Genomic DNA, 55,763 nt, shown 5'->3' with positions numbered 1-55,763 from the left:
GCCGAGCTCGGGATAGGTTGGGTCCGTGCCGTCGCTAGCGTTCGCCCGTCCAATGTGGCCGGCGACGCTGTGCGCTCTGCGCGAGCTGACCCGGTTGGCGCTGGCGTCCCTCGTGCTCGCCGTCGGCCTCGGCGGGGCTGTCGCGGCCGATCCGCCGGCCCGGTCCGCCGCCGTCCCGCCGCCGTCCGCAGTTGTCGCCGTCAGCCCGCCGTCCGCCACGGTGGTGACGGTCCGGCCCGCCGTCGAGCCCGGCCAGGCGGACGACGCCGGCCGGGATTGGCGGGAGCCGACGAGCACCGCACCGATCCGGCCCGAACGTGCCGAGGCCGCGTCGGCCGGCATCGCCCGGGTCGATCATCACGTCGCCCCGGTTTCCGCCGTCCGCGCCGGCGAACCGACCCGGCGCGGCCCACCCACCGGCTGACCGACGGCAGCCCGACCGGCCGATCGAGCCAGCCGCAGCCCCCGCCGGCCAGTACGCCAGCGGCGGCCCGACGGCCGACCGACCGCACCGCGTCGGTGCCTCGGCAGGTGATCCCGGGACCGTCAGGCGATCCCGATCCAGCCGACCTGGCGGCGCGAACCGTGCCGCCCGCCATCCAGCCAGCCGTCACCTGCGTCCACCACAGTCGACGACTCATCCCGACCGCGAGGTGTTGATGATGCGTACCGCCCTCTCCTCCGTCCTGCTCGACGCGCCCCGCGCCGCCGCCATCTGGCTGGGCCTGCTCGGCGTGGTGACCCTCGCCGTCACCGGCCTGCTGCTGCGACCCCGGCTTTTCCGCTTCGACGCCGGCACCCGCATCCGCGAGGCCGCGCTGCCGAGCCGGTCCGAACACTCCGAGCAACGACGTGACCAGGAACGCTGGGCCGAGGAGGTCACCGTCGCCGCAGACCGGGCCGACGCCACGGCCCGGCACCGCCGCGAGGAGTGGCTTGCCGCACAGGACGAGGCCGAGCAGGCGTGGCAGGCGTACGAGGCGGCGGAGGCGGACGTGCGGCGGCTCTCCGGTGCCGCCGGCATGCCGTTGCCGCAGACCGACCGCACCCCCGCCGAGTACGCCGACCGGGAACGCTGGTTGCACCGGGCCGCCCTCGACGCGTACTGGCGTAGGGAGTTGTCGGTGGAGCAGCTCAGCGACGTCTTCGCGCACCGTGGCTGGGATCCCCGGTTGCACCCGGTCGAGCAGGAGCTGATGCTGCGCCGAGCGGTACGCGACCACCTCCTGGCCCGGCAGCGAGCGGCCCGGGAACGGGAGCAGGCCACCTGGCGGGCCGCGGAACTCGCCGCCGCGGCTGCCCGCAGCCTGCGCGAGGAGGCGGTCTCCGCGCTGTTGCCGGTGGCCGAGGAGCGCGAGTTCGTGCTGCCGCTGACCACGCCGGGTACCACCGAGCAGACCCGGGAGATCCCGGCCGTCGTCGTCGGCCGGGCTCCGGTCGCCGCCTACTGAACCGGGCCGCGCGAGCCGAACGCCCTCCGCCTCGGCGACCGGGAACCTAGCGTGGGATCGGTGTCGGAAGGACGCCGGCCGGGTACCGACCTCGCCGGACATCGAGGAGGGCCGACGTGGTCGCAGGAGACGGCGGGAATCCGCCCGACGAGACGATGGTGCGGGGTGCCGGGCCGCGCCAGACATGGGCGGCTCTGCCCTGGCTGATCCGTTCCGCAGTGGTGTGGAGCGCCTGCCTGGTGGTGATCGCCGCCGGGCTCTACCTGCTGGCAAGGATCACGCTGCTGGTCACCCCGCTGGCCATCGCCGTGGCCGCGACCCTGTTCCTCGCCGCGCTGCTCGATCCGGTGCAACTGGCGATGCGCCGGCTACGACTGCCCGGCGCGCTCGCCGCCCTGCTCACCGTCCTGCTCCTGCTCGGCATCCTGGGCGGCGTCGGGGTGCTGGTGTGGAGTCTGACCGCCGACCAGTTCAGCGAGTTGGGCGACGAGTTGGGCCAGGGGCTGGAGCGCACCCGCGACTTCGTCACCTCCACCCTGCCGGTGACCGACGAACAGCTCGACGGGTTGCTCGCCCAGTTGCGTCAGGCGGTCAGCCAGCAGGAGGTGGACCCGGTCGCCAGCGCCCGCACGGTGGCTGAGGTGGTCGGCTCCGCCCTGCTCGCCCTGGTGCTGCTGTTCTTCCTGCTCAAGGACGGCCGGGAGATGTGGCACTGGACGTTGCGCCGGGCGGCCGGACGGAACCGGGAGATCGCCGCCGAGGCTGGTCGGGTCGGCTGGCGCACCCTCGGTTCGTACAGTCGGGGCACCATGCTGATCGCGGCCATCGACGCCATCGGCATCGGTCTGGCGCTGGTGCTGCTCGGGGTGCCACTGGCGTTCCCGCTGGCGATGATCACGTTCATCGGCGGGTTCGTGCCGATCGTCGGCGCCACCGTGGCCGGCGCGGTCGCGGTCCTTGTCGCACTGGCCGCCAACGGTCCCACCACCGCCCTGCTCACCCTGGCCGCCGTGATCGCCGTCCAGCAGATCGAGGGCAACCTGCTGGAGCCGCTGGTGATGAAGCGCCAGGTCCGGCTGCATCCGGTGGTGATCCTGCTCGCGGTGACCGCCGGCACCCTCGTCGCCGGCATCGCGGGAGCCTTCGTGGCGGTCCCGATCACCGCTGTCGCCTGGCGGGTGATCGACAGCGTGCAGCGTCAACGGCAGGCCGCCGCAGCTACCGCCGACTCGTCCGATCCACCCGAACCATCGACCCCGACCCCACCACCCTCCCGTCCGTCGCAGCCGCCACCCGAACCGGACCCCGAGCCCGCCTGACGGTGCCGCCAGCCGCTCGCCCACCGCGCCACGGGTTGCGGCGAGCCGAGCCGGGCTCTCATGACGCCCCACATACCGCAACCCGCGCCCACACGCCGGCCCGACAGCCCGAATTCCCGCATGTCGCGCCCGCAGACCGGGCGGGTACCGGGGCGACGGGTGCGTGTCCTACGCGGGGGTGGGGTGGGGGTGCAGGTGGTCGTGGAACCAGTCGGCGGCCGCCTCGGCGACCTGGTCCAGGGTGCCCGGCTCCTCGAAGAGGTGCGTCGCGCCGGGGATCACCCGTAGTTCGGCCCGGGACGTCAGCTGGCCGAGCGCCTGCTCGTTGAGGGTGATCACCTGCTCGTCGAGACCGCCGACCAGGAGCAGCGTGGCGGCGCGCACCTGGCCGAGCGCGGAACCGGCCAGGTCGGGACGACCACCACGGGACACCACCGCTCGTACCAGATCTGGCCGTTGCGCCGCGGCGACGAGCGCGGCGGCTGCCCCCGTGCTCGCGCCGAAAAGGCCGACCGGGGTCGCCCCGAACGGCCGTTCGGCGGCCAACCAGTCCACGATTCCGGCGAGCCGGTCGGCGAGCAGCCCGATGTCGAAACGCAGCTCGGCGGTGACCGCGTCCACCTCGTCCTCGGCGGGGGTGAGCAGGTCCACCAGGACCGTGCCGAGCCCACCACTGTTGAGCTGGTGAGCCACCGCCACGTTGCGCGGGCTGTGCCGGGAACTGCCACTACCGTGGGCGAACAGCACCGCCCCGACCGGCTCCGCCGGCACCAGCAGGTCGGCCGGGAGCAGCACCTCACCCGCCGGGATCGTCGCCGCTTCGGCGCGTACGTCCATCTCGCCCCCCAGTGGCTGTCTCACCCGCCCGGATACCCGGCCCGGCCGACAACACGCCCCGGTGGCCCTGAGGGTTTGCGCCGGGGGGTGCCGGGTAGCCGACGGGCGACCGCAGACGGACCGGCGTCACCGGCGCCCCCGACAGATCGCGAGGACCGTCATGGCGCATCACCAGCGTGAGCCCGTGCAGTCCGCCGCCGAACGCGAGCGGCGGGAACAGGACGACAAGCGTGGACGGGACTGGGCGGACGACGCGGCTCAGGCACGTTCGGCCGACGATCCCCGGGCGAGGACGCCGCACGACGCCACCGGCCACCCTTCGCAGGGCGAGCCGATCTGACGACGGCTCAGCCAGGTCAGGCCGGATTCTCCGGCAGCCGGAGCAGCGGCGCCCGGCCGGGTGCCTGCTCCGGCACCGGCAGGTCCGTACGCGGTGGCGGGTTCGGCACCGTCACCGGCTCGTCGCAGGTGACGCGCACCGGTTCGCCGTGGTGACGCAGCTCGATGACGGCGTCCGGCGCGGCGTGGTGCAGGGCGTACGTCGTGTCGTGGCCACGCACGTCGACCCGTAGTCGCATGCCGCACCACTGAAGCGAGAACGACAGGGCGTTGAGCCGGCTCGACAGGCGCGGCGCGAACGACAGCATCCCGTCATGGTCCCGTAGGCCGCCGAACCCGGCGACCAGCGCGATCCAGGCACCCGCGAGCGAGGCCATGTGCACCCCGTCGCGGGTGTTCTCGTTCAGGTCGTGCAGGTCCATCAGCGCGGCCTCGCGCAGGTAGCTGTGCGCCAGATCGGAGTAACCGACCTCCGCCGCCAGCACCGCCTGGGTGCAGGCCGACAGCGAGGAGTCGCGGACCGTACGCCGCTCGTAGTAGAGGAAGTTGCGCAGCTTCTCCTCGGCGGTGAAGGCGTCGCCACGCCAGTGCATGGCCAGCTCCAGGTCGGCCTGCTTGATCACCTGCTTGCGGTACAGATCGAAGTACGGATAGTGCAGCAGCAACGGGTACTTGTCCGGTGGGGTCTGCTCGAAGTCCCACTCCTGCAACCGGGTGAAGCCCTCCACCTGCTGATGCACCCGGAGTTCCTCGTCGTACGGGATGTGCATGGCCGCGGCGGCGTCCCGCCACGCGGCGGCCTCCTCGTCGGTGACCCGGAGGTGGAACGCCTCGTCGCGGTACCGCATCGCCACCTCGGCGGCGGTATGCAGATTCCGTTGAGCCATCAGGTTCGTGTAGATGTTGTCGTTCTTGACGGCGGTGTACTCGTCGGGACCGGTGACCCCGTCGATGTGGAAGTTGCCGGCGCGGTCGTGGTGCCCGAGCGAGCGCCACAGCCGTGCGGTCTCCACCAGCAGCTCCAGGCCGATCTCCCGCTCAAGTTGCCGGTCGGCGGTGACCAGTACGTAGCGGCGCAGCGCGTCGGCGATGCCGGCCGCGATGTGGAACGCGGCGGTGCCCGCAGGCCAGTACCCCGACGACTCCGGCCCCTCGATGGTGCGCCACGGGAAGGCGGCACCGGCCAGGTTGAGCGTCCGCGCCCGCTCCCGGGCCTGTTCCAGGGTGGAGAAGCGCCAGTAGAGCGCGTCCCGTACGGCGGCCGGGTGGGTGTAGGTGAGCACCGGCAGGACGAACATCTCGGTGTCCCAGAAGGCGTGCCCGTCGTACCCGGGCCCGGTGAGCCCCTTGGCCGAGATGGGCCGCCGTTCCGCCCGTGCGCCCGCCTGGAGCACGTGGAACAGGCCGAACCGGACCGCCTGTTGCACCTCCGGGTCCCCGTCCACCACGACGTCGGCGGCGTCCCAGAACTCGTCCAGGTACTCCCGCTGCTCGCGGACCAGGCCTTCCCAGCCGTCCAGCTTCGCCGCGGCCAACGCGGCACCGACCTGGTCACGCAGCGCCGGCAGCGACCGCCGGCTGGACCAGCCGTAGGTCAGGTACTTGACCACCTGGAGCTTCTGGCCCGGCGCCAGCACGCAGGCCACTGTGGTACGCACCCAGTCCTCGTACCCCTCGGAGCCGACGGACGTCCGGGCCGGCGACGTCACCTCGTGGTCCATGGCGGCGGCGACCCGCAGGCCGGAGACCTTTGTCTGATGGATCAGCAGCCCACCGGCGGGGGTGGTCAGCTCCTCCTCCGCCTGCAACGGCGACTCCAACACCGCGGCGACGCGCGGATCGCGGCTCTGCGGCGGCAACGTCTCGTTGGCCACCAGCTCCGACTGGATGATCAGCCGCAGCGGTTTGCCGTCGGCCACCTCCACCTCGTAGCGGATGGCGGCCACCGAGCGCTGCCGGAAGGAGACCAGCCTGGTGCTGTTCACCCGGACCTCGCGACCGGCCGGCGAGCGCCAGTGCAGTGACCGGTGCAGCGTGCCGGCGCGCATGTCGAGGATCCGCTCGTGGGCGAGCACCTCGCCGTAGCGCACGTCGAGCGGCTCGTCGTCGACCATCAGCCGGATGAGCTTGCCGTTTGTCACATTGACGATGGTCTGGCCGGATTCGGGAAAGCCGAACCCGGCCTCCGCGTACGGCAGGGGGCGCAGCTCGTAGAACGAGTTGAGGTAGGTGCCGGGCAACCCGTGCGGCTCACCCTCGTCGAGGTTGCCGCGCAACCCGACGTGCCCGTTGGACAGTGCGAACACCGACTCGGACTGGGCGAGCACGTCCATGTCCAGCCGGGTCTCCCGGACGTGCCACGGTTCGACCGGGTACGCCCGCTCCCGGATCACTCGGGCCGCCCGGCGTCGAGCAGGTCGGCGAGGTCGTCGACCACCACGTCGGCGCCGTGCGCGCGCAGCTCGTCGGCCTGGCCGGCCCGGTCCACGCCGACCACGTACCCGAAACCACCGGCCCGGCCGGCTTCGACACCGGCCAACGCGTCCTCGATCACGGCCGCCTTCTCCGGTGCCACGTCCAGCAGTTTCGCCCCGGCGAGGAAGGTGTCCGGGTGCGGCTTGCCGCGCAGTCCCTCGGCCCGGGCGGTGAGCCCGTCCACCCTGGCCTCCAGCAGCGGCTCCAGGCCGGCGGCGGCGACCACCTCGCGGCCGTTGGCGCTGGCCGTGACGACCGCCCGGCGCAGCCCCGCCGCAGCCACCGCCTTGAGGTACGCGACCGAGCCGGGGTAGACGTCCACCCCGATGGTGCGGATCCGCTCCAACACCAGGGTGTTCTTCTGGTTGCCGAGGCCGTGCACGGTCTGGGCGCCCGGCGGATCCTCCGGCGACCCCTCGGGCAGCGTGATGTCCCGCGAGGCGAGGAAGTTGCGTACCCCGTCGAGGCGGGGGCGGCCGTCGACGTAGCGGTGATAGTCCGGGCCCGGGTCGAACGGCCGGTAGGGCTCACCAGTGGTGGCCGACCGCCGGCGCAGGTAGTCGTCGAACGTCTCGGTCCAGGCGGCATTGTGCACCCGGGCGGTCTGCGTGAGCACACCGTCGAGGTCGAACAGAACAGCGGTCACGTGATCAGGCAGGCCGAGCATCGTATCAATCTATCCGCCGACGCGTACCGGCAAACGCACTTCCCCGGATACCGGCGCGGCGGCGTACGGGGTGCGGTCAGTCGGCCGCACCCACCTCGCCCAGCGTGGTCAGAGTCCGGCTGCGGAGTCGTACCTGCGCCGCAGATCGGCCATCTCGGATGCGCCGAGCGCCTCCTTCTCCGCCAACTCCGCGTACTTGGCCGGGAACATCTGATGCAGCCGGTCGATGAACCTGGTGTCCTCGGTGGCCTCGACCACCTGGATGCCCACCGGTTCGGTGGACATGTCCATGATCACGGGGCCGGCCAGTTTGACCGCCCAGTCCCAGGTGCGCCCCTGCTCGGCGACCCCGCAGAGGTGGAAGCCGTAGACCGTCTTCACGTCAGCGAGCACGGTGACGTCGGCCGGCTCGTAGCCGTAGACGTGGACTCCGCAGATCACCGCCGGCTTGACCTCCTCGCCGTTGGCCACCTGCTGGACCTCGTGCCCGGCGTGATTGTGCTGCTCCGGGTCGGCCTGCTCCAGCGTGGTACGCATCCGGTTGACGATCTGCCCGTGCAGATCCGGCGGCTCCGACTTCGAGCCGACCGAGTTGACAAGTACGACAGCGCCCGCCGACACCACCAGCAGGATCGCCGCCGCCCACACGTAGCGGTGCCGGAGCCACCCTGCGAAACTCTCCCGGGAAATCATGATCGCTTCTCACCTCGTCGCCGGTTCTGTGCGTTGCGGACCGCTGGGACGCCTCCCGGCAGGTCGGCGGTCGACCTTCTCGGTCGGCGCGAAGACAGATGCCGGTGATACGAACGGCGGAACACCGTGCCCGGGTAGGTGTGACCGTTGTGGTGCAGGTGGCCCAGCTAGGCGGCGCGCAGGCAACTGCCCGAGGTGCTGCGCTGCCGGCACTGCGTTGCTCCCGTTGCTGGCCGTGCTCAGCGCGTTTGCCCCCGCGCTGCGGCGATATGAGCCATTCCAGCACGCTTGGGCCCACCCCGGCAACATCGACGATCCTCAACGGTCCCGACGACGCCCTGAAGTCGATCATCGCCCGGCGCGGGACAGGCGCAGCCGTGCCGCATCACCCGCGATCCCCCCGCGCTGGACGGGCGCAGGATGTCGCATCACCCGCGATCCCCGCCCAGGACGGGCGCAGGATGCCGCATGTCGGGCGATCCTCGGGTCAGCAAGGCCCCACCTGCCGCATCCCGGGCGCTTCACCACGGCGGAAGAGGCCAAGATGCCGCATGTCGAGGCGGGCCGATGAGGCCGGGTGTCCGGTCCGAGCCGGCCGCGATGGGCTGCGGTCAGTTCGGGCGCAGGGTCCAGATGACAGTCATCTCCGCGGTGGGCTTGCCCGCCTCGGTGGCGATTTCCACGCGTACCGGAAATTCGGGTCGCTCGCCGGCCTCCAGCTCCGCGACCACCTCTGCCGGCGGCCGACCGAGCCGCGCCGTGGCCCGCACCGGGCCCATGGCGAGCTTGCGGTAAGCGATCTCCGCCCGCACGGCCAGCGGCGTGGCCCGGTCGAGCAGATGGCCGAACGCGGCGAGCACCACCGCACCGGAGGCCGTCTCCCCGAGGGTGAACATGGCCCCGGCGTGCGGACCACCGACGTGATTGTGGGTGGCCGGCGAGTCGGGCAGCCGGACCACCGCCCGGACCGAACCTTCCGCCTCCGGGGCCACCTCGACAAATTCGAAGCCGAGCGTACGGGCGAACGGCACCGCCTCAAGCATGCCGGCCGCCACCTGCCGCGAGTCGATGGTCATACCCAGACGCTACCCGCTGGTAACTTTGTCAGGCAAGACGCGATCCGTGGCAGTGCAGGTGTTCCGGAATCGGCGTGTCGGCCACCTGCACCGCCACGGATCGGGTCAGCGCCGGGTGGCGTACGCGAGGAAGGCGCGCCAGGTGTCGAGGGTGAAGGTGAGCGCCGGGCCCTGCCGGTCCTTGCTGTCGCGCACGCCCACCACGCCGGGCAGGTTGTCGGCGACCTCGACGCAGTCGCCCTGGTTGCCACTGCTGCGGCTGCTCTTGCGCCAGATCGCGCCGGTCAGGTCCATGATTCCGCCGCCTCCGAGATCATCTTGAGGGTGGCCCCGTGCGGCAGCGCCTCGGCCCGGACGGACTCCCAGTGCTGCCGCAGGGAGTTTACGTCCACAGTGCGCTCTGCGATGGTGCCCTTCAACTGGTTGTCCAGGTAGGCGAGGTCGTCGCCCTCGGAGGGCGTGGCGATCACGAAGGCGCCGTTGAGCCCGGGATAGGCACCGACGCCCCTGGGCACCACGTGCAGGTGCACTCGGGTCCGGTTGCCCACGGTCACCAGGTGCCGCAACTGCTCCCGCATCACCTTCGGGCCGCCGACCGGGCGCTCCAGCACCGTGTAGTCGAGCACCGCCACCAGCAGCGGCGGGTTCGGCCGGTCGAGCACCTTCTGCCGGTCGAGTCGGGCGGCCAGCGGCTGCTCCACCTGGTCGCCGACGAGGTGACTCGCGCCCTCGTAGAGCGCGCGGGCGTACTCCTCGGTCTGGAGCAGGCCGGGGACCACCAGCGGCTGGAAGCTGCACAGCGCGGTGGCCTCCTGCTCGATCGTCACCCACTCCCGGAACCACGGCATCAGGCTCTCCTTGAGGATCGCCTCCCGGATCCGCAGCAGCAGCCCCTCGCCGCCCAACGCCTCGTCGCAGCGCTGGGTGAACTCCTCCCGGGGTGCACGGCGACACTGCTCGACCGAGGCCACAAGCGACGCCGAATAGTTGATCTGCTCGCCGAGCGCCTCCTGGGAGAGCCCGGCCCTCGTCCGGAGCCGGCGCAGCTCACCGGCGAACAGTTCCAGCATGGGCATCCGATCCATCTGCACACCTCTGCACATCGGTGCCGACCGTGTCGTACGGCCGGGCTGGTAGGGCGCGATCGCCTTCCGAAGCTAGTGCCGCCCTCACCAGACTGTCACGTAACGGATACCCCGGGTTGCGGCAGATCGCGGGGTTTTCGTACCCGGGGTCCGTCCGGCCTCCCCCGCCGAGACGGACCCCGGACCCCATGGCGGCGAGTGGAGACAGTGGATCGGAGCGAATGGACATGAGCAGCCCTGTGCCGAGCCGGCCGGTGATCGGCCATCAGCTACCGCAGCCAGGCGGCGGACCAAGCCCGGACCGCCCTCGGGCATACCCGGCGCACGAGACACCGCACACCCCGCTGCGCCCACTGTGGTGCTGCCGGGCCTGCGGGCATCCGTGGCCCTGCTCGATGGCCCGCCTGCTGCTCAAGGTCGAGTACGGCCGCAACGAGATCGGCCTGTCGATCTACCTCTCCGGCCTGTTCTACGAGGCCACCCGCGACCTCTACCGGCTCAACCCCGACGACGGTCCCGCCCCACGCGACCTCTTCACCCGCTTCGTCGCCTGGTCCCCCTACCGCCGCCCTCTTTCGCCCCCGCCTCGATGATCGAGCGGGGGCAGGTCAGCGCCAGCCGACGTCGATGCGGTCGCCGCGATCGTCGAAGAAGTGCAGGGCGTCCATGCGAACCTGGACCGCGAGCGGGTGACCGGCGGTGACGGCCGGGTACGGCGCGAGCCGGACCGCGAGTTCGGCCGGGCGGCGGTGATGGCGGCCCGGGTCGTGCAGCACGCTTGTCCGGTTGCCGTTGCCCCCGGGCGTCGCCGACTCGTTTGTGGCCCTGCCCTTGATCCGCTGCATCACCTGGCCGAACCGGCGCAGGCCGCGCTGACCGGGCGGGGTTTCCGAGTCGACCGGCCCGCCGATGTCGTCCACCATGATGGCGGTCGCGCCGATGTCGAGGAAGGCCAGCGACTCGTGACCGTGGTGTTCCAGGTAACGGATCCGACCCTGGAGCACGTCACCGGGGGTGTCCGGCGCGACCGGGGTGAGCGCCTCGGCCCGCATCCCGACCACGATCCGCTCGCCGTGGTAGTGCGCCACGGACCGGCTGCGGATGTCGTCCCAGGGCAGGTAGAGCGCCTGTTCCCCGAGGGTGAGCGTGACGTAGCGGTCGAGGTGGACGTAGACCGACGCCTCCAGCAGGTTCATCCGGGGGCTGCCCAGGAACGCGGCCACGTAGAGCGTCGCCGGCCGGCCGTACACCTGGGTCGGCGTGCCCACGTCCTGCAGGACGCCCTTGCGCATGATGGCGACCCGGTCCGCCATGGTCAGCGCCTCGGCCTGGTCGTGCGTCACGTAGATGGTGGTGACCCCCAGCTCACGGGTCAGGCCGGAGATCTCCGCCCGCAGCTCCGCGCGCAGGCCGCTGTCCAGGTTGGACAGCGGTTCGTCCATCAGGAAGAGCCCCGGCCGGCGGACGATCGCCCGACCCATCGCGACCCGCTGCCGTTGCCCGCCGGAGAGCTGGCTGGGACGTCGGGCCAGCACGTCACCGATGCCGAGCGCGCTTGCCACATCGGTGACCCGCTCACCGCGCGGCGTCGGCTCGACACCGGCCAGCTTGAGCGGGAAGGCGATGTTGTCGTTGACGCTCATGTGCGGGTAGAGCGCGAAGTCCTGGAAGACCATCGCGATCTTCCGCTCCCGGGGCGGCAGGTCGTTCGCCAGCTCCCCGTTGAGCATCACCGCGCCGGAGGTCGGGTCCTCCAGACCCGCGACCATCCGCAGCACCGTCGACTTGCCGCAGCCGGACGGCCCGAGCAGCACCATGAACTCACCGTCGTTCACGTCGAGGTTGACGCTGTCGACCGCGACCGTGCCGTCCCGGAAGACCTTTGTGACATCCTTGAGCGCGACGGTGGTCACCGTCTCCTCCCCCACCTCGGTCCACGACACCCCGAATGACTGTGGCCAGGATCATGCGGATGGCACATCGGGTAAACGTGCCATGTTTGAATCGTGACAGACCTATTACGTTCCATCGATTAGCGGCGATTGGGCGGAACTTCCAACTCAGTCGAGGGTCTCGCCGAGGAACACCCGGCGTACCACCCGCTCGGCGGCGCGTCCGTCCTCCAGGGCGCAGAACCGCTCCCGGAAGCGCGCCCGGACCCGCTCGGCGTCGGGTGACCGCAGCGCACCTGAGCGGAACACGTCGAGCAGTTCGGTGAAGTTCCGGGCCACCGGGCCCGGCGGCTCGGCGGTGATGTCCAGGTAGACACCCCGGGTCAGCCGGTAGGCGTCCCAGTCGGGGGCGTAGATGACGATCGGTCGGTCCAGCACGGCGTAGTCGAACATCGCCGATGAATAGTCGGTGACCAGTACGTCCGCGGCGAGATACAGATCCTCGACGCGGGGATGGGCACTCACGTCCAGGACCCGACCACGGGCGGCCGGAGGTGGCAGCCTCCGGTCCCGGTCATGGAAGTAGTGGCTGCGCATCAGCAGCAGGCCGGCGGGGCCGAGCGCGTCGAGGAAACGCTCCGGGTCGAACGGCGGACGGTACCGGGGCAGATGCTCCCGATGGGTCGGCGCGTACAGCACGACCTGCTCACCGAGGCCGGCGTCGAACTCCGCGCGCAGCCGCAGCACGTCCTCGGCGGTCGAGGTCACCAGCCGGTCGTTGCGCGGGTATCCCACCTCCAGGGTGGTGTACCCGGCCGGATAGGCGCGTTCCCACATCTGGGTGGAGAAGCTGTTCGAGGTGACGCTGAAGTCCCACCGGTCCACCCGGCGCAGCAGCCCGGCGAAGTCCATCCCGCCCGCACCCAGCGGATAGCGCTGCTGGTCCAGCCCCATCACCTTGACCGGGGTGCCGTGGTGGGTCTGCACGTGCACGGTGCCGGGCCGCTTGCGCACCGAGTCCGGGAAGTTGACGTTGTTGATCAGCCATCGGGCCCGCGCCAGCGCCCGGTGGTACGCGGCGGTGCCCGCGACCACGTACTCGACGCCCTCGGGCAGGGTGTGCACCCGATCCCGGCGGACGATCCACACGCCACGGACCTGCGGTGCCAGCCGGCGGGCCGCCTCGTAGATGGCGGCCGGATTGCAGGTGTAGCCGCGATACCAGTACGCCGCGTAGACGGCCAGGTTCTCCTCCACCGGGCGGCGCCGCTCGGCCCGCTGGTACTGGCGCAGCACCACGTCACGGGCCCGCCGCACGCCGAGCCGGGCCGGCGGCAGCACCCGGCGGCGGGTCCCGTGGGCAACCCGCCGGACGGTCTCCCCCGCCCGGCTCGCGGTCCGCAACGCGCTGAACGTACGCCACCGACCGGCCGCCACCAGCCGGTGCTTGAGCCCCGCCACCCCGCCCGGCACCCGATGCCCCTCGGGCGGCCGGAACCGGGCGTGCTCGATGGCGACCCGGGCGAAGAAGGTCGGCCGCAGCTCGGGCCCGATCCGGTCGCCGTTACCGAGCACCACCAGGTAGTGCCACATCATCCGCTCGAAGATCTCCGGCCGAAGTTCCTCGGCCCCGAGCCGGTCCAGTTCCCGGAACACCCGGTGCCACTGCTCGAACACGTCGAAGTGGCGTTCGCCGCGGGTCCTCGTGATCGCCCCCGCCCGCCGCTGCCGGTAGTTCACACAGACCAGGTCCAGCACTCCGATACGGTCGGCGGCCAGCAACGTCGGATAGCTGAAGGAGACGTCCTCGTACCAGCCGGGTGCGAAGCGCAGCCCCACGTCGGCCAGGAACTGTCGACGGACCAGCCGGTTCCACGCCGTGTGCAGCAGTTTCACCGTCTCGGGCCGCTCAGCCAGCCGGAACGTGACCGGCCCGGGCGGGACGGGGAAGACCTCGGCCATCGCGCTGCGGCTCACCGTGTCGTCCCAGTGCGCGCGTACGTGGTCGACGATCAGCACGTCCGGCCGGGTCTCGCGTAGTCGGGCGGCCACCTCGACCAGGCAGTCCGCTGTCAGCCAGTCGTCGCCGTCGACGAACCAGACGTACTCGCCGACGGCCCGGTCCAGCCCCACGTTGCGAGCCGGGCCGAGCCCGACGTTGCGGTCCAGGCGTACGGCCGTCACCCGGTCGTCGCGGTCGGCGTACTCGGCGAGGATGTCTCCGCTGCCGTCGGGCGAGCAGTCGTCGACTCCGATCACCTCGATGTCGGCGACCGGTTGGGCGAGGATCGAGTCCAGGCACTCCCGCAGGTAGCCCTGCACCCGGAAGGCCGGGACGACGAAGCTGATGAGCGTCATCGTCCCGGCCCCTCCTCAGCGCGTCGCGCGACCTCCCGCAGCCGCCGGCACCTGCGCGGCGCGTACCGGCCGGACCACCCAGGCCAGCACCACGCTCGCCACGAACAACACCAACAGGTAGATACCGAGTGTAGCTAGACCAATACTCACGATTCCGGCGATCGCCGTCAGGGCCAACACCGCCGAGCGCCCCTCCCAGCCGAGCGTGGCCGTGTGCAGCGGTGGTGCGGGCTGCCGCTTCTCCAGCCGGGCGACCAGGTCGTAGTGGTGCAGGGTGAGCACGAAGACGTACCCGAAGATCAGCCAGGGCGGCGCGCCGCCGATCACCCCGACAGCGATGGCGAACAGGTACTCACCGGCCCGCAGCGCGGCCGGCACCAGCCAGTCCAACGGCCCGTTGTGTGCCGCCCCCGACCCGGCCGCAGCGACCAGCAGGACCAGCAACACCACCGGCACCGCCGCCCAGTGCAGCCACCCGGACGCGGCGCTCCCGCTACCCGGAACCTCCACCAGCGTCACCAGCAGCAGCACCGCCGAGCCGAACGCCGCAGCCGTCGCGAGCAGCAGCGGCCCCGGTCGCCGCAGCACCGGCAGCCGGGCGGCGAGCGGACCGTCGTCGCGATGCAGGGTCGCGTCGAGCGTGTCCAGCACCGGCACCCACATCCAGCGTGCCCGCAGCGTACGCAGCCCACCGGTGTACGCGAACGCCAACAGGCCCCAGGTCAGCACCGCCAGCAGGGCGACCCGCTGGTCGAAGAGCGCCACGGCCAGCGAGATCAACGCCCACCGTTCCCCGATCGGAAAGACCACAGTGCGCTTCAGCCAGTAGGACACCGAACCGGTGTCCGCCTGCACCCGGGTCGACGCCGCATTGAGCCGGTCGCCGATCCCGCCGCCACCGGCGCCGACGGTCTTCGGCCGGCGGGCCGCCTCGTCGTGCAGCACGCCGTACCACGCGTCGGTCATGTGCCGCACGGTCTGCATCGTCATCGCGGCGATGGCCAGCGCCCAGCCGTACCGGAACCCGGCCGCCGTCGCGCCCCACCCGAGGCCGGCGTAGACCAGGTACTCCTTCGCCCGGTCGGCCATGGTGTCCAGCCAGCCGCCCCAGGCACTGAAGTTGCGGGTGTACCGGGCCAACTGCCCGTCCACGCAGTCCAGCACGAACCCGAGGTAGAGCAGCACCGCGCCGACGACGAGCAGCGGCCGGCCACCGGCGGCGAACATCGCCGCCGCGGCCACCGCGAAGGCCACCGAGACCATGGTCACCGCCGTCGGGCTCAGTCCCAGCCGGGCGCAGACCTTTGTGACGTACGGCGACCAGGTACTGACGAAGTAGGTGGTGAAGAAGTCGTCCTTCTCCTTCACCGACAGCCGCAGCTCGGCCCGGTCCTCGTCGACAGCGGCCACCGCCGCCTCGGCTCGGGCCAGGCCGGTGGCGTCGTCGACCCGGTGCGCGACGAGCAGGCGTACCCGGTGCGCGAAGACCAGCGCGCCCTGCCCGGTGAGTGCGGCGAAGAGCTGGTCCACGACGGGACCTGCCGCCCCGTCCGGGCGGGCGACCTGTCCAGCCGGCTCGAAGAGGTCGACCGCGACGGCTCCGGCCGGTAGTCGACCGGCGGCGACCGCGCGGGCCGCCGCCACCAGCGCCGGTACGTCCTCCCGGCCGACCCGCACCGCACCGCCGAAGATGCCGGTGGCCGCACCGTCCGCCAACTGTTCGGGGCGGCCCGCCTCGACCACCTGGCCGCGCTCCTCGCGCAGCACCGTCAGCCCGTCGGTGGGCGGGTCGGTGAGCACCAGCGCCACTGTCGGTCCGACCGGGCTGGTCACCAGGTGCCGCAGTACGGCCGTGTGCGCGACCAGGTCGACCCCGCTGACCACCACCGGACCGTTGGCCGACCCGGCCAGGTCGGCCAGCTCGTCCAGATCGGCGGCCATCCGTACCTCGGTCGCGCCGGCCCGGCGCCACTGGGCGGCCAGCCGTTCGCCGATCGTCTCGCCGGTACCCGTCGGCAGGCTCGCGGCCGGTGATCCGGCGGCGAGCACGATCGCGAGGGTCACCGGGGGACCGCGTCGTGGTACGCGTCAAGCGCCTCGGCGATCGTGCCGTCGACGCTCAGCCGGCCCGCGTCGAGGAAGAGCCCCCGACGGCAGAACCGGGTCAGATCCTTTTCGTTGTGTGACACCAGCACCAGAGTGCGCCCCTCCCCGAGCAGACGATCGATTGTCGTGTAGCACTTCTTGCGGAACTCGGCGTCGCCCACCGCCGTCACCTCGTCCATCAACAGGATCGGGTGCGGCAGGTGAGAGATGATCGCGAAACCGAGCCGCACCTTCATGCCGGACGAGTAGTGCCGTACCGAGGTGTCGATGGCCCGTTCCACCTGCTCACCGGCGAACGAGACGATCTCGTCGAAGTGCCGTTTCAGATAGCCCGACGACAGCCCGTGCAGGCCGCCCACCAGGTACAGGTTCTCCCGCCCGGTCAGATCGTTGGAGAATCCGGCGGAGAGTTCCAGCAGTGGTGCCACGTCACCGGAGACCCGGATCCGCCCCTCGTCGGGGATCAGCACCCCGGCGATCAGCCGCAACAGGGTGCTCTTGCCGGTGCCGTTGCGGCCGATCACCCCGACGGTCTCCCCCGGCGAGATCGAGAAGGAGACGTCGCGCAGCGGCCAGAACCGGCCGTCGGAGGCACCCCGCGTACCCCGGTGGATGAACAGCTCCCGCAGCCGCAACTGCCGGCGGCGGTTGCGGACGAACCGGATGCCGAGCCCCTCGGCCTCAATGATCGCCTCACCCATCAGAGTTCCTTGAGCACTGCGGGTTCGAGCCGGCGGAACGCCCACCAGCCGGCCACGAACAGCAGCACGCTGATGCCGACGGTGGTGGCGAGCAACCGGGCGCCCGGAAACTCGTCCGGATACCAGACGGCGTGATGCAGCTGGAAGATGCCGACAAGCGGGTTGAGTTCGTAGGCCCCCTTGAGCCAGCCCGGCAGGCCGGAGTCGCGGACCAGGCTCAGCGGATAGATGATCGGCGTGGCGTAGAAGAGCACCCGGATGACCAGGCGCATGAACCGCTCCACGTCCCGCATCAGCACGTTGAACGCCGACAGCAGCAACGCCAGCCCGATCAACAGGATCGCCTGCACCAGCACCGCCAGCGGCAGGGCGAGCAGCGACCAGCCCGGTTCGATCCGGCCCTGCACCGTGTACCAGATCGCGATGGCGGCAAGGATCGGCAGTCCGGCGGCGTACTCGGCGAAGCGGCCGACGACGCGGCCGATCGGGAAGACCTGCCGGGGCACGTTCATGGTGGTGATCAGCCGGGACTGACCGGTAAGTGCGTGGGTGGCCTCGCTCAACGCCGAACTGGTCCACATCCAGGCGAAGATCCCGGTGATCAGGAACAGCGGGTACGACCCGGCCGCCTCGCCGAGATGCCGGTTGGTGTCGCGGGAGTAGAGCACGCCGAAGACGAACCAGTAGATCGCGCCCATGCCCAGCGGCTCGATCAACGACCAGAGGTAACCCAGCACCGACTGCTGGTACTTGACCGCCAGGTCGCGTCTGACCAGGATGCGCAGCGAATTTCGGTGCGACCACAACGCCCCGACGCCAGAGGTCACCGCCGTCTCCTGCCTGGTAAGAGCCTCGACCAGGACCCGCCTCGCCTCCACCGCCCCACTGCCGGTCGCCCTGAACGGACGACAGGTTAGCAGCCGGTGAACGCTGCCCGACGAGCGCTCAGCACTCGATCACGTTGACGGCCAGGCCACCGCGCGCCGTCTCCTTGTACTTCACCTTCATGTCGGCGCCGGTCTCCCGCATGGTCTTGATGACCTTGTCGAGCGAGACGGCGTGCACCCCGTCGCCGCGCAGCGCGAGCCGGGCGGCGGTGATCGCCTTGATGCTAGCCACCGCGTTGCGCTCGATGCACGGGATCTGCACCAGGCCACCGACCGGGTCGCAGGTCAGACCCAGGTTGTGCTCCATGCCGATCTCGGCGGCGTTCTCCACCTGGGCCGGCGTGCCGCCAAGCGCCTCGGCCAACCCGGCGGCGGCCATCGAGCAGGCCGAGCCGACCTCGCCCTGGCAACCCACCTCCGCGCCGGAGATCGACGCGTTCTCCTTGAACAGCACCCCGATGGCGCCGGCCGCCAGCAGGAACCGCACCACCCCCTCGTCGGAGGCGCCCGGCACGAACCGCGTGTAGTAGTGCAGCACCGCCGGGATGATCCCGGCCGCCCCGTTCGTCGGCGCGGTCACCACCCGTCCGCCGGCCGCGTTCTCCTCGTTGACGGCCAGCGCGAACAGCGTCACCCAGTCCATCACGTGCAGCGGATCCCCCACCGTGCCCGTGACCGGTCCGGCGGGCGCGGCTGCGGCCGGGGTGTGCGGGCCGCCGGTCAGGCCGGCGGCGTCAGCCTCCAGGCTGCGACGCAGTTCGGCGGCGCGGCGCCGCACCTTCAGGCCACCGGGCAGGGTGCCGTCCCGGGTGCAGCCGCGCTCGACGCACTCCCGCATGACCCGCCAGATGTCGAGCAGCCCGGCTCGGACGTCCGCCTCGGACCGCCAGGACACCTCATTCGCGAGCATGACCTCGCTTATCGAGAGCCCGGTCGCGGCGGTCACGTCGAGCAGTTGTGCGCCGGTGAGGAACGGGTACCGGACCGGGGTGCTGTCCGGCTTGATCCGGTCCGCGCCGGCCGCCGCCTCGTCCACCACGAACCCGCCACCCACCGAGTAGTAGGTACGCCTGCGCACCTCCGCCCCGCTCGCGTCGTACGCCGAAAAGATCATCCCGTTCGGGTGGTACGGCAACGACCGGCGGCGGTGCAGCGTCAGGTCCCGCTCCGGGTCAAAGTCGATCTCGTGCGTGTCGAGCAGGGACAACCGGTGTTCCGCCCGGATCCGGCCCACCCGCGCCTCGACGCCGTCCGTGTCGACCGTCTCTGGGGCCGCACCGGCCAGGCCGAGCAGCACCGCCCGGTCGCTGCCGTGCCCGTGCCCGGTGGCGCCGAGGGAACCGAACAGCTCGGCCCGCACCTGGGCGGTGTCGGTGAGCAGACCATCGGCCTTGAGCCCGGCGACGAAGGTACGCGCCGCCCGCATCGGCCCCACCGTGTGCGAGCTGGACGGCCCGATACCCACACTGAACAGGTCGAACACGCTGATCATGACTGTGCCTTCTCGCCGTCGCCGGTGTTACCGGTCAGCGGCCGGTCATGGTCGGCTCCTCGCTGCGGAGCCGGCCCGGTCATGGCCGGTACCCGGTACGGTCCGGCCCTGGTGGCGCCCGGGTGAGGGCGTCCGACCGGCGAGCCTACCCCCTGATCCCGGTGGTAGGCGTCGTCCGGAGCCCACGCGGGTAAGCACCTACGGGTCAGCGGGATGACCTTCCTCCTCGGGACCGAGGGCAGGACGGCCATCCGTCCCTAGCGTTGATTCCAGCAGCGGCGAAACGCCGCAGAGGGGAAGTACGACGATGAGTCGCAAACTGGTCCGCCCCCGCGAGGGGCGCATGTTCGCCGGGGTCTGCGCCGGTCTGGCGCGGCGGTTCGGGACGTCGGCCGGGTTGATCCGGCTGCTGTTCCTGCTGTCGCTGCTCCTGCCGGGCACCCAGGTGATCGTCTACCTGGCACTCTGGATCATCATGCCCAACGAGGACCGCCACCTGGTCGCCGGTCGCTGAGGCACCCGCCACCGACCGGGCCTGCCTCCGGTGGCGGGTGACCGGTCGGTCAGGGGGCGACGTAGCTGACGCTCACCTGCTCGAAGCCGAGCGAGCGGAGCAGCCCCTCCAGCATCTTGCGGGTGTTCTCCTCGGCCCGAGCGCTCAGGCCGCTGTCCCGGGCCGCTGCGGTGATCCGATCCTCGGCCAGCCGGTAGACCTCCTGCTGCCGGTTCGGGTCACCGCCGATCAGGTCGCCGACCCGGTTGAGCAGGCCGCGCTCCTCCGCGAAGACGTAGCTCTTCTCCAGGTCGAGGTTGGTCTCGCCCAGTTGCGGCGCCGGCAGCTTGATCTCGACCGACTTCCCGTCGGCCGACTGCACGATCGCCCCCTCGGTGAGGGTGCCGAAGTCGACGTACGCCTCGACGCTGCCCGACCCGACGAACAAGGTCCGCTGGTTGAGCAGCCAGTCCGGCACGTTACGCCGATCGTTCTGCAGGTCGACCACGACCTGGAAGTTGCCCTCGGCGGCCACGTAACGGCTGAGATCCTGCATCGACTCAAGCAGCGCGGGCTGAGAGCGGTCGGTCTGCTCCTTGGTGAACGGGTTGCGGAACTCGGGCAGGATCCCGGTGGTCTGCACGCCGAGCAGCACCACCACCGCGAGCGCCGCGGCGCCGAGCACCCAGAGCAGGGCACGGACCGCTGCGCCACCTGACTGCGGGGGCTGCGGTGGTGCGTCCGGGGCGTCCGTGAGCACATCGCCCTGGTCGGCAAACCTGCTGGTGGGCTCGTTGATGTCGCCGTCGCGTGCCATCGCCCTCACCGTCCTCGTCAGACGCGGTCTCTGGTGATGACGGTAAGCCCAACCTACGACAGCCGCTCGCCGAGTCCGTCAGATGGCGCGGGCCGGGTTCAGGTGAACGCCGAGACGCCGGTGAGCCGCTGCCCGACGACCAGCTGGTGGATCTCCGAGGTGCCCTCGTAGGTCAGCACGCTCTCCAGGTTGTTCGCGTGCCGCATCACCGGGTAGTCACCGGAGACCCCGTTGGCGCCGAGGATGGTCCGGCACTGCCGGGCGATGGCCAGCGCCTCCCGTACGTTGTTCAACTTGCCGACGCTCACCTGCTCGGGGCGCAGCTTTCCGGCGTCGGCCAGCCGGCCGAGCTGGAGAGCCAGCAGGTAGCCCTTGTTCCACTCGACCGCCATGTCGGCGAGCTTCGCCTGGGTGAGCTGGAAGCCGGCCAGCGGCCGACCGAACTGGGTACGGGTCGTCGCGTACGTCAGAGCGGTCTCCAGGCAGTCGCGGGCCGCACCGAGAGCACCCCAGACGATGCCGTGCCGGGCCTCGGTCAGGCAGCTCAACGGCGCCTTCAACCCGGTCGCGTCGGGCAGCTGGGCGTCCGCCGGCAGCCGGACGTCGTCGAGGGAGATCTCCCCGGTCAGCGAGGCGCGCAGCGACATCTTCCGGGCGATCTCCCTGGCCGTCACCCCCGGCGTGTCCATCGGTACGGCGAAGCCCCGCACGCCGGAGTCGGTGCGCGCCCAGATCACCGCCACATCGGCGATCGGCGCGTTGGTGATCCACATCTTGCTGCCGTTGAGCACCCAGTCGTCGCCGTCGCGCCGCGCCCGGGTGGCCATCGACGCCGGATCGGAGCCGTGATCCGGCTCGGTCAGCCCGAACGAGCCGATCGCCTCGCCGGCCGCCATCGCCGGCAACCAGCGCTCCTTCTGCTCCTCGCTGCCGTAACGCCAGATCGCGTACATGGCCAGCGAACCCTGCACCGAGACCAGCGACCGGACACCGGAGTCACCGGCCTCCAGTTCCAGGCAGGCCAGCCCGTACGCGACGGCCGTCGAGCCGGCGCAGCCGTACCCGGTCAGGTGCATGCCGAGCAGGCCGAGCTTGCCGAACTCGCGGGCCAGTTCGCGGGCCGGCACCTGGCCGGCCTCGTACCAGCCGGCGACGTGCGGGCGTACCAGGTCGTCCACCACCTGGCGCACGACGGCGCGGATCTGTCGCTCGTCCTCGGTCAGCGACGCGTCAAGGTCGAGCAGGTCCACCTGGGTCACTCGACCGCCTCGGCGAGCACGAACACCCGGGCGTGGATCTGGTTGCGCTGTTGCAGCGCGGCACGCAGTGCCCGGTGCAGGCCGTCTTCCAGGTAGAGGCCACCGTTCCACTGCACGACGTGCGGGAACAGGTCACCGTAGAAGGTGGAGTCCTCGGCGAGGAGTTTGTCCAGCGCCAGCTCGCGCTTGGTGGTGATGAGCTGATCCAGACGCAGCGGACGGGGCGGGATCTCCGCCCACTGCTTCAGGGTCAGGTTGTGCTCTGGATAGGGACGTCCGTCCCGGACCGCTCTGAAGATCACGACGGCACGCTCCCCTCCCCCTGGCCGGGTCGAACCACGACGCCGGGCCGCGTCGCGGCACAACGCCGCGACCTGCGGCGCCGATGACCGTGCCAGCGTAGCCCGACCCCGCACCCCACGTTCTGCTCCCTGATGCCAGTTTCGCCACCGGTCGTCCGGTTCTCAACCGGACGAAACCACCGGTTCGGGTCAGCTCCACCGCCCCCGCCGGACCACCTCGTCCACCGGACGACGGCCGCGACGCAGCGAAGGTGACCGGTGGTCGGGGGCTCGATAACCGATAGTGAGGGCACCGATCGGGTGGTACGCCTCCGGCACACCGAACGCCTCACGGTAGGACTCCAACCGCTGGGGCGGGATGCCGAAGAAACACGAACCCAGCCCCTCGTCCACCGCGGTGAGCATCATCAGCAACGCGGCGAAGCCGGTGTCGACGTACCAGTAGGGCACCGGCCAACGATCCGTCGACCGGTCCGCCCACCCCTTGTCCGGCTCGGCGTACCGCTCCAGGTAGACCGAGCGGTTGGCGTGCGGCACCACGACCAGCGGCGCCCGGCGCATCCCGGTGAGCCACCGCTCCATCCCGCCGCCCTCCGGGGTGCTGGCCGCCCAGAAGCGCTCCCGGTCCTCCGGTGACTCCAGCACCAGAAAGCCCCAGCCCTGTGAGAACCCGGCTGACGGGGCGCGCACCGCGTGCTCCAACAGCCGCTCCAGCACCTCCGGCGGGACCGGCCGGTCCGGGTCGTAGTTGCGCACCATCCGGCGTCGCCGGACCACCTCCGCGAACTCCACGCCGCACTCCTCCACTTGCCCCGCCCGGTAGGTGACCGGACGCTCAGACACCCGGCCGGATGCCCCAGGTCCCGCGCCAGATGTCGCCCGGTGCCAGGGTGATGAGATCCCGACCGGATCGGAACGCGTCCGGCGGGCAGGTCATCGGCTCCACCGCCACCGAGCGGCGGAACCGCTCGCCGGTGAGCGTGTCGCCGGTGAAGACCTGCCACCAGCCGAACTGGTCGTCCGCCCAGATCCGCAGCCCGGCCGATGTGTCCGGCCCGGTCAGCGTCACCGAGGAGCCACCGTCGGCGTCCCGGGTCACCTGCCCGAAGGCGAGGTCCAGCACCGCGTCGCCGATGCGCCGCGGCTCGGTGTAGTCGTATTCGGTACCGGCCACCACTGCCGCACCTACCGGCAGCAGCCGACCGTCCAGCATCAGCCGGGTCCGGCCGGGCACCCGCAGTGCGATGTCCTCCACCGACACCCCCGGCAGCCGCAGGTACGGGTGCACGGAGAAGCCGAAGGGCGCCACCTCGGTGCCGATGTTCGTGACCTCGTGCTCGGCACGCAGCCCGTCGGCCCCCACACTCCACCTGGTACGCAGCCGCAGCGGCCACGGGTACCCGGGCTGCGGCAGCAGGTCGTAGCCGACCGTGACCTCGTCCGGTCGCTGCTCGATCAGCTGCCACGACGCCCAGTTCACCAGGCCGTGGATAGCGTTGTGCCGCTCCGGCTCGGTCAGGTTCAGCTGCCGCGCCTGGCCCCCGAAGGTGTAGACGCCGTCGCGGATCCGGTTCGGCCAGGGGGCGAGCACCTGCCCCGCTGAGCCCGGGCACACCTCGTCGGTGGCGTACCCGTCGAGATGCTCGACCCCGTCCTGGCGGTAGGCGCGGAGCCCACCGCCCACCTCGACGATCACCGCCTCGTGACCGGCGGCTGAGATGCTCCACTGCGCTCCCGACAGGGGAAGCGGATCGCGGCTGTCCATGTCGCCAGACCCTAGCCGTCGGCGCCGTTGTTCGCTCGTCACGGTCGGCGGCCCTCGCCGTGATCGTGCTCGCCGTCCCCGGTCGGTGGCCGGTAGCGGGTCAGCGCCGGGAACGCCACGGCGAGCAGCACCGCGAGCACCGCCGCCGCGACACCGCCACCGACCCAGGCCACCCCACTGCCGAACCCGGCCGCCATCGCACCGGCACGCAGATCGCCCAGGCGCGGACCGCCGGCCACCACCACTGTGTTGACGCCCTGTAGCCGGCCGCGCATCCGGTCCGGTGCGTAGATCAACAGCATCGACTGCCGTACCACCGAGCTGACCAGGTCGGCGGCGCCGGCCAGCACCAGCAGTACGACCATCAGCCAGAGCTGGCCGGCCAACCCGGCCAGCGCCACCGCGACACCCCAGCCCACCACGGCGAGCACCAGCACCAGCCCCTGCCGGCGTACCCGGCCGATCCAACCCGAGACCAGGCCGGCGAGCAGCGAGCCGATCGCGATGGAGCTGTAGAGCCAGCCCACCGCCGCGCCGCCACCGAACCGTTCGGTCGCCACCTCGGGGAAGAGGGCCCGGGGGAAGGCGAACACCATCGCGATCAGGTCGATGGCGAAGGAGAGCAGCAACACCGGACTGCCGGCCAGGTACCGGACCCCGTCGACGATGCTGCGCAGCCCCGCCTGCCGGGGCCCGCCGTCCGGATCGGGCTCCGGCGGCATGGCCGGTAGCCGCAGTGCCGCCCAGACCAGCGCGGCGAGCAGCGTCGCGTCCACCGCGTACGCGACAGGCAGGGCCACCCCGAGGTCCCAGATCGCCAGGATCAGGCCGGCGGCCAGCGGTCCGAGCACCGCTGTCGCCATCGCGGTGGTGAAGTTCAACGTGGTGGCCGCGGGCACCAGCTCGGTCGGGACCAGCCGGGCCACGAGCGCCCCACGGGCCGGACCGGCGATCGCGAACGACACCGAACTCAATGCGACAAGGGCCAGCAGGAGAACCGGGCTACCGACGCCGAGCAGCGCCTGGGCCAGCAGTCCCAGCACAGCCACCCAGAGCAGGACGGAGCCGCCCAGCAGCACCCGCCGCCGGTCGATGGCTTCGGCGACCGCGCCGCCCCAGAGCCCGAAGACCAGCAGCGGCACGAAGGCGGCGATGCCGAGCAGACCGACCCAGAGGGAGTCCTCGGTGAGCGCGTACATCTCCACCGGAACCGCGACGGCGGTGAACTGGAAACCGAACATCGCGATGGCGTTGCCGAGCCAGAGCCGCCGATACGATGGCACCCGCAGCGGACGCAGATCGATCGCCCAGCGGCGCTGCTCGCGCGGCCGGTCGGTGCTGCCGACGGTCACGGTGCCAGCCGCTCCACGACCCAGCCCGCACCGGTACGGCGGAACCGGAGCCGGTCGTGCAGCCGGCTCGCGCGGCCCTGCCAGAACTCGACCGAGTCGGGACGCACCCGCAGCCCGCCCCAGTGCGGCGGAGCGGGGATCGGGTCCACGTCGGCGAAGCGCTCCGCCGCGGCCCGGTACGCGTCGTCGAGGGCAGCCCGGTCCGGCAGCACCGACGACTGGGCGCTGGCCCAGGCACCAAGTTGCGAGCCGCGTGGTCGGCTGGCGAAGTACGCCTCCGTCTGCGCCCGGTCGAGTCGTTCCACCGGACCGGCGACGATCACCTGCCGCTGCATTGGAAACCAGGGAAAGAGCAGACTGGCGTACGGGTTGGCGGCCACCTCGGCGCCCTTGCGGGAACCGTAGTTGGTGAAGAGGACGAAACCCTCCGGGTCGTACCCCTTGAGCAGCACCGTCCGCGCGCTCGGCCGCCCGGCGGCGTCGGCGGTGCCGAACACCATGGCGTTCGGCTCGGGCAGCCCGGCGGCGACCGCGTCGGCGAACCACCGGTCGAACTGGGCGTGCCAGTCGGCGGCCAGTTCGCTCTCCGTCAGGCCGGACTCGGCGGCGTACTCGTGCCGCATACCGGCCGGCGCCGGTGTGTCCCCCATCACGTTCCCGTTCCTCCCCCGTCGGGCCGGTACGCGCCCGGCGACCAGCCCGTCCGGCCCAGTCTTATCGGTGCCGGGAGGGGCCCGGCAAGCGGGATGTCGCCAGCAGCACATCGACAGCGTCTCGCGCACCCGGTCACCAGCAGGCAAGATGTCACGAACACATCCCTGAGGGTCGCCTAAGGCGCTCACCCGGCCGGGGCCGGGACACCGAGCCCGGGCGGGCGCACCGACCACACACCAGGAGCAGTGAGATGGCCGATTTCAAACCCGGACTTGAGGGCGTCGTAGCCTTCGAAACCGAGATCGCCGAGCCCGACCGCGAGGGCGGTGCGCTGCGCTATCGCGGGGTCGACATCGAGGACCTGATCGGCCAGGTCTCCTTCGGCAACGTCTGGGCGCTGCTTGTCGACGGCCGCTTCGGCCCGGGCCTGCCGCCGGCCGAGCCGTTCCCGGTGCCGGTGCACTCCGGCGACATCCGGGTCGACGTGCAGTCCGCCGTCGCCATGCTCGCTCCGTACTGGGGCCTGCATCAGCTGCTTGACATCTCCGACGAGCAGGCCCGCGAGGACCTCGCCCGGGTGTCGGTCACCGCTCTCTCCTTCGTCGCCCAGTCCGCTCGCGGGCTCGGGCTGCCGGCGGTCCCGCAGAAGGAGATCGACAAGGCGGAGACGGTCGTCGAGCGTTTCATGAAGCGGTGGCGCGGTGAGCCGGACCCCCGGCATGTCAAGGCCGTCGACGCCTACTTCATCTCGGCCGCCGAGCACGGCCTGAACGCCTCCACCTTCACCGCCCGGATCGTCGCCTCCACCGGCGCGGACGCCGCCGCCTGCATCTCCTCAGGCATCGGCGCGCTCTCCGGCCCGCTGCACGGCGGCGCGCCGTCGCGGGTGCTCAGCATGCTGGAAGCGGTCGAGCGCAGCGGTGACGCGGAGGGCTACGTCAAGGGGGTGCTCGACCGGGGCGAGCGGCTGATGGGCTTCGGCCACCGGGTCTACCGGGCCGAGGACCCGCGCGCCCGGGTGCTCCGCCGCACCGCCAAGGAGCTGGGTGCTCCGCGTTTCGAGGTCGCCGAGGCTCTGGAGAAGGCCGCCCTCGCCGAGTTGCAGGCCCGCCGGCCGGACCGGGTGCTCGCCACGAACGTCGAGTTCTGGTCCGCCGTGGTGCTCGACTTCGCCGAGGTGCCGGCGCACATGTTCACCTCCATGTTCACCTGCGCCCGGATGGGCGGCTGGAGCGCCCACATCCTGGAGCAGAAGAAGCTCCAGCGGCTGGTCCGGCCCTCCGCCCGCTACGTGGGCCCGGGCACCCGCAAGCCGCATGAGGTTGACGGCTGGGACGCCGTCCCGCACGACGTCTGAGATGCAGCGAAAGGGCCCCTCCGCCAAATGGCGGAGGGGCCCTTTCCGACTCGCTCGGGCAGCAGGCCAGGTCAGGTGGTTGTGGCGGACGCCTCAGGGTTCAGGGTGGGACCAGCGCCCGGACCGGCGGGGACTGGTGGGAGGATGAAGTCCGGCAGCGCTGCCGGACGGGCTCCGACCCGGCGGCAACGCCGTGCGACCACGCACGCGCCCGCCGTCGGTCCACGCCCATTCTGCTCACCCGGGCCCCGACCCATGCGGAAGGATCTTGAACACCGTGGCTGACGCACCGACCATCCGGATTCCCGACGAGATCAAGCCCGCCGACGGCCGATTCGGCTGCGGGCCGTCCAAGGTCCGTCCGGCGGCGGTCTCCGCGCTCGCCGAGGTGGCCACCAGCTACCTGGGCACCTCGCACCGGCAGAAGACCGTCCGCGACCAGGTAGCCCGGTTGCGCTCCGGCATCGCCCAGTTCTTCTCCCTCCCCGAGGGCTACGAGGTGGTCATCGGCAACGGTGGCACCACCGCCTTCTGGGAGGTCGCCACGTTCGGCCTGATCCGCGACCGGGCCCAGTTCGCCAGCTTCGGCGAGTTCGGCGCCAAGTTCGCCAAGGCCGTCAAGGACGCGCCCTTCCTCGGTGAGCCGACGGTCCGCAAGTCCGACGCGGGCAGCGCCCCGGCCCTGGTCGCCGAGGCGGGTGTGGATGTCTACGCCACCCCACACAACGAGACCTCGACCGGCGTGGCGGTGCCGATCGGCCGGGTGGCCGGCGCGGACCCCGGCTCGCTGCTGCTTGTCGACGCCACCTCCGGTGCCGGCGGGCTCGAGGTGAACGTGGGCGAGACCGACGTCTACTACTTCGCCCCCCAGAAGTGCTTCGGCTCCGACGGCGGGCTCTGGCTGGCCCTGATGTCGCCGGCCGCGCTGGAGCGGGCCGCCGAGATCAAGGCGTCGGGGCGGTACATCCCCGCGTTCCTCGATCTGGTCACCGCGATCGACAACTCGCGGCTGGAGCAGACGTACAACACCCCGGCGCTGGCGACCATCTTCCTCGCCGCGGAGCAGACCGACTGGATGAACTCCCAGGGCGGCCTGGCGTGGGCGGCCAAGCGCACCGCCGAGAGCGCCGCGATCGTGTACGGCTGGGCCGAGCGCTCGTCCGTCGCCACGCCCTTCGTCACCGACCCGGCGCTGCGCTCCAACGTGGTCGCCACCATCGACTTCGCCGACGGGGTGGACGCCGGCGCGATCGCCAAGGCGCTGCGGGCCAACGGCATCGTCGACACCGAGCCGTACCGCAAGCTGGGCCGCAACCAGCTGCGGGTCGCGCTCTTCCCGGCCGTCGAGCCGGCCGACGTCGAGGCGCTGACCGCGTCCATCGACTACGTCGTCGAGCGGCTGTAGTACACCCGAGGGGCACGACCACCGGCCCGGCACCCCGATCGGGGGTGTCGGGCCGTACCCTTCGACGCCCCGGCGGTCGACCTCCGGCACCCCGGCGGCCGTGCTGTCGCACCACTTAGGCCTGTGCACCGCGCCACTGTCGGCCTTCGACAACTGACCCGCCACACAGCCGCGGAGCAGGTGGATCCGCCGCTTACCCGGGCGTGGCGTCTCCCACCGAGGGACGGATGGGCGTACCGTGGAGCGCAACGCCCCGGGTGGCCGGCTCGTGGCGTACGGCCAGCGAAGCGGGACGGAGGCAACGCGATGCGCCCAGTACGCTTCGTCGCCCTCTCCGAGGACGGCCAGGCCCTGGTGCTCGCCGACGAGGTCGGGCGGCTGCTCGCCCTGCCGTTGGACGAGCGTATCGCCGGAGCGCTGCACGCCGAGCCGGGTACGCCCACGCTCGCGGTGGCACCGGCCGCCGCAGATCCGGTGCCTTCCCTGTCTCCTCGGGACATCCAGGCCCGGATCCGCTCCGGTGAGTCCGCCGAGGACGTCGCCCGGATCGCCGGTGTCCCGGTCGACCGGGTGCTCCGCTACGCCGGGCCGGTGCTCCAGGAGCGGGCGATGCTCGCCCAGCATGCCCGGCGTACCCGACTCAAGGGTGCCGAGAAGCCCACGCCTCTCGCCGAGGTGGTGAACGGTCGGCTCGCCCAACACGGGATCGACACCGAGAAGATCTCCTGGGACGCGTGGCGTCGCGACGACGGCACCTGGCGGATCGTCGCCACCTGGCCGTCCGGCAAGGCGACCGCCCAGGCGGTCTGGGATCTGGACAAGACCCGGCAGTCGGTAACCCCGCACGACGACATGGCGCAATATCTCTGCGCCGAGCGCCCGACGCCGATCCTGGGCCAGGAACCTGCACCGGAGCGGGGCGGTCACGCCCTGCCCGGCCCGTCGCGTGGCGAGCCGAGTCGGGGTGGGCACGGGCTGCCGTCGCCCGCCGAGCCGGGACGCTCCGGTCGTGACCCGATCCGAGCCGGCCGTGACGCCCTGCTCGCCTCCCTCGACCGGCCGCTCGGCTCGTCCTCGGGCCGTGGTCTCGAACCGCGCTCACCGGCCGCGCTCGCCGGCGGTCAGGACGCGCAGCGCCAGCGGGCGGTCACCGGGGGCGCCGCGGCACTGCTCGGCGGTGGTCAGGGCTCGGCCTTCGACGACGACGCGGACGCGCCCAAGGAGGTCCCGGCCGTGCCCTCGTTGGCGGTGCTGCGCCCCCGCCGGACGAACACACCGACCGGTGGTGCCTCGGAGTCAAACGAAGCCGGCGGCAAGCCGCGCAAGCGTCTCCCCAGCTGGGACGACGTCCTCTTCGGCACCGGCCCCGCAGCCCGCGAGTCCTCCTAACCCACGCCCGCCCTCCGCCGCGCCGATCTTGCACTTTCTGTCGGGACATCAGGCTGATGACGGACGTTTCACCGACCAAGGGTGCAAGATCGCGGGAAGTCGGCGGGGGCGGGGGTGGGTTCAGAGGGGCCAGGTGGCGAGTTGGTGATAGGTCGACGGGGGTCCGGGCCGGCTGTGCACAAGCACCAGTTCGCTGGACGGCCAGGGCGGGCCTAGGTAGCTGTCGAGCGTGGCCAGGTCCGCCTCGATGTCGGCGTGCGGCACCCGGTCACCCGGACGGGCGATGGTCAGGTGCGGTCGGAACGGCTTCTCGTCGCCGGGGAATCCGGCTGCGGTGAGTCCGGCGCGTACGGCGCCGGCCAGCGCCCCCAGCCGGGCGACGTCGCCGCGTACGTCGACCCAGAGCACCGTGCTTCGGCCCCAGCCGAACCGACCACCGCCGCCCAGCCGCAGCACCGGCGGGCCGTCGCACCCGGCGGGCGTCTCCGCCCCGGCACCGCGGCGAGCAGCCGCCACGGCGCGTGAGAGGACCTGCCGCAACTCGGCCAGCCGCGCGGGATCGATCTCGCCGAGGAAGGCGAGCGTGAGATGGGCCCTGGTCGGGTCGACCAGCCGGACGTTCGTGCCAGCGGTCGAGGCCGCCGCCAGGCGCAACTCGGCCAACCGGGTGGTCAGGTGCGCAATGGCCTCGACCGGTGGGTAGATCGCGATGAAGAGTCGCACCTGTCACAGGGTGGCAGCTAATGGTTCCGCTCGGGTTGCTCGGGGCGGGCGGCCGGCAGCCGTAGGCCGGCGGCGTCCAGTTCGGCCTCGACCCGTACCCGTTCGATCTGCCGGTCGATCCCGGTCAACTCGGTGAGATGCTCGGTGATGCCCAGCGCCCGGCAGGCCAGGCGGAGTCGGTCGTCGTACGCGTCGAGCACGTCGCTGTGCCACACGACCGGTCTGCTGCCGCCGGCCCGGTCCCGGCGCAGACACCGCAGGTCGGCGGCGATCTGCTCCAGTGGCCGCCGATCGACCCGATCGAGCGCGTCGAGGTCGATCCGGTCGGCGACCGCGACCGCGTCGGCGGCCTCGTTCAGCCGGGCGATCAGACGCCGTTCCCGGCGCCGCTGCCGCCACTCGCCGTATCCACAGGTCAGCCGGTCGACGACTTCGTCAGTGCAGATGACCAGCGCGATCAGCACCGGCACGAAGACCACGGCCGCCAGCGCCACAGCCAGGAGCAGTAAGCGTAGGACCTCCACCCATCGAAGCTATGCCGCTGCGCAGCGTCACGTAACCGATTTTCCGTATTCGGCGCGCCCGGGGACGCCGAGGGGGTGGGACGACGAAGCTGCGTGCCGCCCCACGGCCGGAAGCGGTCACACCTCGGTCACGTAGAAGCGGGGCAGCGGAAGGATCCGGAACCGCAGCCGGGCCCCGGCCCGGCGCAGCTGCCAGGCCAGCGCGAGCAGCGCGGTGGTCAGCGAGAGCAGGCCGCCGGCCCAGATGCTGGCGCCGGCACCGAAGGTCTCCGCGACCCAGCCGATGATCGGCGCGCCGACCGGGTTGGTGCCCAGGAACACCAGCACCCACAGCGCCATCACCCGCCCGCGGAACGCTGCGTCGGTGCCGAGCTGCACCCGCTGGTTCGCCGCCTGGGCGAAGTAGACCATGAAGAAACCGGTCGGCGGCAGCAGGGCCACCACCATCCAGTACGCCGGGGCCAGCCCGACGAGCGTGCCGAAGCTGGCGCAGCCGATCGCGGCGCCCAGCACCAGCCAGACCGAAGGGCGGCTCCGTCGCCCGGTCCCGGCCAACGCGCCGATCAGCGCGCCGACCGCGAGCGTGGTGCTGAACAGCCCGAACGAGGCCGCCCCGGTGTTGAAGACGGTCTTCGCCAGGGCCGCCAGCGTCAGCTGGAAGTTGAACAGCGACATCCCGATCACCGACATCACCACCATCGGGAGCAGCAGATCGGGGCGGCGGCCGACGTAGCGCAGCCCGTCGAGCACGGTCGCGGCGGCCCGCTCGTCCCGTGGTGGCAGCGGGTCCCGATGCAGTTCGGCCGGACGCATCTTGATCACCGTGACCAACGGCGCGATCGAGCTGAGCGCGGTGAAGAGGAAGACCGGCCCGACGTCGAAGGCCGCGATGGCCAGGCCGGCCACGGCCGGTCCGACGATCCGGGCGGAGTTGAACACGGCCGCGTTGAGCGAGAGCGCGTTGGGCAGCAGCGACGTGCCGACCAGCTCGGAGACGAACGCCTGCCGTACCGGGGTCTCCACCGCGTTGGCCACACCGAGCAGCGCGGCGAAGACGAAGACGTGCCAGAGCTGAACCAGGTCGGTGAGGACCAGCACGCTCATGGCCAGCGACAGCACGGTCCAGAACGCGTTGGCGACGAAGAGGAGCATCCGCTTGTCGTACCGGTCGGCGAGCCGACCGGAGAGCAGCGTGAGCAGCAGCACCGGGGTGAACTGGAGCGCGACGACCACACCGAGCGCGGTGGCCGAGTCACCGGAAAGCTCGAGGACCAGCCAGTCCTGGGCGATGAACATCATCCAGACACCGATCAGCTTGACCAGTTGCCCGAACGCGAAGAGCCGGTAGTTACGAACCTGTAGGGACTGGAACATCGTGCTCAGCCTTGCCTGCACTCTTGGTGCGCCTCCTCGCGGTCGTACGCGTCGTCAACGACGGACGGCACGGCGCGGGGCGCACACCCGGTGTGCGCGGCGTCAGGCGTGGGAGATTCGCTGAAGGATCTCCGCGGCCCGGTGCAGGATCTCCCGGTCGGTGTCACTCAGCTCGGCCAGCCGGCGGGCCAGCCACTCGTCCCGGACCCGCTCGAACTGGTCGAGCACGGCCCGACCCCCCTCGGTTGTCGCGAGGATGACCTGCCGGCCGTCGGTCGGGTGCGGGGTGCGCTGCACGAGGCCGCGCTCCTCCAGCTTCGCGACGATCTTGGTCATCGTCGGTGGCTGCACCCGTTCGACGTCGGCGAGTTCCCGCGGCGTGAGCGCGCCCGCCAGCCGAAGACTGGTGAGCGCGGACAGTTGGGTGACCGTGAGGTCACCAACCGGCCGGGCCTGGCGGACCCGCCGGTTCAACCGGGTGATCGCATCACGCAGCTGAAGGGCCAGCTGCGCCGGTGGCATGCTCTGAGCCGTCACCGTCCGCTCCGTCACGATAGTTAGCCTAACTAATTAGCTGACCGAGCCGCAGCGGATATGACCATGCTCACCCCGACGTTTCTCCTGCTCCGGGCCGGGCGTGCGGATCACGTCACGCGGATCACACAAACCCGGCCCGGGGGAAGAGTCAGAAGAGCAGCGCCTCGATCGGACCGCGCAGGAAGTACACCACGAACAGCGCCGCCACCGCGTACAGCAGCGGGTGGATTTCCCGGGACTTGCCCTTCGCCAGCTTGACCACCACGTACACGATCAGGCCCGCCCCGATCCCGTTGGAGATCGAGTAGGTGAACGGCATCAACACGATGGTGAGGAAGGCCGGGATGGCGATCTCGTAGTCGGACCAGTCGATCGTCCGCACCGCGGTCATCATCAGGAAGCCGACCACCACCAGTGCGACCGACGCCGCCTCGAACGGGACGACCACCACCAGCGGCGCCAGGAACATGGCCAGCAGGAAGAGCACGCCGGTGACCAGGTTGGCCACGCCGGTCCGGGCACCCTCCGCGACACCTGCGGCACTCTCGATGTACGACGTGTTGCTGGAGACGCTGGCCGCACCACCACTGGCCGCCGCGATCGAGTCGACAAGCAGGATCTCGCGGGTGCGCGGCGGGGTGCCCTGCTCGTCGAGCATGCCGCCCTCCTGACCGACGGCCACCATCGTGCCCATCGTGTCGAAGAACAGAAGTCGTAGCACGCCTACTAGCCAGATGGCGCGCACCGGGTTTGAAGCAGCCACTTCGCCCCCGGCACGACTTGCCCACGCACCCTGCTACGAAGGGAACGGGACCGATGGGATCCTCCCAGACACTCAGCACACACACCAGCGAGACGAACGACACGCCGACCGCCGACCCGATCGCCGCCGACGCCATCGCCAGCGCCACCACGCTGGACTTCGCGCCCGCCTACCTGGCCGGCTACTTCGGCGAGGCGGTCCGGTACGCCGCCGAGCAGTACCCCGACGACACGAACCTGCGCCGGGCTGCCGCCCTGTTCCAGGCGTGGAAGGACCGGGCGTACGACTCGGCTGCGACCATCGCCGGGGGTGCCAAGTGAACGCCCCCCGCACCAGCCTCACCGACGCGCCGACCCTGATCCTGCCCACCGGCATCACCAGCCGGAAGGACACCATCCAGCCCGCCTACCGTGGCCGGGCCGCCGTAACCACCGCCGCCAGCCTGCCCACCGAGATCCTGGCGATCCTCGACGACCGCAGCCTCTCCGGTGCCGGCCGCCTGTACGCCATCCGCAAGGCCGCTGCCGCGTGTCTGCCGCTGCCGCCTTGCCCCGACTGGTGTGACGGCGACTGCAACAGCCCCGACCCGGGGGTGGTCGACCACTACTCGAAGCCGTGGACCGGTGAGGACCAGTACGACGGCGCGAAGTGGCACATCCAGGTGACGCAGCGGTACACGGTCGACGGTATCGAGCCGGCCGTCATCGACGTGGTCGGTGTGGAGGGCACGTTCGGGTCGCTGGCTGCGATGGCTTCGGATCTGCTGGCCGCTGACACGTTGGCGAAGTACATCAACGCCGGTGGTGCGCGGTGACGTACCTGATCGAGCTGTTCGACGAGCCGGGCCACCTGATCGGCACGCATGTGACGTCGGCTGTCGACGGTTTGGACGCCCAGGCTGTGGCCCGCGCCGATGTGGCCGCTCAGGGTGCCTGCTTCGCCGAGGTGCACCAGTCGGATGGCTGCGGCGGGCACGTCTTCTACGCGACCGTTTCGGCCGCCTCCACTTTCTGATGCTGGGTTTCGTCTTGCTGGGGAGCAGACACATGACCACCACGATCGATTTCGATGACCTTGTTCGTGAGCAGCGATTCGACCGCATGGTCCGTACCGAACGGGCGCGGATCGTCCGAACCGTGTTCGGCTACTGCGGCAACTGGGCCGACGCTGAGGAAGCCGTCCAGGAGGTGCTGGCGGCGCTGTGGGCCGACCGCGCCAACCTGGACGACGTCACCAACCTGGCCGGGTGGACGGTCACCAGGGCCAAGTACGCGGCGCTGCGGCTGGCCGAGCAGCGCCGCAAGGCAACCCCGGCGCTGCTGGGTGAGCACATCGAGCGCGTCGAGACGCAGACGCCGATGGAGTCGACGCAGTCCGGGCCGAGCCTGGACGACCCGGAGGTGGCGGCCCGGGTGCGGGTTGCGCTCGCGGCCATGACGCCGAGCCAACGGCGGGTGGTGCAACTGCACTGCCTTCACGGGGTCAGCATCGCCGAGACGGCCAAGAAGCTGGGCATCAGCCGGGGCAACGTCTCCCAGCGGCTGTACGAGGCGCTGAACCTTGTCGACCTGTCCGGTCCGGCGTGGGTCGACCACCTCGCCGAGTTGGGATACGAGTCGCCGGAGGCGAAGGCGTTCCGGGCTTGCCCCGGGCTGGTGAAGTTGCTGCCCAGCCGTCAGCGGCGGGCGGTGCAGCTCCGCTACATCCAGGGGTTGTCCCGCGCCGAGGTCGGTAAGCGCCTGGGGATCTCGGTCAGTTCGGTCAGTAACTTGCTGCGCGCCGCGCGGGCCACCGTGCGGGAGCTGTCCGCTGGCTTGGTGTCGGCGTGACCTGTTCCACCCCCGGTGCCGTCCGCCCCGGCCTGGATACGGGGCGGCCGGCACCACCCACCAACAACCGGAGGAACACCCCGATGGACACCCAACAGCAGGCGGCCTGCCCGCCCTGGTGCCCGCCGCCGGCCTGCGAACCCGACCGGCACGACGGATCCGTGTTCCACATGTCCCAGCCGGTCATGGTCGACGCCGTCAACGACGGTGCCACCGCCACCAACCTGCTCGACGTGGCCGTGTCCCGCATCGACGACGACACCCCCGGGCAGACCACCGTGGACCTGGCCGTCGCCATGGACCGCACCGTGGGCATGACCCCCGAGCAGACGTTGGCGTTCATCGAGATTCTGCGCCAGCACGCCCTTACCGCAGCCGGCCCCGATGGGCTGCCGATGCCGGTCGAGCAGGTGCGGGTGGGCGAGCAGATCCGGATCGACGGCGGGTGGGAAACCGTCGAGTTGGTGACCGTGGACGGCTGGTGCTGCGGTCAGCCGATGGTTCCCGGCCACGCCTGCCGGGTGCTGGTCGGCACCGACACGACACCCGATGACAACGACGCGCACACCTTCGACCTGGGCGACATCGTTCAGGTGCGCCGCGAACACATCCAGGAGGGGCAGTGAACGGCCACGACAAGCCTGAACCGCTGACCGTGGCGGAGGTTGCCGCCCGGCTGACCGAGCTGCGGGCCAAGACCAAGGTTGAGCGGGTCGATGAAGTCGAGCGCCGCCGCCTGGAAGTCGCCCACAAGGACGCCCTGGCCGCCATTGAGGAAGTCGCCACGTCCCGCGCCCGCTCCCGCAAAGAGCGGGAGCGGGACGAGAAAGAGGCCGCCGAGCTGGCCAAGCTGTACCGCAAGGCGTCCCGGTCCGGTGCCCGCGCCCGGCTGCGGGCCGACATCAACCGCTCCGCCGAGGTTCGCGCCCTGCGGGTCGAGATGGTGCGCAAGGCCAGCCTGTGGGTTGGCCTGCCCGTCCTGATCGCCTTCGGGGCGTGGTCGACTGCCGGTGTCCAGCGCGGGGTGACGTTCCTGATGGGCTTGGAACCCGGTTCGGCCGGGTGGTTCGCCGCGTGGGCGGTGGAACCGGCGCTGATCGCCATTGTTGCGTTCATCATCGTCGGCCGGGCGCTGCTGCAATCCGCAGGTGGCGACACTGACTGGAAGTCGTGGCTCATCGAGGTCGGGTTCCTCGCAACGTCGCTGGCTCTGAACATTGCGCCCAGCCTGGCCGCCGACCACTGGAAGCCTGCGGCGCTGGTGGCCGAGTCGGTCGGTCCGCTCGGTGCGGCCACGACCGCGTTCCTGATCGGGTTGTTCAACTCGTACGTGGCGCAGGCCCGGCCGTGGGATGGTGCGCCCCGGCTGGCCGATCTGGACCTTGGCACGCTGCCTGCTGACGCAGCGCGTGCCGCCGAGTTGCGTCAGGCTGACGCACCCGGTGACGCACTTCTGACGCAGGCGCTTGACGCACCGCTGACGCAGCCGGTGACTCAGGCCGTGACGCACTCTGACGCAGGGTTGACGCACCGGGTTGACGCAGCCGGTGACGCATCGGTTGACGCACTGGTGCGTCAGGCCGCATCAGTCACCCTGCCTGCGGTGACGCAGTTGACGCACCGCATTGACGCACCGCTGGTGCGGCGCGGCAAGAAGGTCATGACGCGGCCGGAGGAACCGACCGAACCGGCCGATGACGCAGACCGTGACGCACGCGTCAAGGCGGCTGCTGACGCACACCTGACGCATGGCGTGTCGCAGCGTCAGGCGGCGCGTGACGCAGGAGTCGACCCGACTGCGGTGCGTCGGGAGGTGAACCGCCGCAAGGAAGCGGCGCAGCAGATCAACGGTCACTCGCACGATCTGGCGACCAGCCAGCAGTAGCACCCCGGGGCGGCGGCCCATACCGACCAAAGCAGCGCCGCCGCCCCGGGTTCCACCCACAGACCCAGCGAGGGATCCAGGAGGAACCCACATCATGGCAAACACTGCCGTTCGGCGGGTACACCGCCGCACACCCGGCGACCCGGACACCCGCAAGGTGATCGGCGCGATTCTGATTCTGATCAGCGCCGCCGGCATCGTCGCGATCCTGCTCGGGCTGGTGACCCGATGACCACTTACGACGCCGCCGCAGTGCGCGCCCAGCATCGGGCGTGGGCGCAGCGGAGCCGCGAGCAGGCAAAACGGCGCAACCGGGAGCACATCCAGCGGATCAAGTTGGAGCGCGGGTGTACCGACTGCGGCTACCGAGCGCACCCACACGCGCTCGACTTCGACCACCTTCCCGGCCTTGGCAAGACCGTGAACGTGGCCATGCTCGCGGCGGGCGGGGCGTCCATCGAGCGGATCGATGAAGAGATCGCACTGTGCGAGGTCGTCTGCGCCAACTGCCATCGGATCAGGACTTGTGACCGTGGCTGGGGCTCGCTGTCCGAATTCGCCCAGGAGGCCAGCCGATGACGGTCATCAACGGAAGGAAAGTCACCCTCGGTGACTCTCCAGTCGACGAACTCTCCAGTGGACAGTTCCGCCGCCCGTCACCCGAGCGCGAAACCATCCCCGACTCTCCAACTCTCCACCCCGAAACGGTCACCGTGCGTGACCGGATCCTGGGCTGGATCGACCGGTCACGGGACTACTGGGTGCCGCCGAACCTGCTCACCCAACCGCCCGCCTCGCTGGCCGAGCTGTCCGATTACGCCCACTGGGCCGGCTGGACGAGCCGCACCGACGGGCCCATCCGCTCGGCCGGTGTCGTGTGGCACCGGGCCATCAGCCTGCCCACCACCGCCGTCTGCCGGTACGTCGAGTGGATCGCCCAACGGCCCGGCCGCGCCCTGCCCGTGTTCGCGGTGTGGAAGTTGTTCATCCTCACCGGCCCCGGCCCGGCCATCGCCGACAACGTCATCCGACCCGCCCTGGGCGCCATCGCCTGGGTGCTGCTGTAGAGAAGGAGGCCAAGCATGGCCAAGGGAACGAAGGCCGCGATCCGTAAGGCTCGCGCCAAGGGGGTGACCGGCCTCGCCTGGGCGTCGGCCGTGGTCGCCCTGGTCGGCGGCACGTTGGGCGCCGGCATCTGGTTCGGTGACGCGATCGTCGCCGTCCTCAACTGGATCCCGTGGGGGTGGCTGCCGGAGGTGCTGCTGTTCGTCGGGGTGGTCGCCATCGGCTTGGACATGTTCCTCGACGGTGTCCCCAACCAGGTGGCCATCGCCGGGGCGATCCTCGTGCCGTCGATTGCCCGCGCCACCTCCGGGAAGCTCGGCGACACCATCACCGACTGGACGGGTGACCTGGTCGACTGGATGGGCGAGTGGATGACCGAGTGGATCGGCACCGACTCGGCGACCGGCCTCGCCCTGGCGTCGATCGTCTGCGCCGTGCTGATGGCCCGACGGGTGATCAAGAAGTCCCGCCGTTCCGACCTGGCAGAGGTGTGACGTGGGAATCGACATCCTGCTGGCCATCTGGGTTGTGACGTGGATGGTGAAGACCGCCGCCCAGGATGTGGCGTACGCGGTCACCGGCAAGCCGAACCCCCGCTACCAGGTGAAGTTGGAGCGCGCCCGCAAGGCGGGCGGGCCGACGCCGCAGCAGCACCGCTACGGCACCCGTGACTGGCTGTCCGACCTGTACTCGGACGCGCTGGCCGCGCACACGGAGAAGCGGCGCAAGAAGGCTGCGGTGAAGGGTCAGCCGGTGGACGACATGCTCGACCACGCCGGGGTCACCCCGCAGCAGCAGCGACCGGCGGTGGCATCTCCTGGCCGTCGCCGGCCGGCACCGGAACCGACGTCGGTGGTCCACGACGACGAACACCCGTACTGCGTCGACCCGTGCGGCCCCGACTGCGCCCGGCCGACGGCTACGAACGCCTGGTGGCGCTGCCCACGCTGCGGCGAGAGGAAAGGCGGCTTCCGGGACGCCGACGCGGCGCAGGCCGACTCGCAGAACCACGTCTGCCCCGCGCAGCCCACCACCCCCGACAGCCCGGCAGCGACGCCGGACACCAACACCGAGCCCAGCGGCGAGCAACCGAAGCTCGCCACCGTCATCCCCATGTTTCCGATCATGAAGGAGTCCGACATGGCCAACGCCGAAATCACCGGTCTGCCCACCGCTATCGCCTTCGCCGAAGGCATGGCCAACGCCCACCGCGCCGCATCCACCGCCGGTGGCGAACAGTACGTGGCCGCCCTGCGCGGCTTCGAGGTCAGCGGCGAAGCCATCGGCGCTGTCGAGCGTGCCCGCGAGCAGTCGCAGGCCGCCGCCGCCGCGTGGACCGCCGCCGCCGCCGAGATGAAGAAGCAGAACACGGTCAAGGAGGCGTACCAGGCGGTTCCGGACGCCGGCAACAAGAAGTTCGTCACCGGCGAGTAGCCCCGACCGCTTCTACGGCGCGCAGGCTCACGGGTCTGCGCGGCCGTGGTGGAAGGCCGGGACACCCCAGAGGGAGACAGGAATGAACACGACTGCCGAGGTGTCCACCCCGGGCACCGACAGCGAACAGGAGCCGCGCGCCGGGCTGGGTGCGCAGGCCGCCCCGTGGGGGGCGATGGCCGCCCTGGTGGTGGCCGCCGGTGCCTGCCGGCTGGCCGTGCACGCGACCGGCGCCGAGCAGGAAACCGCCCTGACCGTGGCCGGGGTGGCGTTCACCGCCGCCGTGGTCACCGCGTGGGCGACCCGCCGCCGCATCGTTGACCGCAGGATGCGGCACCGGTTCGTGGCCGCCCTCTACCTGGCCGCCGGGTGGCTTGCCACCGTCACCGCCAACGGCATGTCGTGGGGTGCGGTCGCGGCGTTGACGATCCTCGGATCCGGGCTGTCGCTGCTGTGGTGGCGTGAGCACCGCATCGGCCCCGGCACCGCACCCGCCGCCGCTGACGATGTGGACTACACGGCGCGGTGGGCTGAGAACCTTGGCTGCCCCGGCGGCGCGCTGGCCGGATCGAAAGCCACCGGCCAGCAGCGGGTGAAGGGCGGACACCGGTTCACGGTGCGGCTGGTGCCCGGCAAGCAGGAACTGTCCACGGTCACCGGCTCGCCGGGGAAAATCCGCACCGGGCTCGGTCTGCGGCGCACCGACGAACTGATGGCCGAGGACCATCCCACCCTCGACCAGTCACACATCCTGGTGACTGTGCTGCGGAAGTCACCCGTTCTGGCACGCGACAACGTGTGGCCCGACGGCGGCACGTACATGCCGAAGACGGGGCGGGTGGCGCTAGGCCCGTACGTGGACGGCGACGGCTACGCCACCTGGCGTGTGTACACCAGTGACAGCATCTGGGGCGGGTTCCTGGTCGGCGGGCAGGGGTCGGGTAAGACCCGGCTGATGGAGTCCATCGTCATGTCGCTGGTCGCCGCCACCCCGACGGTGGTGTGGTTCGCGGACGGGCACGGCGAGTCGGGGGCGTCGTCGCGGCTGCTGCGCGACCACGCCGACCACTTCGCGGGCACCCCCGACCAGTTGCGGGCGATGCTGGAAGGCGCCCACGAGTTGGCCGCCAAGCGGCTGGACGACATGCAGATTGACGACCTGGAAGGGTTCACGCCGACCGAGGACCGGCCCGGCCTGATCATCGTCATTGACGAGTGCCACAAGTTCTTCCTGTACGACGACATCCAGGAGTTGGCCGCGAACCTGATCACCGAGTATCGGAAAGTTGGCATCACGATCATCGCGGCGACGCAGACCGGGTTCCTGGATCGGGCGTTCGGCACCGGCAAGCACGCCGACGCGCTACGGTCGGCGCTGCTCACCGGCAACGGGGTGGTGCTGCGCATCAAGTCCGCGTCGATTAAGGACGTGCTCAAGTTGGCCTACGATCCGCGTGAGTTCCCGGCGGTCCCCGGCTACGCCCGGCTGGTGGACGAGGATCGGGGGGTGGCGTTCCGGGGGTTCCGGGTCACCGACACTCAGGTGGCCGAGCTGCCGAAGCGGATGCGGTGGCGCAGCCTGTCGACGGCCGAGGCCGCCGCGTTCGGTCCGGACTATGCGGACCGGAAGGCTGTGCGGCAGCGTGCCCGGCTGGCGGCGTTGGCTCGCCGTGAGGCACGCATGGCGGGGGTGCATGTGCCGTCGCAGACATCGACCGCGCGGCCGGGGTCTGTCGAGTCGCCGCAGGTGGTGGTGGAGCTGTTGGAGGATGTGGTGTTTCCGGTGTGGCCGGGGTCGGAGCAGCCGGAGTTCGCGCCGTCGGACAGTCACCGAAAGGTGCTGGACGCGGTGGCCGCCGGCTACCGGCAGCCGAAGGACATCTTCACGGCAGTCGGGATCGGGTCGAGCCGCTTCTACCAGTTGGCGGGCGAACTGCTGGCCCACGGCTACCTGTCCAAGGATGGGCGTGGGCACGCCGCCAAGTACAGCCTGACCAGCAAGGCCGTGCCGCAGGCAGCCTGACGGACGCCACGACACGAAGGGGCACCCCACACCAGGGGTGCCCCTTCGACGTGTTCCGGGCGTACCGTCGAAGGTGGGCGGCCCCCGAAGGGGTAGAGGCCGGACGGAGCCGCCCGCACCCGTCCTCTACCGGGAAGAAGATCAGCCGTGGAACCCGTCATCACGCCGGGCATGACACCCGGCCAACGCATCAAGCTGTACCGGCAGCGAGCCGGACTCACACAAGAAGTCGCCGCTCAACTCAAAGGCGTCACCGTCTCCGCGTGGCGGAAATGGGAGTCGGGCGAACGGTCCGTCAACACGCTCGGCGACTGGATCGACATTGCCCGCATCCTGCGCGTCACCGACCTGTACCGGCTCACCGGACTACCAGCCGGCAACCTGCCCAACGACCCCATCGAACACGACTCGGTCAAACCCATCCGCGACGCCATCCACGCCTACACACTGCCCGCCGGCAACCCGATGCCCGTCGACGAATTGCGCGGCGCCGTCGACCTCGCGTGGGCGGCGTGGACACAATCGCAGCGCCGCTACACCCACACCGGGCCGGTGCTGCCCGACCTGATCCACGCCGTCCGCATCGCCCAGGCCACCGCCGACGACAGCCAACGGCGGCAGGTGCTGCGGATCACCGCCGACCTGTACCTGCTGGTGCGCGCCTACGGGAAGCGGGTTGGGGCGTCCGATGTGGCGCTGCTGGCCGCCGACAGGGCGTTGACCGCAGCCCGGGAAGCCGACGACCCGGCCTACCGGGGTAGCGCGGCATGGAACCTCGGGCAAGTCCTGTCCAACCGTGGACACACCGAAGAGTCTGCCGAACTGTGCCGCACCGCCATCGCCGACCTGTCCGACATTGACGGCAGCGATCCGGTGCTCCTTGCCGTGCTGGGTGGCCTCAACCTGCTGCTGTCCGTTCAGGCCGCCCGGCTACGCGACGAACACACGGCACTACGCGCCCTCGACGACGCCGACCGGATGGCCGCCGTCACCGGGGAAACCGATCATCATCGGCTGTTCTTCGGCCCCACCAATGTGGGCATCCACCGGGCGGCCGTGGTGTTGGAGCTGTCCCGGCCCGGTGAGGCGCTGCGCGTCGGCGAACGGGTCGACGTCGGCCGGGCCGGCAGCGTCGAGCGCCGCCACTCCCACTACCTGCATCTGGCCCGTGGCTATGCGACGCAGCGCGACGACCTGGCGGCGGTGCACATGCTGCTGCGCGCCGACCGCGAGTCGCCGGAGGATTCGCCGCTGAACCTGCTGATGCGGTCGACGGTGCGGGAACTGCTGGCCCGGGAGACACCCACCACCCGACCTGAGCTGCGGGTGCTGGCCGATCGGGTCGGGGTGGCCTGAGCAGGTGCCACGCTGCGGGGTAGTGCCCCAACGTGTGCCGCCTGACGTGTGTTGGCTCACTTACCGTCCGTTGTAGTCGCTGCCTGTCCGGTGCCCCCGTTCCGGACAGGACGGCGGCGGGTGGCGGCGGTGACCCACCGAACCCGATCGGTGTGGGCGAGCACATCGCCGCCACCCTCCCCACGGTTGCCGGGAGGTGTGCGTCATGCTGGTGTGGCCGTTCAACCGTCGCCGCGACGTTGAGCCGATCGACCGGACGGGGCCGGCAACGCGCTTCCCGAACCGGTCGGGTGCGCTCGGCCCGGATCCGGTGGGCGAGCAGCAGGCGCGGCAGCGGTCCGGCTACCGCTGGTGTGGTGAGGCCACCGAACTGTTGCCGTTCTATACGCGGGCCGCTCGGCGTCGGGGCGGCTGGCGGTGACGGCCCGGATCTGGTGTGCGCCGCCGGTCGTCACCGTTGCGGCTATCGCCGTGGAGGCGCACGGGCTGCGTTGCGTCGACTGCACCCCCGACGGCTGCCCGCGCATCGGGTGGGCGTCGACCGTGTTGGCCGAGCATCGTGCGGCGCGGGCCGCCTGGTTGGAGGCGCGCGGTGTGGTCGCTGGCGCAGGTTCGTAACCGGCTGATCCTGTCCGCCCGCATGGTCATCGCCGATCATTGGCCGCGCCCGGGGCGGCGGGACTGGTGCCCGATCTGCCACTGCTCGTGGATGTGCGAACCGACGGTGATCGCCTACGCGTATCTGCGGCTGGTCGGCCAGCACCAGTGGATCCCGCCAGGATCACGCCCGTCAGACACCTGACACCAGGTTCACCAGCGACTAGCTACGGTGCCCCGATGAAACGAGCCCACCTGACCCTGATCGGTGCCGTTGCCCTGCTGCTGACCGGATGTGGCGGCGGTGACGCCAGCAGCGGCGCGGAGGCACCCGAGACATCTGCCGCCGCACCATTCACCCGCAACGGCCTTCCACCAGCCCCGGACGCCGCTACCGCCGACGCATACATTGCGGCCCTACGCGACATCGACCCGGACATCGTCGGCGACAAGGATCCGAAGACGGTCGTCAACCGGGGTCGTGACCAGTGCACCGCCATCGCCGAGTGGCCGGATGATGAGGCGAAACTGGTGGATCTCACGAACCGGCGTTTCACCAGCCCCGACCATCCGGAAGGGTTCGGCGACAAGAAGTCAAAGCGGATCCTCGCGGTGGTGAAAGAGCACATCTGCCCCTGATCCGCACAACGAAGAAAGGGCCGCCCCGCCACCTCCCGGGTAGGGAGACGTGGGGCGGCCCTCATGTTCGGTCTGCCGCTGGGGTGAGCAGACCGAGTTTGTGTGCCGAACGGGACAGTTACTCCGGACGGCTGTCACGGGCGTTCGGCACCACGTACACACCGAAAGCGCCGAGCACCGCCAGCGCCACCGTGATGCCCTCGGTGGTGGTGAGAACATCGTCGCCCATCGCCACCGTCAACGCGGTGGCCCCGGCCACGACAGCGGCCACAATCGTCTTGGCGTACCTACCGACCTTCATGGATGTCTCCTGTCTCCGTGACCTATGCCGTGTGCCCGTTGATGCCTGACGCGGAAGGACGCCCCACCAGTCGGCGCAACGCCGCCAAATCCGGCTCCGGCCGCCACACCTCCGCAGCCACAGACGTCAACGTGTCCGTCAGGCGGGACGCCAACGCGTTCGCCCGCCGCAACTGCTCATCCAAGCTGTCCATCTTGACGCGCAGCCGCTCCACATCCGAATCCGCCTCTTCACGGATCCGCTCCGCCCGATCCCGAGACTCCTGCGCCTCTCGGCGGGCTTCCGCCTCACTGACCCGCATCTGCTCAGCCCACTTGAGGACCGCATTGTCGCGGTTCGCGCGGCCGGCAACCCGGGCTGTGACAACACTGGCGACCACCGCCGCCAACGCCGACAACCCGGCCGCGACGATCACGCCAACGGTGGTGTCCATGCGGGTCGCCCCTTCCCCTTGACGGGTTCCGGCCAGCCGGCGATCAACCCAACGCACACGGCGAACGTCGACCACACTGCGGCAGAAACCCACCCGTCGGTGACCTCACCGAGCAGCCAGCCACCCAGGTACAGGCACGCCCACAACACCTTGATGCCGGTGGCGGCGGTGAAAGCGGCCTTGTCGCAGCCTTGGAACGCGCCGACCGTGCACATGGCGGCCACCGCCAGCCACGGCCCGGCCCACACCCACAGAGGCAGCGGCGAGTGCAGCCACTGGTAGAAGTCCTGCACGTCAGGTTGGACGGTGGCCAGCCGCAGCGCGTACACGACGTCCAAGCCGGCGAACGCGAGCAGGGCGGTGCCCCGGCGGCCGACCCGACCGCGCAGCCTGGCCGATGTCACGACTGGCTGGCGCCGCCGGGCAGCAGATCCCGCAGCCTGGCCAGCACCTGCTCTGCGGTCAACTCCCCGGACTCGACGCGGCGCAGCAGCTCGGTCAGATCGTCGAGGCGGGCACCGACCGCCCGGATTTCGGTCAGCAGTTGCTCGCCGGTTGCGCCGGTGACGGCGCGCAGGATCGCCTCATCTCGGAGCCGGGCGGCGGCCTGGCCCTCCTGCAAGCCGTGCACGCGGTCCCAGATGTCCCGCAGCGCGTAGGCGGGTTTCACGGTCGGGTTCGTCTTCGCGTCGTGCCGCCACGGCGGGTTGACGATGGCCGCTGGATCTTTGGGGTTGTTCGGGTCGTACGCCCACACCTCTTTGGCGCTCACGTCGTCCTCCATGCCGGTTGGAGCCTGGATCAGTCCGATGGTGGTCAGGTAGCGGCGTTTCACCGCAGACACGTTCGCGCCAGCCTTGATGGCGTCCCGGAAATACGACTCGTGGGTGTGCGTTAGGTGGCTGTTGTCGCCCGACGAACGGCGGCCAAGCCGGTCCCAACGCCGCACCGTCTGGCCATCCGGGCTGTAGATGACCTCCCGGATGTGCTGCGTGTCGGCGGTGCCCGCCTCGCATTGCGCAACCATCCACCGCGAGTAATGCCGCAGGTCGAAGGTGCCTTTCGGCGTGCGAACCTTGAACATGCCGACATCGAGGGCGGCGGCATCATCGGTGAGCCCAGCCCGGTCACGCGGCGACTCGGCTACCGAGTACGGCTGCTTGGACATGATCAGGTCAGATGAGCCGAGGTGGTACGACGTGCCGGTGCGCTTGTGCGCGTCAGACCCGACGATCCCGACCTCCCACGCCGGGTCGCCGAGCGGATCCAGGATCGTCACCCCGGGCCGCTGCGCTTTCGGCCCAAGGTGGTCGATAAGCATTCGGCGGGCGTCGAGCAGGTTCTGTGGTGCGCGGGTCACAGCGGCCTCACCTTCTGGATGGTCGCGAAGCTCGCCGCGTTGAGGGTCGTCGCGGACGCGTTGGACGACGCCTGCGCGAACCGGAACACGATCTCGCCCGTCCCTTCGAGCAGCAGCCGTTCCCGGATCAGCTGGGTGGCGGCGGCGTTGAAGTGCGCGGACGCCTGGTCCTCGGTGAGAGTCGCGATCTGCCGCCATCTCATGTCCGCGACGTTGAGAGTGCCGTCGGTCGTGGACGTCGACGAACCGACCGACATGATGTCGCGCACCAGCAGGGACGGCGAGCCGCCGTTGACCGCCCACGACCACTTGATCCCACCACCGCCGGAGGCGTACCGGGCGGACAGCTCCACCACGGTGGGCCCGTCAACGGGCACGATGATCGCCGTCGACTGGAGCGTGGTCGAGCTGGTGATGTTGTGGGCGGTGCCGAGCTGCACGTACGTGGGACTCAGGGCGAGCAGCTCGTCAGCAGTGGGCACCTGGCCGGCGTACAGGTCGATCGACATCGCGTCTCCTCACAGGGCCAGGACGTGGGACGGGGATCCGGCGGGGATGCGGGCGCGGCCACCGGCGGTGACGGTCTGGGCGATGATCGGCGTCGTCCTGCGCCACAGGGTGCAGGTAAGCGCGATGTCCGAGCCGTTGTCGTCCACGCGGACGGTGCCGTACTGTGCGCGGCCGGGCCACATGCCCAGGTCGTACTGCGACGTCCAGGTGTGCGGGGTGGCATCCAAGCCTGCGACCAGGGCGACGGGAAACCCTCCGTGGGCGTTGCCGGCCGCTGTCGTCATGGCCAGCGTGTGGGCGTCCGCGTTGATCATCCACATGCGGTCGGTCCAGCCGCCCGCCGTCAGCCAGCCTGCGATAGTGGATCGCTCGCTGCTGTAGCCGGCCCAGGTGTCGGAGCCTTGACCCAGCCACGGGGTGGGCATGTGCCAGATCAGCGCGTCCGCTGTCGACGTCGACAACAGGGTTTGCAGCCACGACAGCTGGGCGGAGCCGAGCATCGTCGACCCGGTGCGGGCCGAGCGGGTGTCGGAGATGATGTGCAGCACCCTGCCGACCTGCCACGAGTGGTAGACGGGGTTGCCGCTGCTCGCCGGCAGCGTGGGCGTAGCGAACCGCTCCCGGTACACCTGCAACGCGTTGTTGCGGCCGGGAGCGGTCGAGTCCGAATCGTTGGGGCCGTAGTCGTGGTCGTCCCACATGTAGGCCAGCTGGCACGACCGGTACAGCTCGTGCTGGCGTGGCTGGGCGAACACGTCGTCGAGCGCCGTCCGGTACTGCGTGACGGTCGCCGAGGCGGACAATCCGTGACTACCGCTACCGAGGTCGTAGTAGTGCAGGTCGCCGTGGTGCACGACCGTCAGCCAGTTTTCGGCCAAAGCCCGCAGCCGGATCGTGTCGAACACCGGATGATTGCTGAGCCGGCTGGTGGCGGAGCCGGTGACGCCGGGCACCACGGGCGTGATCCCGGCGTCACCGATGCAGCCGATCGTGTAGCTCGCCGGGCTACCCGAAGCGGCAGGCGCGGTCACGAACGTGCCGGTCACGCTGGTGTCCAGCGTTCCGTTGTCCTCGACGCGCCACCAGTAGCGGGTGCCCGGCGACAGCCCCGACAGGGTGGCCTTGGCTTGGCCGGTCGCGTTGACGCTGACCGAGCTGGTGTACGTCGGGCTGGTAAAGGACGGCGACGTGGACCGGCCGATCCGGATCGGCCCTGTCGTCACCCGCACCGACACCGGCACCGACGTCGAGGTGCCGTTTCCGTTGATCATCCAGACAACCGACACCTCACGCCTCCCAGTAGGCGATTCGCAGCCGCGACCCGGCCGGGTGTGCCTTGACCACGCCGTTCAGGGACCGGCCGACGGTGAACGCCTGCGGGCTGCCGGTCGGCTGCGGCTGGATCATCAGCGCCGTCACGTACCAGACGTCCGTGCCCGCCGGTGTGCCCGCATGCCGGGCCCGAACCCGAGCCCCCACCGCCGTTGACGGCGCAGTCACCGTCGCCGTCAACGGCGTCCACACCCCCGCCGGGATCGCCCCCGGGGTTGGCACAGTCGACGAGATGAACCCTCCGGCGTCGGTGTACCAGTCGACGGCCGGGGCAATCCCGCCCGACCAGCCGGCGGGCGAGTACACCCACATCGACAGCAGGTACGTGGCGTCCGGGACCACGGTCGCCGAGGTGGACGCCTGCGCGCCGCCCGACGCCGAGCTGCCGTTCGGGGTGACGAGCATGCTGCCGTACCCGGCCCGGGTCTGCGCCGTCGAGTAGGCCAGCGTGCAGTTCTGCGCCGTCCACCCGGTGACGTTGCCGGCCATCCACGGGTTGGCGTTGAGCACGTCGCCGATCGCATCGACCCGCATGATCTCCCCGCCCGCCTGGCAGTGGAACGGGAAGTCCTGCGGCCTCTCCGACGTCGTGATCCAGCGGCGCCGGTTCGGGTCCGTCGCCACCAGTAGTTCGGACTCGAAGCCGTCAACGAACGTGACCAGCTCCGACCCGGCCGTGTCCAGCCGGCCCAGCCGCTGATCACCGATCACGAACACCCGCCACGGCGAGCCCGGAGACGCGTGCAGAGTGAAATCCCACTGCGTGGCATCCAGCATCTCCGTATAGCCACGAACCACGGCACGGGTAGGCCCCGGCGGCAGCCAGCTCGGCAACCCCACCAACGCCACCTGCTCGCCCGCATTCAGCTGGGCCACCAACTGCCGCAGCGCCGGATTCACCCGCCACGCCTTACCCGCAAAGTTGAAACGGATCTTCGGGTATCGCGCTTCATCGACAGTTCCGTGGTGCAGCCTCCACCCCGCCTGGCTGGAAAGCTGCGAATCGGCGGCGACATTGACCGTCACCTCAGCCGGGTATGAGCCCACACCGTCAGGTGGCGGCTGCACCGACATCGGCCCTTCGGCCAGCACCCGCCGCGCCCACGAACCGCCGGAACGGACCGCCGTCACATCGTTCGCCACCGCGTCGTCGTCGTCGACCGGCTCGAACGGCGCGCTGATCAGCTTGCCGTCGTACGCCACCGGCACAGCCGGCCGGTTGTACATGGAGATCCGAGTCCGGTACGACATGCCGAGCAGACCGCGCGCCTCTTGCAGAATCCCACCGTCGGCGGTCGCACAGTCCCGCAGCAACTCCAACAGGGTTCCCGGTGGCTGCGGCCCCATTTTCGCCGTCGCGTGCGGGTGACCGGCGAAGACGATCGGCACGCCCTGCTCCTGGCATAGCCGCAGCATCCGCAGCGCGGCACGCTCGCCTGCCCAACCAGTCGCCGCGTCGATGAACTCGCCGCCGCCCAGCGGCGTCGGACCGGGGATGGCCAGCAGGTGCGACCACTCCGCACCTGACGTCACATCCGAGCCGAGCAGGTCCACCCGCGTCGGTCGGCCCAGCGACCCCGAGTACGACAGGCCGGCGATCCGCCAGTACGACGGCGCTTCGATCCCCCACCAGCGTGGCTCCCACGACACCGTCCCACCGGACACCGACCAGGTGATCGTCATGGACGTCCACGTCGTTGGCGGCGCATCAGTCCCATGCAGGGCGGCGTTGTCCTGTACCACCCCGCCGTCGGCGTCGTAGCCGATGAACCGGTAGCCGCCGGTGGACGACTGGAGATCCCAGCGGGCGACCGTGCCGCCCGTCATGTGGATCCGGGCGTACGTCACGTCCCCGCCCGGCGGCAGCGACGCCAGCCGGAAAAACACCATCACCGACCAGGTGGTGCTGGACGCCGCCCGCACCGGCATCGCCAGATACGACGTGGCGTCGTCGAACCGGGCCACCGCCGAGGCACCCAGCCCGCCCGTGACAGCCTGCCCGAAACTCACCGCTCGCGCGGTGCCGGCAGTTCCCCCCGCGATGGCGCTCGCCGGGCGGGAAGCCTCCGTGCCGTCCTCCAACGGCAGATACCCCGCTGGGGCGGACGCCGTCAGGGTGCGCCGCAGCGGACTCTGTACCGGCGGTGCCCCCTGGCCGAGGCGACGCATGATGCCGGCCGCTTCCAGCGACACCCACACGTCGCGGTCGGAGCGGTCCCACCGCACCGGCCAGCCCGCCACCTCACCGAAGAACCGCGCGCCCCGGTCGACCACCTCGCAGCCGGCGTCGAGGGTGTACGTGCGGCCCTGCGCATCGGTGATCGTCCGGTCACCGACCTGCATGGTGGTGAAATCTGGTGAGGCGCGCAGCGTGCCGTTGATGCCGTCGCGCAACTGGAAACCCAGCATCAGCCCGGAGAACGGCGGAAGGTTGACGGTGTTCTCCGAACCGATCTCCAAGCTGGTCGTCGCCGCGTACACGCTGGTGGTGCCCGACCCGACCCGGGCGTCACCGAGCTGCGTCCACGGCCCCGCCAAGCTGGGCGCCGTGTAGAACGTGGTCGTTCTGCCACCAGCACCGTTGTTGACGTCGAGGGTCACCCGCACCGCCAACTGCCCATCCGGACCCGGCACTACCGGCGCCGTGGAGGACGCGTTGTTGACCGTCGACCCGTCCGGCGACCACACCAGCCGCAGCCGCCCGTCAGCCTCCAAGATCACGTACCACGACTGTGTGGTGAGCCCCTCCACGCGGCCACCGAGCAGGCACCGCACACCCCGCCAGCCGTTGTGGTGGATCGCCCACCACCGCACGTCCAAATCCCCGGTCACGTTGAGCGACGAGTGGTGCGGCGCGATGATGTGCGGCCCCTGCGGCGTCGCGGTGAACGTGCGACCCGGGATCGCGACCGCGCTACCCGGGTCCGCCTCAGCCATCCCCACCCTGATGGGAGTGTTACGTCCGATCAGCCCGTAATAGGGCGACAGCGGGTTACGCGGGCTGTACTTGCCGGCCCTGTTGTTGAGGGTCGCCGAGCAGTTCCCCGGGTCGGCGTTGTCGCTCTCGTTCGGTGTGCCTCTGGTGATGGAGATGCCCCCGCCGCTGTCTGCGGTGGTCATCCGCAGGTCGCCGGTGATATCCACCCAGCCCAGATCCGGCCCCAGGTACAACTGTCCGTTGGGCGTGAACAGCGTCATCGACGGTCACCTCCCGTAGGCGAACTGGACGCTGCCGCCCTTGCGCTTGGCGTGGCGGCGGACCGTTTCCACCACGAAGTCGGCTGCTTCGTTGCCGCCTCGGAACTCGACGACCACGTGTGCTCCGCCGCCGCTGTTGGCGAAGTCGCGGGCACCACGCGGTAGAGGCACCACTGCTTCGTCGTGGCGACCTTCACCGAGGACAGCGAGCCGTCCGCCGGGGGTGGCGGGCACGATGCCGCCGCTGGCCAGGTACGGAATGTTGGGGGTGCCGAGAGTCATCGACGGAACGTTCATGCCCATGAAGTTGCCGCCGCCGATGGTGAAGCTGAGGCCGTTCCACCGGCCGATGATCCAGTTCACTGCTCTGCGGAAACTCGTCTTCAACGGGTCGAACATCGACCGCAGCTTGCCGGCCATCTTGCCGGGCAGGGAGGTCATGAACCGGTTGAAGGCAATCGCCTTATCGACAATCCACTGAAGCATCTGCCGGCCGAAGTTGCCGACCTTCCGCCAGGCACCGGAGAACACGGACCACCACAACCGCACCCCAGCGGACAGAGTGTTGAAGGCCCACTTCCACCCGCCGACGATCCAGTTGACCACCCATTCGACCGTCGCCTTCGCCGCGCCCCACACTGCCTTCCACAGTGTCTGGAACCAGGTGGTCTTGGTGGCGATCAACGCGATGATGGCGATCAGCGCGACGACCGCGAGCACCACCAGGCCGATCGGGTTCATCGCCATAACCACGTTGAGCGCCGTCTGAACCGCCGTCCACACCTTCGTGATCACGATGATGGTGCCGATGATCGCAGCGAGCACACCAAGCCCGGCCGCGAGCGGACCAACCCAGCCGCTGTTGCGCTGCAACCAGCCGAACGTAGACGCGATAGCGGGCACCGCCCGTTCCAAGGTGGCGACCAGCGCCTGCTCGGCCTGCCGCTTGAACGCCTCCAACTTCTGGCTGGTTGACTTCTCCAAGGCATCACCGGCCTTGCCCGCCGCCCCCGCCACATCGCCGAGGCTGTTCTCTGACGCCTTGAGCCCCTTCAAGAATTCGGGGATGTCGGCGACGTTCAAGTCCTCCAACGGGGTGCCGAACAAGCCGATGGCGGTGTTGGCCTGCTCCGTCGGATCCTTGATCCCCAACAGGCCAGTGATGATCTGATCGAAGGCACCCTTCGCAGTTTCACCGCCGGCCAGGATCCGGTTCGACATCTTCTGCGCGTCCAGGCCGATCGCCTCGTACGCCTCCACCGACGTGGTACTCATGTCGGTGGCCCGGAGGGTGAATTCCTTGATCGCGTCGCCGGCCTTGTCGAGCCCGTACTTGCCTTTCGCGGACGCGTTGACCAGCACCGAGAAAGCCTGCTCGCCGTCGAACCCGAGCGTGCGAAAGAACTGCGAGTATTCGTCTCCGGCTTCCAGCACATCCTCACGGAGCGCGGCCGGCACCTTCCGGCTGGCCACGGTAATCAGGTCCATGGCGTGGGTGGCGTCCTTCGCCAGCCCAGACCCGATCAGGGTGGACGCGTACTGTGCGGCGTCGGCGACGTCGCCACCCCACGCGGTGGCGTACGCCTGGGCCGCCACCGTCAACTCTTCGATCTTCGCCGCGTCCCCGTCGGGCACCAGACCGGACGAGGTGACCGCCCGCACCGCATCCATGGCGGCACCGGCAGATTCGGCGAAGCCTCGCCCGTACACCTTGCCGGCGATGTCGCCCAGCTCGGCCGCCAACTTCGGGTCACCCAACTGGGCTTCCATCTTCGCCCGCGCCGCGTCGAGTTCCAGCCCCTTCATCGCGCCGGCAGCCAACGCCACCCCGATCCCGGCGCCAGCCAGTGCAGCGCCGGCCTTAACCCGGCCCCACGTCTTCTGAAACTTTGACTCGATCTCCCGGGTGCCGCTGCTGACGCCGTCGTTGTCGACGCCGACCTTCACCATCAGATCCGCCAACGTCGACACCCGAACCACCCCTCCGCTGCTTCACGCCACCCATGGCCTTGTTCAGCGACTTGACGAGCCGCAGATGGTCTTCGCCGCTCTGCTCGGCGGGTGCGACACCACGCTCATCCCACTTGGGGATGAAGTCCTCCGGCTTGTACCGGCGTCCCTTTTTGCCACGGTTGGCGTTGGCGACAGTGGAGGCGATGATCCCGGCGAGGATGTCGACGCGGGTCGGGCCGAGCGTGCCGGTGACCTGCTCGTATGCGGCCCACGCCGACAACTCCCGGGCATCGATGCGGGCGAGTAGTTCACCGACGGTGTATCCCAGGTGCGCCGCTAGTCGGTGGCGGAATCGTCGCCCTGGGTCGCGTCGAAATCCTCGGTCAGCTTGTCCATGTCGTCGTCGGACAGGCCGGCGATCTTCCGGCAGGCGTCGAACACCCGCTCCACCGGCTTGGCGTTTTTCGCACCGAGCGCGTTGATGTCGTTCTCCGTGAACAGCGGCGAGCCGTGCTCGTCGACCGCACACAGGACGATCAGCTTGGCCCGCGCGTTGCGCATGTTCATCTGCCGACTGTTGCCGCGCTGCTGGATCAGCGACGCCTCGTAGCTGTCGCGCTGCTTGCCGGTGATCGACCGGATCCGCACGGTGCCACCCCACTCGGGGACGTCCACCTCACCGAACGTGCGGTCCTCAGCGGACAGGATCGCGTCACGGGACAGAATCGCCATCGGTCAGCTTCCCGTCGCCGCGAGGGTCGGCTTACCCGACACCTTGATGGTGATGGACCGGCCCATCTTGTCGTCGTACGGGAACTCGTCTCCAACCTCGGTGAGGATCCCGGCGATCGACCAGGTGTGCTCGTCTTCGGTGTCCGGCAGGATGACGATCTGGTAGTTGCGCGGCTCCGTGTCGTCGAAGTCGTCGTCCAGGTCGTGGGTGTCCTCGGACGGGTCGTAGTTCAACTCCAGCGACACCTCGCCGCCGTCCTTGAGCCCGCCGATGAACTCCATCCACCCGTCTTCGCTGTCGTGTGCGGTGACGTCGATGGTTTCCCTGGTGCGGTTCGGTCCGGAAATGCTGGTGACGTTGGCGATGGTCGTGAACGTCTCCGACGGCAGGCCGCCGTCGCCGCGCTTGAACTGGGTGCCGAATGCGTCGCGCCCACTCATGGGTTTGCTCCTTTACTGCTGGCTGGTGACGATCCGGAACCGCACCACGTGGTGGCGGATCTCCGGGTTCGGGTCGGTGAGCGCCTGGTCGAATTCGTGGCGGACGCTGACCACGTTGTGGCCCTCCACCGGCAGGTGCTGATGGTCGAGTAGTTCGATCAGCCGGCCGGCGATCGTCTGCCCCTGCGTGTTGCCCCGCGATCGGGTCCACACGTGCAGGGTGACGGTGATTTCCCGACCGAACCCGCCGTGGTCGTTGTCGGGCACCGAAAGGTGGTCGCCGATCCGCAGATACGGGTGGACCTTGTCTTCTGGTACCTGGTCGTGGACGCCGCCGGTCAGTGCCGCCATCAGGATCGTGTCGGCGGTCAGCCGCTGGTAGATGGCTTTCTGCACCGGGTGGATCGGGGACCGGGACACGGGGGCGGTCACCGGGTCAGATCCTTCAACTCGACACCCACCGCATCTTTGACTCTGCCGGGGAAGCGGCGGCGTGCCCGTTCGGCGGCCGGTGCCATGAACGGCTGCTCGGGGGTGTCTTCGGTGCCGTGCTCGACGAACGTTGAGTGTCGGGCCGTGGACA

Annotated in this window: 61 protein-coding genes and 1 pseudogene (1 of these 62 cut by a window edge); 25 read left to right on the top strand and 37 right to left on the bottom strand. The window is 70.4% G+C overall.

Features of this window, described 5'->3' with window-relative positions:
- The first annotated feature begins 25 nt into the window (after positions 1-25).
- From AB0I71_RS01420 to AB0I71_RS01410, 3 genes are all read left to right on the top strand, one after another.
- The gene (locus tag AB0I71_RS01420) at positions 26-424 is read left to right on the top strand and encodes a hypothetical protein (protein ID WP_357581261.1); all 399 of its coding nucleotides are present in this window, start codon (positions 26-28) and stop codon (positions 422-424) included.
- A gap of 238 nt (positions 425-662) precedes the next feature.
- On the top strand, positions 663-1,451 hold the full coding sequence (locus tag AB0I71_RS01415; protein WP_357581260.1) for a hypothetical protein: 789 nt from the start codon (positions 663-665) through the stop codon (positions 1,449-1,451).
- Between the two features lie 155 nt (positions 1,452-1,606).
- Entirely contained in the window at positions 1,607-2,770 is a 1,164-nt protein-coding gene (locus AB0I71_RS01410) for an AI-2E family transporter (protein WP_357581607.1), read from the top strand.
- Positions 2,771-2,938: 168 nt separating this feature from the next.
- Here AB0I71_RS01410 and AB0I71_RS01405 read toward each other — a convergent pair whose 3' ends face one another.
- Positions 2,939-3,607 (bottom strand): alpha/beta fold hydrolase, encoded by a 669-nt coding sequence (locus AB0I71_RS01405; protein WP_357581606.1) that lies wholly within the window; start codon positions 3,605-3,607, stop codon positions 2,939-2,941.
- A 160-nt stretch (positions 3,608-3,767) separates the two neighbouring features.
- Here AB0I71_RS01405 and AB0I71_RS01400 point away from each other — a divergent pair, with 160 nt between their 5' ends.
- A complete protein-coding gene (locus tag AB0I71_RS01400; protein WP_099847805.1) occupies positions 3,768-3,947 on the top strand; it encodes a hypothetical protein in 180 nt (59 codons plus the stop codon).
- 16 nt (positions 3,948-3,963) lie between these two features.
- On the opposite strand, the gene AB0I71_RS01395 is transcribed toward AB0I71_RS01400, so the two are convergent.
- The 6 genes from AB0I71_RS01395 to AB0I71_RS01370 form a co-directional block, all read right to left on the bottom strand.
- Positions 3,964-6,339: a glycosyl hydrolase family 65 protein gene (locus AB0I71_RS01395; RefSeq protein ID WP_357581259.1), complete on the bottom strand. Its 2,376-nt coding sequence runs from the start codon at positions 6,337-6,339 to the stop codon at positions 3,964-3,966.
- On the bottom strand, positions 6,336-7,088 hold the full coding sequence (locus tag AB0I71_RS01390; RefSeq protein WP_357581258.1) for a beta-phosphoglucomutase family hydrolase: 753 nt from the start codon (positions 7,086-7,088) through the stop codon (positions 6,336-6,338). The genes AB0I71_RS01395 and AB0I71_RS01390 overlap by 4 nt, the downstream gene beginning before the upstream one ends.
- Before the next feature lie 108 nt (positions 7,089-7,196).
- Entirely contained in the window at positions 7,197-7,781 is a 585-nt protein-coding gene (locus AB0I71_RS01385) for a hypothetical protein (protein ID WP_357581257.1), read from the bottom strand.
- A 611-nt stretch (positions 7,782-8,392) separates the two neighbouring features.
- The gene (locus AB0I71_RS01380; protein WP_357581256.1) at positions 8,393-8,857 is read right to left on the bottom strand and encodes a DUF4442 domain-containing protein; all 465 of its coding nucleotides are present in this window, start codon (positions 8,855-8,857) and stop codon (positions 8,393-8,395) included.
- A 105-nt stretch (positions 8,858-8,962) separates the two neighbouring features.
- The gene (locus AB0I71_RS01375; protein ID WP_357581255.1) at positions 8,963-9,151 is read right to left on the bottom strand and encodes a DUF397 domain-containing protein; all 189 of its coding nucleotides are present in this window, start codon (positions 9,149-9,151) and stop codon (positions 8,963-8,965) included.
- The gene (locus tag AB0I71_RS01370; RefSeq protein ID WP_357581254.1) at positions 9,142-9,942 is read right to left on the bottom strand and encodes a helix-turn-helix transcriptional regulator; all 801 of its coding nucleotides are present in this window, start codon (positions 9,940-9,942) and stop codon (positions 9,142-9,144) included. Before AB0I71_RS01370 ends, AB0I71_RS01375 begins: the two co-directional genes overlap by 10 nt.
- Before the next feature lie 254 nt (positions 9,943-10,196).
- Between AB0I71_RS01370 and AB0I71_RS01365 the strand changes: the two genes are divergently transcribed.
- Positions 10,197-10,535 (top strand): hypothetical protein, encoded by a 339-nt coding sequence (locus tag AB0I71_RS01365; protein ID WP_357581605.1) that lies wholly within the window; start codon positions 10,197-10,199, stop codon positions 10,533-10,535.
- Positions 10,536-10,550: 15 nt separating this feature from the next.
- On the opposite strand, the gene AB0I71_RS01360 is transcribed toward AB0I71_RS01365, so the two are convergent.
- The 6 genes from AB0I71_RS01360 to AB0I71_RS01335 form a co-directional block, all read right to left on the bottom strand.
- Positions 10,551-11,855: an ABC transporter ATP-binding protein gene (locus AB0I71_RS01360; RefSeq protein WP_357581604.1), complete on the bottom strand. Its 1,305-nt coding sequence runs from the start codon at positions 11,853-11,855 to the stop codon at positions 10,551-10,553.
- Between the two features lie 147 nt (positions 11,856-12,002).
- Positions 12,003-14,192, bottom strand: coding sequence for a bifunctional glycosyltransferase family 2 protein/CDP-glycerol:glycerophosphate glycerophosphotransferase (locus AB0I71_RS01355; RefSeq protein ID WP_357581253.1), 2,190 nt, complete (start codon positions 14,190-14,192; stop codon positions 12,003-12,005).
- Between the two features lie 15 nt (positions 14,193-14,207).
- Positions 14,208-16,133: a DUF5941 domain-containing protein gene (locus AB0I71_RS01350; protein WP_357581603.1), complete on the bottom strand. Its 1,926-nt coding sequence runs from the start codon at positions 16,131-16,133 to the stop codon at positions 14,208-14,210.
- 119 nt (positions 16,134-16,252) lie between these two features.
- The gene (locus AB0I71_RS01345; protein ID WP_357581252.1) at positions 16,253-16,999 is read right to left on the bottom strand and encodes an ABC transporter ATP-binding protein; all 747 of its coding nucleotides are present in this window, start codon (positions 16,997-16,999) and stop codon (positions 16,253-16,255) included.
- Positions 16,999-17,826 carry an ABC transporter permease gene (locus AB0I71_RS01340; RefSeq protein WP_357581251.1) on the bottom strand — a complete coding sequence of 276 codons (828 nt, stop codon included), beginning with the start codon at positions 17,824-17,826 and terminating at the stop codon, positions 16,999-17,001. Before AB0I71_RS01340 ends, AB0I71_RS01345 begins: the two co-directional genes overlap by 1 nt.
- A gap of 118 nt (positions 17,827-17,944) precedes the next feature.
- Positions 17,945-19,378, bottom strand: coding sequence for an L-serine ammonia-lyase (locus tag AB0I71_RS01335; RefSeq protein ID WP_357581250.1), 1,434 nt, complete (start codon positions 19,376-19,378; stop codon positions 17,945-17,947).
- Between the two features lie 307 nt (positions 19,379-19,685).
- Here AB0I71_RS01335 and AB0I71_RS01330 point away from each other — a divergent pair, with 307 nt between their 5' ends.
- A complete protein-coding gene (locus AB0I71_RS01330) occupies positions 19,686-19,892 on the top strand; it encodes a PspC domain-containing protein (RefSeq protein ID WP_357581249.1) in 207 nt (68 codons plus the stop codon).
- Between the two features lie 49 nt (positions 19,893-19,941).
- On the opposite strand, the gene AB0I71_RS01325 is transcribed toward AB0I71_RS01330, so the two are convergent.
- From AB0I71_RS01325 to pdxH, 7 genes are all read right to left on the bottom strand, one after another.
- On the bottom strand, positions 19,942-20,688 hold the full coding sequence (locus AB0I71_RS01325) for a DUF4230 domain-containing protein (protein WP_357581248.1): 747 nt from the start codon (positions 20,686-20,688) through the stop codon (positions 19,942-19,944).
- Positions 20,689-20,786: 98 nt separating this feature from the next.
- Positions 20,787-21,947: an acyl-CoA dehydrogenase family protein gene (locus tag AB0I71_RS01320; protein WP_357581247.1), complete on the bottom strand. Its 1,161-nt coding sequence runs from the start codon at positions 21,945-21,947 to the stop codon at positions 20,787-20,789.
- The gene (locus AB0I71_RS01315) at positions 21,944-22,249 is read right to left on the bottom strand and encodes a type II toxin-antitoxin system VapB family antitoxin (RefSeq protein ID WP_093404142.1); all 306 of its coding nucleotides are present in this window, start codon (positions 22,247-22,249) and stop codon (positions 21,944-21,946) included. Before AB0I71_RS01315 ends, AB0I71_RS01320 begins: the two co-directional genes overlap by 4 nt.
- Before the next feature lie 189 nt (positions 22,250-22,438).
- Positions 22,439-23,041 (bottom strand): nitroreductase family protein, encoded by a 603-nt coding sequence (locus AB0I71_RS01310; protein WP_357581246.1) that lies wholly within the window; start codon positions 23,039-23,041, stop codon positions 22,439-22,441.
- Positions 23,042-23,084: 43 nt separating this feature from the next.
- Positions 23,085-24,014: an aldose 1-epimerase family protein gene (locus tag AB0I71_RS01305; protein ID WP_357581245.1), complete on the bottom strand. Its 930-nt coding sequence runs from the start codon at positions 24,012-24,014 to the stop codon at positions 23,085-23,087.
- Positions 24,015-24,052: 38 nt separating this feature from the next.
- Complete coding sequence (locus AB0I71_RS01300) at positions 24,053-25,366, bottom strand: MFS transporter (RefSeq protein ID WP_357581244.1); 1,314 nt, start codon at positions 25,364-25,366, stop codon at positions 24,053-24,055.
- Complete coding sequence (gene pdxH, locus AB0I71_RS01295; RefSeq protein ID WP_357581243.1) at positions 25,363-26,016, bottom strand: pyridoxamine 5'-phosphate oxidase; 654 nt, start codon at positions 26,014-26,016, stop codon at positions 25,363-25,365. The genes AB0I71_RS01300 and pdxH overlap by 4 nt, the downstream gene beginning before the upstream one ends.
- Before the next feature lie 254 nt (positions 26,017-26,270).
- On the opposite strand from pdxH, the gene AB0I71_RS01290 reads away from it, so the two are divergent.
- From AB0I71_RS01290 to sepH, 3 genes are all read left to right on the top strand, one after another.
- Complete coding sequence (locus AB0I71_RS01290) at positions 26,271-27,377, top strand: citrate synthase 2 (RefSeq protein WP_357581242.1); 1,107 nt, start codon at positions 26,271-26,273, stop codon at positions 27,375-27,377.
- A 277-nt stretch (positions 27,378-27,654) separates the two neighbouring features.
- Positions 27,655-28,782, top strand: a complete 1,128-nt coding sequence (serC, locus tag AB0I71_RS01285; protein ID WP_357581241.1) for a phosphoserine transaminase — start codon at positions 27,655-27,657, stop codon at positions 28,780-28,782.
- 306 nt (positions 28,783-29,088) lie between these two features.
- Positions 29,089-30,171, top strand: coding sequence for a septation protein SepH (sepH, locus tag AB0I71_RS01280; protein ID WP_357581240.1), 1,083 nt, complete (start codon positions 29,089-29,091; stop codon positions 30,169-30,171).
- Positions 30,172-30,291: 120 nt separating this feature from the next.
- Here the strand turns inward: sepH and thpR are convergent, their stop codons facing one another.
- The 5 genes and pseudogenes from thpR to AB0I71_RS01255 all read right to left on the bottom strand — a co-directional run.
- A complete protein-coding gene (gene thpR, locus AB0I71_RS01275; RefSeq protein WP_357581239.1) occupies positions 30,292-30,894 on the bottom strand; it encodes an RNA 2',3'-cyclic phosphodiesterase in 603 nt (200 codons plus the stop codon).
- Positions 30,895-30,911: 17 nt separating this feature from the next.
- Positions 30,912-31,418, bottom strand: coding sequence for a hypothetical protein (locus AB0I71_RS01270; RefSeq protein WP_357581238.1), 507 nt, complete (start codon positions 31,416-31,418; stop codon positions 30,912-30,914).
- A 117-nt stretch (positions 31,419-31,535) separates the two neighbouring features.
- Complete coding sequence (locus AB0I71_RS01265; RefSeq protein WP_357581237.1) at positions 31,536-32,813, bottom strand: MFS transporter; 1,278 nt, start codon at positions 32,811-32,813, stop codon at positions 31,536-31,538.
- 81 nt (positions 32,814-32,894) lie between these two features.
- A complete protein-coding gene (locus tag AB0I71_RS01260) occupies positions 32,895-33,344 on the bottom strand; it encodes a MarR family transcriptional regulator (RefSeq protein ID WP_357581236.1) in 450 nt (149 codons plus the stop codon).
- A gap of 133 nt (positions 33,345-33,477) precedes the next feature.
- Positions 33,478-34,035, bottom strand: a pseudogene (locus tag AB0I71_RS01255) (NCS2 family permease); the annotation flags it as partial.
- 110 nt (positions 34,036-34,145) lie between these two features.
- On the opposite strand from AB0I71_RS01255, the gene AB0I71_RS01250 reads away from it, so the two are divergent.
- The 16 genes from AB0I71_RS01250 (at position 34,146) to AB0I71_RS01175 (ending at position 44,920) form a co-directional block, all read left to right on the top strand.
- Positions 34,146-34,412, top strand: coding sequence for a hypothetical protein (locus AB0I71_RS01250; protein WP_357581235.1), 267 nt, complete (start codon positions 34,146-34,148; stop codon positions 34,410-34,412).
- Positions 34,409-34,906 (top strand): hypothetical protein, encoded by a 498-nt coding sequence (locus AB0I71_RS01245; protein WP_357581234.1) that lies wholly within the window; start codon positions 34,409-34,411, stop codon positions 34,904-34,906. The genes AB0I71_RS01250 and AB0I71_RS01245 overlap by 4 nt, the downstream gene beginning before the upstream one ends.
- A complete protein-coding gene (locus AB0I71_RS01240) occupies positions 34,903-35,106 on the top strand; it encodes a hypothetical protein (protein WP_357581233.1) in 204 nt (67 codons plus the stop codon). Before AB0I71_RS01245 ends, AB0I71_RS01240 begins: the two co-directional genes overlap by 4 nt.
- Positions 35,107-35,138: 32 nt before the next feature.
- Positions 35,139-35,921, top strand: a complete 783-nt coding sequence (locus tag AB0I71_RS01235) for a sigma-70 family RNA polymerase sigma factor (protein ID WP_357581232.1) — start codon at positions 35,139-35,141, stop codon at positions 35,919-35,921.
- Between the two features lie 83 nt (positions 35,922-36,004).
- Positions 36,005-36,547 (top strand): hypothetical protein, encoded by a 543-nt coding sequence (locus tag AB0I71_RS01230; protein WP_357581231.1) that lies wholly within the window; start codon positions 36,005-36,007, stop codon positions 36,545-36,547.
- Positions 36,544-37,806, top strand: a complete 1,263-nt coding sequence (locus AB0I71_RS01225) for a hypothetical protein (RefSeq protein WP_357581230.1) — start codon at positions 36,544-36,546, stop codon at positions 37,804-37,806. Before AB0I71_RS01230 ends, AB0I71_RS01225 begins: the two co-directional genes overlap by 4 nt.
- Before the next feature lie 94 nt (positions 37,807-37,900).
- Positions 37,901-38,038, top strand: a complete 138-nt coding sequence (locus AB0I71_RS01220; protein WP_357581229.1) for a hypothetical protein — start codon at positions 37,901-37,903, stop codon at positions 38,036-38,038.
- Positions 38,035-38,385 carry a hypothetical protein gene (locus AB0I71_RS01215; protein ID WP_357581228.1) on the top strand — a complete coding sequence of 117 codons (351 nt, stop codon included), beginning with the start codon at positions 38,035-38,037 and terminating at the stop codon, positions 38,383-38,385. Before AB0I71_RS01220 ends, AB0I71_RS01215 begins: the two co-directional genes overlap by 4 nt.
- Positions 38,382-38,873, top strand: a complete 492-nt coding sequence (locus AB0I71_RS01210) for a hypothetical protein (protein ID WP_357581227.1) — start codon at positions 38,382-38,384, stop codon at positions 38,871-38,873. Before AB0I71_RS01215 ends, AB0I71_RS01210 begins: the two co-directional genes overlap by 4 nt.
- A gap of 15 nt (positions 38,874-38,888) precedes the next feature.
- Entirely contained in the window at positions 38,889-39,365 is a 477-nt protein-coding gene (locus AB0I71_RS01205; protein WP_357581226.1) for a hypothetical protein, read from the top strand.
- A 1-nt stretch (position 39,366) separates the two neighbouring features.
- Positions 39,367-40,305, top strand: a complete 939-nt coding sequence (locus AB0I71_RS01200) for a hypothetical protein (protein ID WP_357581225.1) — start codon at positions 39,367-39,369, stop codon at positions 40,303-40,305.
- Positions 40,306-40,387: 82 nt separating this feature from the next.
- Positions 40,388-42,328 (top strand): ATP-binding protein, encoded by a 1,941-nt coding sequence (locus AB0I71_RS01195; RefSeq protein WP_357581224.1) that lies wholly within the window; start codon positions 40,388-40,390, stop codon positions 42,326-42,328.
- Between the two features lie 147 nt (positions 42,329-42,475).
- Positions 42,476-43,684, top strand: a complete 1,209-nt coding sequence (locus AB0I71_RS01190) for a helix-turn-helix transcriptional regulator (RefSeq protein WP_357581223.1) — start codon at positions 42,476-42,478, stop codon at positions 43,682-43,684.
- Positions 43,685-43,889: 205 nt separating this feature from the next.
- A complete protein-coding gene (locus AB0I71_RS01185; protein ID WP_357581222.1) occupies positions 43,890-44,105 on the top strand; it encodes a hypothetical protein in 216 nt (71 codons plus the stop codon).
- 171 nt (positions 44,106-44,276) lie between these two features.
- Entirely contained in the window at positions 44,277-44,486 is a 210-nt protein-coding gene (locus tag AB0I71_RS01180) for a hypothetical protein (RefSeq protein WP_357581221.1), read from the top strand.
- Positions 44,487-44,521: 35 nt separating this feature from the next.
- Positions 44,522-44,920, top strand: a complete 399-nt coding sequence (locus tag AB0I71_RS01175) for a hypothetical protein (protein ID WP_357581220.1) — start codon at positions 44,522-44,524, stop codon at positions 44,918-44,920.
- Between the two features lie 118 nt (positions 44,921-45,038).
- On the opposite strand, the gene AB0I71_RS01170 is transcribed toward AB0I71_RS01175, so the two are convergent.
- From AB0I71_RS01170 to AB0I71_RS01115, 12 genes are all read right to left on the bottom strand, one after another.
- Entirely contained in the window at positions 45,039-45,221 is a 183-nt protein-coding gene (locus AB0I71_RS01170) for a hypothetical protein (protein WP_357581219.1), read from the bottom strand.
- 22 nt (positions 45,222-45,243) lie between these two features.
- On the bottom strand, positions 45,244-45,654 hold the full coding sequence (locus AB0I71_RS01165; protein ID WP_357581218.1) for a hypothetical protein: 411 nt from the start codon (positions 45,652-45,654) through the stop codon (positions 45,244-45,246).
- Positions 45,633-46,058, bottom strand: a complete 426-nt coding sequence (locus tag AB0I71_RS01160; RefSeq protein WP_357581217.1) for a hypothetical protein — start codon at positions 46,056-46,058, stop codon at positions 45,633-45,635. Before AB0I71_RS01160 ends, AB0I71_RS01165 begins: the two co-directional genes overlap by 22 nt.
- Positions 46,055-46,822 carry a hypothetical protein gene (locus AB0I71_RS01155; RefSeq protein WP_357581216.1) on the bottom strand — a complete coding sequence of 256 codons (768 nt, stop codon included), beginning with the start codon at positions 46,820-46,822 and terminating at the stop codon, positions 46,055-46,057. The genes AB0I71_RS01160 and AB0I71_RS01155 overlap by 4 nt, the downstream gene beginning before the upstream one ends.
- Positions 46,823-47,010: 188 nt before the next feature.
- Positions 47,011-47,523, bottom strand: coding sequence for a hypothetical protein (locus tag AB0I71_RS01150; protein ID WP_357581215.1), 513 nt, complete (start codon positions 47,521-47,523; stop codon positions 47,011-47,013).
- Between the two features lie 9 nt (positions 47,524-47,532).
- On the bottom strand, positions 47,533-48,810 hold the full coding sequence (locus tag AB0I71_RS01145) for a hypothetical protein (protein ID WP_357581214.1): 1,278 nt from the start codon (positions 48,808-48,810) through the stop codon (positions 47,533-47,535).
- Between the two features lies 1 nt (position 48,811).
- Positions 48,812-52,054, bottom strand: a complete 3,243-nt coding sequence (locus tag AB0I71_RS01140; protein ID WP_357581213.1) for a hypothetical protein — start codon at positions 52,052-52,054, stop codon at positions 48,812-48,814.
- A 6-nt stretch (positions 52,055-52,060) separates the two neighbouring features.
- The gene (locus tag AB0I71_RS01135) at positions 52,061-54,001 is read right to left on the bottom strand and encodes a phage tail tape measure protein (protein ID WP_357581212.1); all 1,941 of its coding nucleotides are present in this window, start codon (positions 53,999-54,001) and stop codon (positions 52,061-52,063) included.
- Between the two features lie 342 nt (positions 54,002-54,343).
- The gene (locus AB0I71_RS01130) at positions 54,344-54,739 is read right to left on the bottom strand and encodes a hypothetical protein (protein ID WP_357581211.1); all 396 of its coding nucleotides are present in this window, start codon (positions 54,737-54,739) and stop codon (positions 54,344-54,346) included.
- Between the two features lie 3 nt (positions 54,740-54,742).
- Complete coding sequence (locus AB0I71_RS01125; protein ID WP_357581210.1) at positions 54,743-55,180, bottom strand: phage tail tube protein; 438 nt, start codon at positions 55,178-55,180, stop codon at positions 54,743-54,745.
- A 12-nt stretch (positions 55,181-55,192) separates the two neighbouring features.
- A complete protein-coding gene (locus AB0I71_RS01120; protein ID WP_357581209.1) occupies positions 55,193-55,612 on the bottom strand; it encodes a DUF3168 domain-containing protein in 420 nt (139 codons plus the stop codon).
- Positions 55,609-55,763, bottom strand: the end of a protein-coding gene (locus tag AB0I71_RS01115) for an HK97-gp10 family putative phage morphogenesis protein (protein WP_357581208.1). It continues 220 nt past the right edge of the window; only the last 155 of its 375 coding nucleotides appear in the window; its start codon lies off the right edge, out of view — the gene reads right to left on this strand; it ends in the stop codon at positions 55,609-55,611. The genes AB0I71_RS01120 and AB0I71_RS01115 overlap by 4 nt, the downstream gene beginning before the upstream one ends.

The sequence above is a fragment of the Micromonospora sp. NPDC049891 genome (assembly GCF_040660295.1).
Taxonomy (GTDB): domain Bacteria; phylum Actinomycetota; class Actinomycetes; order Mycobacteriales; family Micromonosporaceae; genus Micromonospora.
Note: the sequence above shows the minus strand (reverse complement) of the source record. Positions and strands in the feature narration are given on the sequence as shown.

Excerpts from the sequence above, each read along its gene's own strand:
- AB0I71_RS01170 (WP_357581219.1), bottom strand. The coding sequence starts at position 45,221 with ATGAAGGTCGGTAGGTACGCCAAGACGATTGTGGCCGCTGTCGTGGCC.
- AB0I71_RS01305 (WP_357581245.1), bottom strand. The coding sequence starts at position 24,014 with ATGGACAGCCGCGATCCGCTTCCCCTGTCGGGAGCGCAGTGGAGCATC.
- AB0I71_RS01195 (WP_357581224.1), top strand. The coding sequence starts at position 40,388 with ATGAACACGACTGCCGAGGTGTCCACCCCGGGCACCGACAGCGAACAG.
- AB0I71_RS01165 (WP_357581218.1), bottom strand. The coding sequence starts at position 45,654 with ATGGACACCACCGTTGGCGTGATCGTCGCGGCCGGGTTGTCGGCGTTG.
- AB0I71_RS01370 (WP_357581254.1), bottom strand. The coding sequence starts at position 9,942 with ATGGATCGGATGCCCATGCTGGAACTGTTCGCCGGTGAGCTGCGCCGG.
- AB0I71_RS01230 (WP_357581231.1), top strand. The coding sequence starts at position 36,005 with ATGGACACCCAACAGCAGGCGGCCTGCCCGCCCTGGTGCCCGCCGCCG.
- AB0I71_RS01130 (WP_357581211.1), bottom strand. The coding sequence starts at position 54,739 with ATGGCGATTCTGTCCCGTGACGCGATCCTGTCCGCTGAGGACCGCACG.
- pdxH (WP_357581243.1), bottom strand. The coding sequence starts at position 26,016 with ATGGGGGACACACCGGCGCCGGCCGGTATGCGGCACGAGTACGCCGCC.
- sepH (WP_357581240.1), top strand. The coding sequence starts at position 29,089 with ATGCGCCCAGTACGCTTCGTCGCCCTCTCCGAGGACGGCCAGGCCCTG.
- AB0I71_RS01330 (WP_357581249.1), top strand. The coding sequence starts at position 19,686 with ATGAGTCGCAAACTGGTCCGCCCCCGCGAGGGGCGCATGTTCGCCGGG.
- AB0I71_RS01250 (WP_357581235.1), top strand. The coding sequence starts at position 34,146 with ATGGGATCCTCCCAGACACTCAGCACACACACCAGCGAGACGAACGAC.
- AB0I71_RS01335 (WP_357581250.1), bottom strand. The coding sequence starts at position 19,378 with ATGATCAGCGTGTTCGACCTGTTCAGTGTGGGTATCGGGCCGTCCAGC.
- AB0I71_RS01350 (WP_357581603.1), bottom strand. The coding sequence starts at position 16,133 with ATGGCCGCCGATCTGGACGAGCTGGCCGACCTGGCCGGGTCGGCCAAC.
- AB0I71_RS01385 (WP_357581257.1), bottom strand. The coding sequence starts at position 7,781 with ATGATTTCCCGGGAGAGTTTCGCAGGGTGGCTCCGGCACCGCTACGTG.
- AB0I71_RS01415 (WP_357581260.1), top strand. The coding sequence starts at position 663 with ATGCGTACCGCCCTCTCCTCCGTCCTGCTCGACGCGCCCCGCGCCGCC.
- AB0I71_RS01125 (WP_357581210.1), bottom strand. The coding sequence starts at position 55,180 with ATGAGTGGGCGCGACGCATTCGGCACCCAGTTCAAGCGCGGCGACGGC.
- AB0I71_RS01185 (WP_357581222.1), top strand. The coding sequence starts at position 43,890 with ATGCTGGTGTGGCCGTTCAACCGTCGCCGCGACGTTGAGCCGATCGAC.
- AB0I71_RS01410 (WP_357581607.1), top strand. The coding sequence starts at position 1,607 with ATGGTGCGGGGTGCCGGGCCGCGCCAGACATGGGCGGCTCTGCCCTGG.
- AB0I71_RS01155 (WP_357581216.1), bottom strand. The coding sequence starts at position 46,822 with ATGTCCAAGCAGCCGTACTCGGTAGCCGAGTCGCCGCGTGACCGGGCT.
- AB0I71_RS01325 (WP_357581248.1), bottom strand. The coding sequence starts at position 20,688 with ATGGCACGCGACGGCGACATCAACGAGCCCACCAGCAGGTTTGCCGAC.
- AB0I71_RS01235 (WP_357581232.1), top strand. The coding sequence starts at position 35,139 with ATGACCACCACGATCGATTTCGATGACCTTGTTCGTGAGCAGCGATTC.
- AB0I71_RS01290 (WP_357581242.1), top strand. The coding sequence starts at position 26,271 with ATGGCCGATTTCAAACCCGGACTTGAGGGCGTCGTAGCCTTCGAAACC.
- AB0I71_RS01405 (WP_357581606.1), bottom strand. The coding sequence starts at position 3,607 with ATGGACGTACGCGCCGAAGCGGCGACGATCCCGGCGGGTGAGGTGCTG.
- AB0I71_RS01400 (WP_099847805.1), top strand. The coding sequence starts at position 3,768 with ATGGCGCATCACCAGCGTGAGCCCGTGCAGTCCGCCGCCGAACGCGAG.
- AB0I71_RS01380 (WP_357581256.1), bottom strand. The coding sequence starts at position 8,857 with ATGACCATCGACTCGCGGCAGGTGGCGGCCGGCATGCTTGAGGCGGTG.
- AB0I71_RS01220 (WP_357581229.1), top strand. The coding sequence starts at position 37,901 with ATGGCAAACACTGCCGTTCGGCGGGTACACCGCCGCACACCCGGCGAC.
- AB0I71_RS01175 (WP_357581220.1), top strand. The coding sequence starts at position 44,522 with ATGAAACGAGCCCACCTGACCCTGATCGGTGCCGTTGCCCTGCTGCTG.
- AB0I71_RS01390 (WP_357581258.1), bottom strand. The coding sequence starts at position 7,088 with ATGCTCGGCCTGCCTGATCACGTGACCGCTGTTCTGTTCGACCTCGAC.
- AB0I71_RS01355 (WP_357581253.1), bottom strand. The coding sequence starts at position 14,192 with ATGACGCTCATCAGCTTCGTCGTCCCGGCCTTCCGGGTGCAGGGCTAC.
- AB0I71_RS01375 (WP_357581255.1), bottom strand. The coding sequence starts at position 9,151 with ATGGACCTGACCGGCGCGATCTGGCGCAAGAGCAGCCGCAGCAGTGGC.
- AB0I71_RS01205 (WP_357581226.1), top strand. The coding sequence starts at position 38,889 with ATGGCCAAGGGAACGAAGGCCGCGATCCGTAAGGCTCGCGCCAAGGGG.
- AB0I71_RS01210 (WP_357581227.1), top strand. The coding sequence starts at position 38,382 with ATGACGGTCATCAACGGAAGGAAAGTCACCCTCGGTGACTCTCCAGTC.
- AB0I71_RS01215 (WP_357581228.1), top strand. The coding sequence starts at position 38,035 with ATGACCACTTACGACGCCGCCGCAGTGCGCGCCCAGCATCGGGCGTGG.
- AB0I71_RS01150 (WP_357581215.1), bottom strand. The coding sequence starts at position 47,523 with ATGTCGATCGACCTGTACGCCGGCCAGGTGCCCACTGCTGACGAGCTG.
- AB0I71_RS01140 (WP_357581213.1), bottom strand. The coding sequence starts at position 52,054 with ATGACGCTGTTCACGCCCAACGGACAGTTGTACCTGGGGCCGGATCTG.
- AB0I71_RS01345 (WP_357581252.1), bottom strand. The coding sequence starts at position 16,999 with ATGGGTGAGGCGATCATTGAGGCCGAGGGGCTCGGCATCCGGTTCGTC.